Origin of the sequence: Kitasatospora sp. NPDC053057 (genome assembly GCF_044546945.1) — a bacterium.
Classification (GTDB): domain Bacteria; phylum Actinomycetota; class Actinomycetes; order Streptomycetales; family Streptomycetaceae; genus Kitasatospora.
In genome coordinates this window covers 1-53,428 of sequence record NZ_JBITZP010000009.1, presented here as the reverse complement: position 1 = coordinate 53,428, position 53,428 = coordinate 1, and the positions used below count along the sequence as shown (strand labels likewise).

58 protein-coding genes and 1 riboswitch (1 of these 59 cut by a window edge) are annotated in these 53,428 nt (G+C 73.3%); of the genes, 32 read left to right on the top strand and 26 right to left on the bottom strand.

Features of this window, described 5'->3' with window-relative positions; genetic code table 11:
* Positions 1 to 205, bottom strand: partial view of an HIT family protein gene (locus tag ACIG5E_RS12565; RefSeq protein WP_030279828.1) — the 5' end (the start) only. Its footprint begins 212 nt before the window's first position; 205 of the gene's 417 nt are visible here — the first part of the coding sequence; it begins with the start codon at positions 203 to 205; its stop codon lies off the left edge, out of view.
* A 178-nt stretch (positions 206 to 383) separates the two neighbouring features.
* On the opposite strand from ACIG5E_RS12565, the gene ACIG5E_RS12560 reads away from it, so the two are divergent.
* On the top strand, positions 384 to 572 hold the full coding sequence (locus ACIG5E_RS12560; RefSeq protein ID WP_396533361.1) for a YegP family protein: 189 nt from the start codon (positions 384 to 386) through the stop codon (positions 570 to 572).
* 189 nt (positions 573 to 761) lie between these two features.
* On the opposite strand, the gene ACIG5E_RS12555 is transcribed toward ACIG5E_RS12560, so the two are convergent.
* Positions 762 to 1,457: an MSMEG_1061 family FMN-dependent PPOX-type flavoprotein gene (locus ACIG5E_RS12555; RefSeq protein WP_396533359.1), complete on the bottom strand. Its 696-nt coding sequence runs from the start codon at positions 1,455 to 1,457 to the stop codon at positions 762 to 764.
* Positions 1,458 to 1,669: 212 nt separating this feature from the next.
* Between ACIG5E_RS12555 and ACIG5E_RS12550 the strand changes: the two genes are divergently transcribed.
* The gene (locus tag ACIG5E_RS12550) at positions 1,670 to 1,984 is read left to right on the top strand and encodes an antibiotic biosynthesis monooxygenase family protein (protein ID WP_396533357.1); all 315 of its coding nucleotides are present in this window, start codon (positions 1,670 to 1,672) and stop codon (positions 1,982 to 1,984) included.
* Here the strand turns inward: ACIG5E_RS12550 and ACIG5E_RS12545 are convergent.
* Positions 1,953 to 2,237, bottom strand: a complete 285-nt coding sequence (locus ACIG5E_RS12545) for a nickel-binding protein (protein ID WP_396533355.1) — start codon at positions 2,235 to 2,237, stop codon at positions 1,953 to 1,955. The two genes, ACIG5E_RS12550 and ACIG5E_RS12545, sit on opposite strands and share 32 nt — an antisense overlap.
* Before the next feature lie 219 nt (positions 2,238 to 2,456).
* A riboswitch (FMN riboswitch) is annotated at positions 2,457 to 2,584 on the top strand.
* Positions 2,585 to 2,810: 226 nt separating this feature from the next.
* On the opposite strand from ACIG5E_RS12545, the gene ACIG5E_RS12540 reads away from it, so the two are divergent.
* From ACIG5E_RS12540 to ACIG5E_RS12495, 10 genes are all read left to right on the top strand, one after another.
* Positions 2,811 to 3,572 (top strand): riboflavin synthase, encoded by a 762-nt coding sequence (locus ACIG5E_RS12540; RefSeq protein ID WP_396533353.1) that lies wholly within the window; start codon positions 2,811 to 2,813, stop codon positions 3,570 to 3,572.
* Positions 3,569 to 4,216, top strand: a complete 648-nt coding sequence (locus ACIG5E_RS12535; RefSeq protein ID WP_396533351.1) for a nicotinamide riboside transporter PnuC — start codon at positions 3,569 to 3,571, stop codon at positions 4,214 to 4,216. Before ACIG5E_RS12540 ends, ACIG5E_RS12535 begins: the two co-directional genes overlap by 4 nt.
* A complete protein-coding gene (locus ACIG5E_RS12530) occupies positions 4,213 to 5,484 on the top strand; it encodes a bifunctional 3,4-dihydroxy-2-butanone-4-phosphate synthase/GTP cyclohydrolase II (protein WP_396533349.1) in 1,272 nt (423 codons plus the stop codon). The genes ACIG5E_RS12535 and ACIG5E_RS12530 overlap by 4 nt, the downstream gene beginning before the upstream one ends.
* Before the next feature lie 37 nt (positions 5,485 to 5,521).
* Positions 5,522 to 5,995 carry a 6,7-dimethyl-8-ribityllumazine synthase gene (gene ribH, locus ACIG5E_RS12525; RefSeq protein ID WP_396533347.1) on the top strand — a complete coding sequence of 158 codons (474 nt, stop codon included), beginning with the start codon at positions 5,522 to 5,524 and terminating at the stop codon, positions 5,993 to 5,995.
* Positions 5,996 to 6,105: 110 nt separating this feature from the next.
* Positions 6,106 to 6,378 (top strand): phosphoribosyl-ATP diphosphatase, encoded by a 273-nt coding sequence (locus ACIG5E_RS12520; protein ID WP_030279806.1) that lies wholly within the window; start codon positions 6,106 to 6,108, stop codon positions 6,376 to 6,378.
* A 54-nt stretch (positions 6,379 to 6,432) separates the two neighbouring features.
* Entirely contained in the window at positions 6,433 to 7,281 is an 849-nt protein-coding gene (hisG, locus tag ACIG5E_RS12515) for an ATP phosphoribosyltransferase (protein WP_396533345.1), read from the top strand.
* 133 nt (positions 7,282 to 7,414) lie between these two features.
* Positions 7,415 to 7,855 carry a PH domain-containing protein gene (locus tag ACIG5E_RS12510; RefSeq protein ID WP_396533343.1) on the top strand — a complete coding sequence of 147 codons (441 nt, stop codon included), beginning with the start codon at positions 7,415 to 7,417 and terminating at the stop codon, positions 7,853 to 7,855.
* Positions 7,856 to 8,135: 280 nt separating this feature from the next.
* Positions 8,136 to 9,479, top strand: a complete 1,344-nt coding sequence (locus ACIG5E_RS12505; protein WP_396533342.1) for a hemolysin family protein — start codon at positions 8,136 to 8,138, stop codon at positions 9,477 to 9,479.
* Positions 9,476 to 10,522, top strand: coding sequence for a hemolysin family protein (locus tag ACIG5E_RS12500; RefSeq protein ID WP_396533340.1), 1,047 nt, complete (start codon positions 9,476 to 9,478; stop codon positions 10,520 to 10,522). Before ACIG5E_RS12505 ends, ACIG5E_RS12500 begins: the two co-directional genes overlap by 4 nt.
* Before the next feature lie 122 nt (positions 10,523 to 10,644).
* Positions 10,645 to 11,631, top strand: a complete 987-nt coding sequence (locus ACIG5E_RS12495) for an NAD-dependent epimerase/dehydratase family protein (RefSeq protein WP_396533338.1) — start codon at positions 10,645 to 10,647, stop codon at positions 11,629 to 11,631.
* Between the two features lie 88 nt (positions 11,632 to 11,719).
* Here ACIG5E_RS12495 and ACIG5E_RS12490 read toward each other — a convergent pair whose 3' ends face one another.
* Both ACIG5E_RS12490 and ACIG5E_RS12485 read right to left on the bottom strand, forming a co-directional pair.
* Positions 11,720 to 13,735 (bottom strand): AAA family ATPase, encoded by a 2,016-nt coding sequence (locus ACIG5E_RS12490; RefSeq protein WP_396533534.1) that lies wholly within the window; start codon positions 13,733 to 13,735, stop codon positions 11,720 to 11,722.
* Between the two features lie 385 nt (positions 13,736 to 14,120).
* Entirely contained in the window at positions 14,121 to 14,780 is a 660-nt protein-coding gene (locus ACIG5E_RS12485) for a uridine kinase (protein ID WP_396533533.1), read from the bottom strand.
* Positions 14,781 to 15,097: 317 nt separating this feature from the next.
* Between ACIG5E_RS12485 and ACIG5E_RS12480 the strand changes: the two genes are divergently transcribed.
* Positions 15,098 to 16,261, top strand: a complete 1,164-nt coding sequence (locus ACIG5E_RS12480; RefSeq protein ID WP_396533336.1) for an acyl-CoA dehydrogenase family protein — start codon at positions 15,098 to 15,100, stop codon at positions 16,259 to 16,261.
* A gap of 99 nt (positions 16,262 to 16,360) precedes the next feature.
* On the opposite strand, the gene ACIG5E_RS12475 is transcribed toward ACIG5E_RS12480, so the two are convergent.
* Positions 16,361 to 16,861, bottom strand: coding sequence for a hypothetical protein (locus ACIG5E_RS12475; RefSeq protein ID WP_396533334.1), 501 nt, complete (start codon positions 16,859 to 16,861; stop codon positions 16,361 to 16,363).
* Positions 16,862 to 17,090: 229 nt separating this feature from the next.
* Between ACIG5E_RS12475 and ACIG5E_RS12470 the strand changes: the two genes are divergently transcribed.
* The 5 genes from ACIG5E_RS12470 to fxsA all read left to right on the top strand — a co-directional run bounded on the left by ACIG5E_RS12470 (position 17,091) and on the right by fxsA (position 22,030).
* On the top strand, positions 17,091 to 17,531 hold the full coding sequence (locus ACIG5E_RS12470; protein ID WP_030058365.1) for an Lrp/AsnC family transcriptional regulator: 441 nt from the start codon (positions 17,091 to 17,093) through the stop codon (positions 17,529 to 17,531).
* A gap of 31 nt (positions 17,532 to 17,562) precedes the next feature.
* Positions 17,563 to 19,170: an amidohydrolase gene (locus ACIG5E_RS12465; protein WP_396533332.1), complete on the top strand. Its 1,608-nt coding sequence runs from the start codon at positions 17,563 to 17,565 to the stop codon at positions 19,168 to 19,170.
* A 210-nt stretch (positions 19,171 to 19,380) separates the two neighbouring features.
* Entirely contained in the window at positions 19,381 to 19,653 is a 273-nt protein-coding gene (locus tag ACIG5E_RS12460) for a hypothetical protein (protein WP_396533331.1), read from the top strand.
* 102 nt (positions 19,654 to 19,755) lie between these two features.
* A complete protein-coding gene (gene lnt, locus ACIG5E_RS12455) occupies positions 19,756 to 21,396 on the top strand; it encodes an apolipoprotein N-acyltransferase (RefSeq protein WP_396533532.1) in 1,641 nt (546 codons plus the stop codon).
* A gap of 55 nt (positions 21,397 to 21,451) precedes the next feature.
* Positions 21,452 to 22,030 carry an FxsA family membrane protein gene (gene fxsA, locus ACIG5E_RS12450; protein WP_396533329.1) on the top strand — a complete coding sequence of 193 codons (579 nt, stop codon included), beginning with the start codon at positions 21,452 to 21,454 and terminating at the stop codon, positions 22,028 to 22,030.
* Between the two features lie 129 nt (positions 22,031 to 22,159).
* Here the strand turns inward: fxsA and ACIG5E_RS12445 are convergent, their stop codons facing one another.
* The 3 genes from ACIG5E_RS12445 to ACIG5E_RS12435 form a co-directional block, all read right to left on the bottom strand.
* Positions 22,160 to 22,534 carry an RNA polymerase-binding protein RbpA gene (locus ACIG5E_RS12445; protein WP_030279777.1) on the bottom strand — a complete coding sequence of 125 codons (375 nt, stop codon included), beginning with the start codon at positions 22,532 to 22,534 and terminating at the stop codon, positions 22,160 to 22,162.
* Between the two features lie 277 nt (positions 22,535 to 22,811).
* Positions 22,812 to 24,422 (bottom strand): hypothetical protein, encoded by a 1,611-nt coding sequence (locus ACIG5E_RS12440; protein WP_396533327.1) that lies wholly within the window; start codon positions 24,420 to 24,422, stop codon positions 22,812 to 22,814.
* Between the two features lie 113 nt (positions 24,423 to 24,535).
* Positions 24,536 to 24,730: a hypothetical protein gene (locus tag ACIG5E_RS12435; protein ID WP_396533325.1), complete on the bottom strand. Its 195-nt coding sequence runs from the start codon at positions 24,728 to 24,730 to the stop codon at positions 24,536 to 24,538.
* 412 nt (positions 24,731 to 25,142) lie between these two features.
* Here ACIG5E_RS12435 and ACIG5E_RS12430 point away from each other — a divergent pair, with 412 nt between their 5' ends.
* The 4 genes from ACIG5E_RS12430 (at position 25,143) to ACIG5E_RS12415 (ending at position 27,832) form a co-directional block, all read left to right on the top strand.
* Positions 25,143 to 25,535, top strand: a complete 393-nt coding sequence (locus tag ACIG5E_RS12430) for an ankyrin repeat domain-containing protein (protein WP_396533324.1) — start codon at positions 25,143 to 25,145, stop codon at positions 25,533 to 25,535.
* 24 nt (positions 25,536 to 25,559) lie between these two features.
* Complete coding sequence (locus ACIG5E_RS12425) at positions 25,560 to 26,075, top strand: GNAT family N-acetyltransferase (RefSeq protein WP_396533323.1); 516 nt, start codon at positions 25,560 to 25,562, stop codon at positions 26,073 to 26,075.
* 75 nt (positions 26,076 to 26,150) lie between these two features.
* Positions 26,151 to 27,224: a serine hydrolase domain-containing protein gene (locus tag ACIG5E_RS12420; RefSeq protein ID WP_396533322.1), complete on the top strand. Its 1,074-nt coding sequence runs from the start codon at positions 26,151 to 26,153 to the stop codon at positions 27,222 to 27,224.
* A 107-nt stretch (positions 27,225 to 27,331) separates the two neighbouring features.
* Entirely contained in the window at positions 27,332 to 27,832 is a 501-nt protein-coding gene (locus ACIG5E_RS12415; RefSeq protein ID WP_396533321.1) for an NUDIX domain-containing protein, read from the top strand.
* 13 nt (positions 27,833 to 27,845) lie between these two features.
* Here the strand turns inward: ACIG5E_RS12415 and ACIG5E_RS12410 are convergent, their stop codons facing one another.
* From ACIG5E_RS12410 to ACIG5E_RS12400, 3 genes are all read right to left on the bottom strand, one after another.
* A complete protein-coding gene (locus tag ACIG5E_RS12410; protein WP_396533320.1) occupies positions 27,846 to 28,493 on the bottom strand; it encodes a vitamin K epoxide reductase family protein in 648 nt (215 codons plus the stop codon).
* 86 nt (positions 28,494 to 28,579) lie between these two features.
* A complete protein-coding gene (locus tag ACIG5E_RS12405; RefSeq protein ID WP_396533319.1) occupies positions 28,580 to 29,395 on the bottom strand; it encodes a DsbA family protein in 816 nt (271 codons plus the stop codon).
* 137 nt (positions 29,396 to 29,532) lie between these two features.
* Positions 29,533 to 30,204 (bottom strand): hypothetical protein, encoded by a 672-nt coding sequence (locus ACIG5E_RS12400; RefSeq protein WP_396533318.1) that lies wholly within the window; start codon positions 30,202 to 30,204, stop codon positions 29,533 to 29,535.
* 150 nt (positions 30,205 to 30,354) lie between these two features.
* Here ACIG5E_RS12400 and ACIG5E_RS12395 point away from each other — a divergent pair, with 150 nt between their 5' ends.
* Positions 30,355 to 31,248, top strand: a complete 894-nt coding sequence (locus ACIG5E_RS12395) for a CHAD domain-containing protein (protein ID WP_396533317.1) — start codon at positions 30,355 to 30,357, stop codon at positions 31,246 to 31,248.
* On the opposite strand, the gene ACIG5E_RS12390 is transcribed toward ACIG5E_RS12395, so the two are convergent.
* Positions 31,235 to 32,008 carry a uracil-DNA glycosylase gene (locus ACIG5E_RS12390; protein WP_396533316.1) on the bottom strand — a complete coding sequence of 258 codons (774 nt, stop codon included), beginning with the start codon at positions 32,006 to 32,008 and terminating at the stop codon, positions 31,235 to 31,237. The genes ACIG5E_RS12395 and ACIG5E_RS12390 overlap by 14 nt on opposite strands.
* A 146-nt stretch (positions 32,009 to 32,154) precedes the next feature.
* On the opposite strand from ACIG5E_RS12390, the gene ACIG5E_RS12385 reads away from it, so the two are divergent.
* On the top strand, positions 32,155 to 33,165 hold the full coding sequence (locus ACIG5E_RS12385) for a slipin family protein (protein ID WP_396533314.1): 1,011 nt from the start codon (positions 32,155 to 32,157) through the stop codon (positions 33,163 to 33,165).
* Between the two features lie 76 nt (positions 33,166 to 33,241).
* A complete protein-coding gene (locus ACIG5E_RS12380) occupies positions 33,242 to 33,694 on the top strand; it encodes a CBS domain-containing protein (protein ID WP_396533312.1) in 453 nt (150 codons plus the stop codon).
* 51 nt (positions 33,695 to 33,745) lie between these two features.
* Here ACIG5E_RS12380 and ACIG5E_RS12375 read toward each other — a convergent pair whose 3' ends face one another.
* On the bottom strand, positions 33,746 to 34,156 hold the full coding sequence (locus ACIG5E_RS12375; protein WP_396533310.1) for a PaaI family thioesterase: 411 nt from the start codon (positions 34,154 to 34,156) through the stop codon (positions 33,746 to 33,748).
* 32 nt (positions 34,157 to 34,188) lie between these two features.
* Positions 34,189 to 34,809, bottom strand: a complete 621-nt coding sequence (locus ACIG5E_RS12370; RefSeq protein WP_396533308.1) for a TetR/AcrR family transcriptional regulator — start codon at positions 34,807 to 34,809, stop codon at positions 34,189 to 34,191.
* Positions 34,810 to 34,882: 73 nt separating this feature from the next.
* On the opposite strand from ACIG5E_RS12370, the gene ACIG5E_RS12365 reads away from it, so the two are divergent.
* Positions 34,883 to 35,536 carry a DUF1453 domain-containing protein gene (locus ACIG5E_RS12365; protein ID WP_396533306.1) on the top strand — a complete coding sequence of 218 codons (654 nt, stop codon included), beginning with the start codon at positions 34,883 to 34,885 and terminating at the stop codon, positions 35,534 to 35,536.
* 42 nt (positions 35,537 to 35,578) lie between these two features.
* Positions 35,579 to 36,085 (top strand): hypothetical protein, encoded by a 507-nt coding sequence (locus ACIG5E_RS12360; protein WP_396533304.1) that lies wholly within the window; start codon positions 35,579 to 35,581, stop codon positions 36,083 to 36,085.
* Here the strand turns inward: ACIG5E_RS12360 and ACIG5E_RS12355 are convergent, their stop codons facing one another.
* The 4 genes from ACIG5E_RS12355 to ACIG5E_RS12340 all read right to left on the bottom strand — a co-directional run bounded on the left by ACIG5E_RS12355 (position 36,086) and on the right by ACIG5E_RS12340 (position 43,269).
* Positions 36,086 to 38,989 (bottom strand): FAD-binding and (Fe-S)-binding domain-containing protein, encoded by a 2,904-nt coding sequence (locus ACIG5E_RS12355; RefSeq protein WP_396533302.1) that lies wholly within the window; start codon positions 38,987 to 38,989, stop codon positions 36,086 to 36,088.
* 317 nt (positions 38,990 to 39,306) lie between these two features.
* Positions 39,307 to 40,311 (bottom strand): glycosyltransferase family 2 protein, encoded by a 1,005-nt coding sequence (locus ACIG5E_RS12350; RefSeq protein ID WP_396533300.1) that lies wholly within the window; start codon positions 40,309 to 40,311, stop codon positions 39,307 to 39,309.
* A gap of 206 nt (positions 40,312 to 40,517) precedes the next feature.
* On the bottom strand, positions 40,518 to 41,195 hold the full coding sequence (locus ACIG5E_RS12345; RefSeq protein WP_396533298.1) for a transglycosylase SLT domain-containing protein: 678 nt from the start codon (positions 41,193 to 41,195) through the stop codon (positions 40,518 to 40,520).
* Between the two features lie 631 nt (positions 41,196 to 41,826).
* A complete protein-coding gene (locus tag ACIG5E_RS12340; protein ID WP_396533296.1) occupies positions 41,827 to 43,269 on the bottom strand; it encodes an amino acid permease in 1,443 nt (480 codons plus the stop codon).
* A gap of 319 nt (positions 43,270 to 43,588) precedes the next feature.
* On the opposite strand from ACIG5E_RS12340, the gene ACIG5E_RS12335 reads away from it, so the two are divergent.
* Both ACIG5E_RS12335 and ACIG5E_RS12330 read left to right on the top strand, forming a co-directional pair.
* A complete protein-coding gene (locus ACIG5E_RS12335; protein WP_396533294.1) occupies positions 43,589 to 44,548 on the top strand; it encodes a Ku protein in 960 nt (319 codons plus the stop codon).
* Between the two features lie 47 nt (positions 44,549 to 44,595).
* Positions 44,596 to 44,880, top strand: coding sequence for a hypothetical protein (locus ACIG5E_RS12330; protein WP_396533292.1), 285 nt, complete (start codon positions 44,596 to 44,598; stop codon positions 44,878 to 44,880).
* Between the two features lie 30 nt (positions 44,881 to 44,910).
* On the opposite strand, the gene ACIG5E_RS12325 is transcribed toward ACIG5E_RS12330, so the two are convergent.
* The gene (locus tag ACIG5E_RS12325; protein WP_396533290.1) at positions 44,911 to 46,299 is read right to left on the bottom strand and encodes an NADP-dependent succinic semialdehyde dehydrogenase; all 1,389 of its coding nucleotides are present in this window, start codon (positions 46,297 to 46,299) and stop codon (positions 44,911 to 44,913) included.
* A gap of 118 nt (positions 46,300 to 46,417) precedes the next feature.
* On the bottom strand, positions 46,418 to 46,699 hold the full coding sequence (locus tag ACIG5E_RS12320; RefSeq protein ID WP_396533288.1) for a DUF6158 family protein: 282 nt from the start codon (positions 46,697 to 46,699) through the stop codon (positions 46,418 to 46,420).
* Between the two features lie 139 nt (positions 46,700 to 46,838).
* On the opposite strand from ACIG5E_RS12320, the gene ACIG5E_RS12315 reads away from it, so the two are divergent.
* Genes ACIG5E_RS12315 through ACIG5E_RS12305 form a run of 3 tightly spaced genes read left to right on the top strand, consistent with a single transcriptional unit; the run spans position 46,839 to position 49,794 of the window.
* Positions 46,839 to 47,453: an ArsR/SmtB family transcription factor gene (locus tag ACIG5E_RS12315; RefSeq protein WP_396533286.1), complete on the top strand. Its 615-nt coding sequence runs from the start codon at positions 46,839 to 46,841 to the stop codon at positions 47,451 to 47,453.
* Entirely contained in the window at positions 47,450 to 48,745 is a 1,296-nt protein-coding gene (locus tag ACIG5E_RS12310) for an MFS transporter (RefSeq protein ID WP_396533284.1), read from the top strand. The genes ACIG5E_RS12315 and ACIG5E_RS12310 overlap by 4 nt, the downstream gene beginning before the upstream one ends.
* Positions 48,746 to 48,795: 50 nt before the next feature.
* On the top strand, positions 48,796 to 49,794 hold the full coding sequence (locus tag ACIG5E_RS12305) for an adenosine deaminase (RefSeq protein ID WP_396533282.1): 999 nt from the start codon (positions 48,796 to 48,798) through the stop codon (positions 49,792 to 49,794).
* 45 nt (positions 49,795 to 49,839) lie between these two features.
* On the opposite strand, the gene ACIG5E_RS12300 is transcribed toward ACIG5E_RS12305, so the two are convergent.
* The 5 genes from ACIG5E_RS12300 to ACIG5E_RS12280 form a co-directional block, all read right to left on the bottom strand.
* Positions 49,840 to 50,421, bottom strand: coding sequence for a dihydrofolate reductase family protein (locus ACIG5E_RS12300; protein WP_396533280.1), 582 nt, complete (start codon positions 50,419 to 50,421; stop codon positions 49,840 to 49,842).
* 63 nt (positions 50,422 to 50,484) lie between these two features.
* A complete protein-coding gene (locus tag ACIG5E_RS12295; RefSeq protein WP_396533278.1) occupies positions 50,485 to 51,111 on the bottom strand; it encodes a vitamin K epoxide reductase family protein in 627 nt (208 codons plus the stop codon).
* A complete protein-coding gene (locus tag ACIG5E_RS12290; RefSeq protein ID WP_396533276.1) occupies positions 51,108 to 51,902 on the bottom strand; it encodes a thioredoxin domain-containing protein in 795 nt (264 codons plus the stop codon). The genes ACIG5E_RS12295 and ACIG5E_RS12290 overlap by 4 nt, the downstream gene beginning before the upstream one ends.
* Positions 51,903 to 52,009: 107 nt before the next feature.
* Positions 52,010 to 52,669 (bottom strand): hypothetical protein, encoded by a 660-nt coding sequence (locus ACIG5E_RS12285; RefSeq protein ID WP_396533274.1) that lies wholly within the window; start codon positions 52,667 to 52,669, stop codon positions 52,010 to 52,012.
* 98 nt (positions 52,670 to 52,767) lie between these two features.
* Positions 52,768 to 53,253 carry an SRPBCC family protein gene (locus ACIG5E_RS12280; RefSeq protein ID WP_396533273.1) on the bottom strand — a complete coding sequence of 162 codons (486 nt, stop codon included), beginning with the start codon at positions 53,251 to 53,253 and terminating at the stop codon, positions 52,768 to 52,770.
* Between the last annotated feature and the right edge of the window lie 175 nt (positions 53,254 to 53,428).

Below are 53,428 nucleotides of genomic sequence, written 5' to 3'. Positions count from 1 at the left end.
CCGCCACCCGCTGCACCCGCAGGAAGAACGGTCCGACCTCCTCGGCCGGCAGGTCCGCCAGGGTCCGGTGATGGGCGCGCGGCACCACCAGCACGTGGCCGGGGAAGAGCGGCCGCCGGTCCAGGAAGGCCACCGCCGTCCCGTCGTCCAGCACCCGGTGCGCGGGTTCCTCGCCCGCCACTACCGCACAGAACACGCAGTCCATCCGTCCATTCAAACCACGGGCGGTGTTCCCGGCACCCCCGCAAACCCGGGCCCGCCCGGCTTCACCCGTCCGGCGGCCGACCGGGTGCGCCCGCCCCCGCGCCGGGCGCACGGTGCTGCGAGGGGGAGGGAGACGGACCGATGCGGCGCACTGCGTGCCGCACGAGGAGGTGGCCCGGATGTCGGGCAAGTCCGAGGTCTACCAGGACGCCGGCGGCAAGTACCGGTTCCGGCTCAAGGCGGTCAACGGCGAGATCGTCGCCACCGGCCAGGGCTACGCCAGCAAGGACGCCGCCCATAAGGGCGTCGAGGCCGTCAGGCGGGCGGCCGACGGCGCAGCGGTGATCGACGTCCCGAAGGCCGCCTGAGCCGAGATTCGCGGGACACACAGGACGCACGGGACGCACAGGACGCACGGGATACACAGGACGCACGGGACGTACAAGACGCACCGGGCACGCACGGAACGCGCGGAAGCGCCGCACCCCGCCGCCGGCCCACCCGGACCGGCGGCGGGGCAGCCCGGTGGGAGCGCACGCCGAAATGCACGGCCGCGCCTACTCGTACCGGTACAGCAGTGCCTCCTGCTCCGTCTGCTCGATCATCTCGACGGTCAGCGAGTCGTCCCGCAGGTGCGACAGCGTGACCTCCGCCGAACTCGGCTGCGCGTCCTTGGCCAGCCAGTTCTCCGGCTTCCACGCCGAAGCCCGCAGCAGCGACTTCGGGCAGTGCGCGTACACCTCCTCCACGGCCACCACGATCGCGCTGCGCGGCGGCTTGCCGACGGCGGTCAGCTGCCGGAGCAGCTCGGGGTCGGTGGAGACGCAGGCCCGCCCGTTGACCCGCAGCGTGGTGTCCCGGCCCGGTACGACGAAGAGCAGCCCGACCCGGCCGCTCTCCAGGATGTTGTGCAGGGTGTCCAACCGCTTGTTGCCGGTGGCGTCCGGAATGGCCAGGGTGTACTCGTCGAGCACCGAGACCAGCCCGGCGGGCCCGCCGCGCGGAGAGACGTCGCAGCGCCCGGCGGCGTCGGAGCTGGCGACGAACACCAGTGAGGAGCAGGCGATCAGCTGCTGGGCGACCTCGTGCAGGCGGTCGACCTGCTTGCGCCGCGCGTGGTCGCCCGGCTGCTCGTAGACCTCGCGCAGCTGGTCCTGGTCGGTGAGGGCTCCCGCGCTCAGCGCGGCGAACAGGCTGTTCGGGGTGCCCGGAGCGGTGGTTGACGGTGCGATGGCGTCTGGCGTGAGGGTCATGCCGGGAATCTAACCGAGGCCGTCTGCCGCGCCGACGGCCCGGGTTCGCGGCCCCCGCCACCGCTCCGGTCGCGGCCGCCGTCCCGCGCCCTCGGCGGCTCCACCCGCCCGGATTTCCCCACTCTCCGTGAAAGAGCCGCCCTACCCCTCCCCACCAGCGGTTTTCCGCTGATAATGGGGCCAGGGACTCCAGCCAGCCGGAGGTGGTGGCCGTGATCGTCAGAATCTGGGCCGGGCAGGTCACGGCCGATCGCATCGAGGAGTTCTGCGCACATCTGGCCAGCCAGGTGCTGCCGCAGCTCGGGCGGACGGACGGCTGCCTCGGCGGTGAACTGCTGCGCTCAGTGGCCGAGGGCGGGCACCGGGTGCTCGTGGTCAGTCGCTGGCGCGACGAGGAGGCCCTGCGCGGGTACGCCGGGCCGATGTGGCGGATCCGGCCGGTCTGGTCGGAGGGCGAGCTGCACTACCTCATGCACCCGCCGGAGGTCACCCACTTCATGCCGATCGCCGCACCCGCCACACTCTGAACCCCACCCGAAGATCCCCACTCGAAGATCCCCAGTCGAAGAACCCCGCCCCGAATCCGGCCCGATCCCGCTGCACAGCTTCCTTGGAGGGCGCCTCGGACAGGCAGTACGCCGTGCCCGACTCCGGGTCCGCCCAGGCCTGCTCGAAGTGCACGCCCTCCTCACCCTCGATTGCCTCGTCGGCCGCATGGGCCGCCTTGAGCTGGTCCGCCGTGATCCTGGTCATCCCGTGGTGGACGTCCATGAACGTCATCGTCGTCGCCTCCGAATCCGAACCCTGCCCCACCCACCAGCCTCACCCTCCCCGCACACCGGCGCCACCAGACGCCCCGCCCCCGCCGACCCACCGACTCATCGCCCCACCACCCGCATTCCCCGCATTCCCCGCAAGACCGTGAAACAGGCCACAGCGAAACACTCTCCCTGGGCTTGCGTCCCGCGTGGCACAATGTCGTCAACAGCAGTGACGTTCAGCGCACTCCGGGGTCGGTGAAAATCCGAACCGGCGGTTACAGTCCGCGACCCGTCCGCAGCCAGCGGCCGGTTGACCAGGTGAAATTCCTGGACCGACGGTTAAAGTCCGGATGGGAGGCGTGCGCGGGCGGACGAAGAGCAGTACCCGTGGTCCATCGATGTCCATCACGAGATCGGACCGGACCACGGTCAGGTGAACGGCGGGAGCATTGTCTCCCGGGCCGGGTGAGTGATCTCCCGGCGGCTCCGGCACCCCGGCGACGGGTCGTGCACGGTCCTGCGCACCGGTGCCCGTCCGTGTCATCTCCCTCTGCCGCCCCGGAGTCCGCGCCCCAAGCGCGAGGAGACCCGGGTGTTCACCGGCATCATCGAAGAGCTCGGCGAGGTCGTGTCGATCGAGGAGATCGGCGACTCCTCGCGAATCCGCCTGCGTGGTCCGGTCGTTCGTGACGGCGCGCGCCACGGGGACTCCATCGCGGTCAACGGCGTCTGCCTGACCGTCGTCGACAGCCCCGAGCAACTGGCCGCCGAGACCGGCGAGTTCAGCGCCGACGTGATGGCCGAGACGCTGCACCGCTCCAGCCTGGGCGAGCTCAAGCCCGGTTCCCCGGTCAACCTGGAGCGCGCGATGGCGCTCGGCGCCCGGCTCGGCGGCCACCTGGTCCAGGGCCATGTCGACGCCACCGGACGGCTGTTGAGCCGCGAGCCCGGCGAGCGCGACGCGGACGGCAACCTGCGCTGGGAGGTGCTGCGCTTCTCGCTGCCGGAGTCGATCTCCCGCTACCTGGTGGAGAAGGGCTCGATCACGGTCGACGGCGTCAGCCTCACCGTGGTGGAGGCCGCCCGCGACAGCTTCACCGTCAGCCTCATCCCGGCCACCCTCGCGCTCACCACGCTCGGTACCAAGGGGCTCGGCGAGAGCGTCAACCTGGAGGTGGACGTGCTCGCCAAGTACGTGGAGCGGCTGCTCGAATCGCGCACCCTGCCGAACCTGCCGACCGATCTGCAGAACCTGCCGACCGACCCGCCGACCAACTTGCAGAACCTGCAGAACCTGCCGTCCGAACTCCCGCACCTGCCGGGCGCGGACACCACCACGGGGGAGACCAAGTGAGCTGGCTCAGCGGCGAGGCGTTCACCGTCCTCGGCGAACACGTGAAGTGGGCCGACATGATCGGCAACCTGCTCGGCTTCGGAGGCCTGGCGCTCGGCTGGCGCCGCTCGGTCTGGAGCTGGCCGGTCCAACTCCTCTCCGGCGTCGTGCTGATCGCCGCCTACCTCGGCGGCCACGTCCCCGGTCTGATCGGCAAGCAGCTGATCGTCATCGTCACCGCCGCCTGGGGCTGGGCGCAGTGGCGCCGCGGCCGCCGCGACACCGGGACGATCGCCGTACGGTTCGCCAGCTGGCGCGAGCGGGCCGCCCTGGTGGCCGGCACCGCGGTCGGCACGGTCGCCCTGGCGCTGCTGTTCACCGCCTACCCCAGCCTGTCCTGGAGCCCCTGGTCGGACGCCTACATCTTCGTCGGCACGCTTGCCGCGATGGTCGCCCAGGCGCGCGGCTGGCTGGAGTTCTGGTTCGCCTGGATCGCGGTCGACGCGGTCGGCGTCCCGTTCGCCTTCAACAGCGGCTACACCTTCTCCGGCCTCACCTACTCCGTCTACTTCGTCCTGGTGCTGCTCGGCCTGCGCTCCTGGTGGCTGAGCACCCGTGAGCCGCGAGCCACGTCCTCCAACGTCCCGCAGGGAGCCACGGCATGACCGAGAACCAGACTCACCCCAGCAGCGCCGGTGACGAGCTCGTCCTCGACCCGGTCGAGCGGGCGATCGCCGACATCGCGGTCGGCCGCGCGGTGATCGTGGTCGACGACGAGGACCGCGAGAACGAGGGCGACATCGTCTTCGCCGCCTCCGCCGCCACCCCCGAGCTGATGGCCTTCACCATCCGCTACAGCTCCGGCGTGATCTGCGCCCCGATGACCGGCGCGGAGCTGGACCGGCTCAAGCTGCCGCCGATGACGCAGGTCAACGAGGACCGCAAGGGCACTGCGTACACCGTCTCGGTGGACGCCCGCGAGGGCGTGGACACCGGCATCTCCGCCGCCGACCGCGCCCGGACCGTACGGCTGCTCTCCTCGCCCGGCACCGAGCCCGGCGACCTCACCCGCCCCGGGCACGTCTTCCCGCTGCGGGCCGTCGAGGGCGGCGTGCTGGTCCGCCCCGGGCACACCGAGGCCGCCGTGGACCTGGCCCGGCTCGCCGGGCTGGCGCCGGCCGGCGCGATCGCCGAAGTGGTCAACGACGACGGCACCATGGCCCGGCTGCCCGAGCTGGTCGCCTTCGCCCGCGAGCACGGCCTGGCGATCATCTCCATCGAGGACCTGATCGCGTACCGCCGCCGCACCGAACTGCACGTCGACCGCGCCGCCGTCACCGCCCTGCCCACCGCGCACGGCGAGTTCACCGCCGTCGGCTACCAGGGCACCATCGACGGCATCGAGCACATCGCGCTGGTGGCCGGCGGCCTCGGGGCGGACGGGCGGCTGCCGGACGGCGAGGACGTCCTGGTGCGGGTCCACTCCGAGTGCCTGACCGGCGACGTCTTCGGTTCGCTGCGCTGCGACTGCGGCCCCCAGCTGGAGGCCTCGCTCCAGCGGGTCGCCGAGGCCGGCCGAGGCGTGGTGCTCTACCTGCGCGGCCACGAGGGCCGGGGCATCGGCCTGGCGCACAAGCTGCGCGCGTACGAGCTCCAGGAGCAGGGCCGCGACACCGTCGACGCCAACCTGGACCTCGGCCTGCCCGCCGACGCCCGCGACTACAGCATCGCGGCGCAGATGCTGGCGGACCTCGGCGTGCGCTCACTCACCCTGCTGACCAACAACCCGCAGAAGCTGACCGCGCTCACCGACCACGGCCTCAAGGTCAAGGGGCGCGAAGCGGTCGAGATCGCGCCGGGCGAGCACAACCTGCGCTACCTGCGAACCAAGCGCGACCGGATGGGCCACGACCTGCCCGGCCTCGGCTCCTGACGCACCCCCACCGAACCGACAGAACGGAAACACGAACATGAGCGGCCACGGAGCCCCCGAGCTGACCATCGACGGCGCCGCCGACCTCAAGGTCGCGGTCATCGCCGCCCAGTGGCACGACCAGGTGATGAACGGCCTGCTGGACGGCGCCCACCGCGCGCTCAAGGAGCTGGGCGTCGCCGAGCCGACCGTCCTGCGCGTCCCCGGCACCTTCGAGCTGCCGGTCGCCGCCAAGCGCCTCGCCGAGCGCGGTTACGACGCCGTCATCGCCCTCGGCGTGGTGATCCGCGGCGGCACCCCGCACTTCGACTACGTCTGCCAGGCGGCCACCGCCGGCCTCACCCAGGTCAGCGTGGACACCGGCGTCCCGGTCGGCTTCGGCGTGCTGACCTGCGACAACGAGGAGCAGGCGCTCGACCGTGCGGGCCTGCCGGGCTCCGCCGAGGACAAGGGCCACGAGGCCGTCACCGCCGCCGTCGCCACCGCGGTGACTCTCCGCGACCGGCGCTGAGCGCACGGGTGACGGGTGACCGGCCCCGGACCGCGCAGGTCCACCCGACCGTCCACGGTCCGGGACCGTTTACCGCCCGTCAGCCCGCACGCCGTATGGTGAGTCCCATCATGGCTTCGAAGACATTCGAGGAGCTCTTCGCCGAGCTCCAGCAGAAGGCCGCCACCGGCGACCCCTCGTCCTCCCGCACCGCCCAGCTCGTCCAGCAGGGCGTCCATTCGATCGGCAAGAAGGTCGTCGAGGAGGCCGCCGAGGTCTGGATGGCCGCCGAGTTCCAGTCGGACGAGCAGACGGCGGAGGAGATCTCGCAGCTCCTCTACCACCTTCAGGTGATGATGATCGCCCGCGGGTTGACGCTCGACGACGTCTACAAATACCTCTAGAACGCCCAAGCTCCCCGAGCACACCCCTCCCGACAGGTAAGGAAGCAACCTCCCATGCTGCGCATCGCCGTCCCCAACAAGGGTTCTCTCTCGGGTCCCGCGGCGGAGATGCTCCATGAGGCCGGCTACCGCCAGCGGAAGGACCCCAAGGAGCTGGTGCTCGTCGACCCGAACAACGAGGTCGAGTTCTTCTTCCTCCGCCCGCGCGACATCGCCGTCTACGTCGGCTCCGGCCGGCTCGACGTCGGCATCACCGGCCGCGACCTGCTGCTGGACTCGCACTCCAACGCGGAGGAGGTGCTCGCCCTCGGCTTCGCCGGGTCGACCTTCCGCTTCGCCCGCCCCGAGGGCGTGGACGTCAAGGACGTGCAGGGCCTGGAGGGCCTGCGCATCGCCACCTCCTACACCGGCCTGGTCGAGCAGCACCTCGCCGACCACGGCGTGAAGGCGACCGTCACCAAGCTGGACGGCGCGGTCGAGACCGCGGTGCAGCTGGGCGTCGCCGACGTGATCGCCGACGTGGTGGAGACCGGCACCAGCCTGCGCAACGCCGGCCTGGAGGTCTTCGGCGAGCCGATCCTGGTCTCGGACTCCGTGGTGATCCGCCCCAAGGGCGCGGGCGAGGACGCCCGGGTGGAGCAGTTCCTGCGCCGCCTGCAGGGTGTGCTGGTGGCCCGCCGCTACGTGCTGATGGACTACGACATCCGCGCTGAGAAGGTCAGCGCCGCCGTCGCGCTCACCCCCGGCCTGGAGTCGCCGACCGTCTCCCCGCTGCACACCGAGGGCTGGGTGGCCGTCCGCTCGATGGTGCTCCGCAAGGAGGCCCAGCAGATCATGGACGACCTGTGGGGCATCGGCGCCCGGGCGATCCTGGTCACCAACATCCACGCCTGCCGCCTCTGACCTGCTCGCACGACCTGCTCGCACATCCGCGGGTAAAGAACGGTTCAATAGGGCGGGGATGCCGACCGGTGTCCCCGCCCTCGTGCTGTCGCGAACCCGGAACCACCGGATCCAGAACCACCGGAGACCCCAAGTGTCCACGCCGCCCGTCGAGTTCCCCGTCACCTGGGCGCCCCGCCGCACCCGCGTGGTACTGCTGCCGGTCTGCGTCGTGCTGGTGGTGCTGTTCGTCGTGCTGGCGATGCTGCTCCCGGCGAGCTGGCAACTCAACGACCGGATCATGATGATCGCCAGCGGCGTGCTGTTCGCGGGCGTGGGTCTGATGCTGGCCCGCCCCCGGGTGAGCGCCGACGCGGAGGGCGTGACGGTGGTCAACTTCGTCCGCAGCCGCCGGCTGGCCTGGGCCGAGATCGTCCGGGTCAACTTCCGCCAGGGCGACCCGTGGGCCACCCTCGACCTCGCCGACGGCACCTCGCTCGCCGCGGTGGGCATCCAGTCCGGTGTCGGCAAGGCCCAGGCGATCGCGGACGCCCGTGCGCTGCGCGACCTGGTCGAGCACCACGCCCAGGTCTGACGGCGCGCCGCAGCCCCGGCCCCCGCGTAGCAGCCCTGGCCCCCGGCCCCCGCGTAGCAGCCCCGGCCCCCGGCGGGTCCGAACACGCTTCCTACCGTCGCGCCGGTATGGTCTACGCTGGTAAAAGCGGGGCAAAACTTCAGCCCTGCCCGAAAACAACCCCACTCGAACCGATTTCGCGCTTCGAGCGACCTGAGGAGTGACACACCCCCTCGATGGACGATCCGTCCGGTAGTACCTGCGCCGCCTCGCTTCCGGCCCCCGGAAGGCAGGCGGCACTGTGATCACCGCCTGGCTGCTGTTGCTCGCAGCCGTTCTCCTGATCCTCGCCAACGGCCTCTTCGTGGCCGCCGAGTTCGCCTTCGTGACCGCCGACCGCGGCGCGGTGGAACGTTCCGCCGAGGCCGGCGACGCCAAGTCCGGCCGGGTCGCCCGCGCCCTGCGGCACCTCTCCTTCGAACTCTCCGGCGCCCAGCTGGGCATCACCGTCACCTCGCTGGTGGTCGGCATGCTCGCCGAACCGGCCCTGTCGACCCTGCTCCAGCCCGTGATGTCGGGCATCGGGGTGCCCGACTCGGCCGCCCGCGGCGTCGCCGTGGTGGTCGGCATGGTGCTGGCCACCGTCGTCCAGATGGTGATCGGCGAGCTGGTCCCGAAGAACTGGGCGATCTCCCGCCCGCTCCAGGTGGCCCGCGCGGTCGCCGCCCCGCACATGGCCTTCTCCTTCGCCTGCCGCCCGCTGATCAGCTTCCTGAACGGCGCCGCCGACCGTACGGTCCGGGCCTTCGGCATCGAGCCGCAGGAGGAGCTGGAGCACGCCCGCACCCCGGCCGAGCTGGTCTCGCTGGCCCGGCACTCGGCCAAGGCCGGTGCGATAGACGAGGAGTCGGCGACCCTGTTCGTCCGCACCCTCGGCCTCGGTGACCTCACCGCCGAGTCGGTGATGACCCCCCGGATCGACGTCGCCGCCCTCCAGCGCGACGCCACCGCCTCCGACGTGATCAACCTGACCCGGGCCACCGGCCTGTCCCGCTTCCCGGTCTACGCCGACACCGTGGACGAGGTCACCGGCATCGTGACGCTCAAGGACGCGCTCGCCGTCCCGGCCGCCCGACGCGGTCAGGTGCGGGTCGCCGAACTGGCCTCGCCGCCGCTGCTGGTGCCCGAGACCCTGCCCGCCGAACGGCTGCTCGACCAGCTGCGCCGCCTCCAGCCGATGGCCATCGTGGTCGACGAGTACGGCGGCACCGCCGGCGTCGTCACGGTCGAGGACATCGTCGAGGAGATCGTCGGCGAGGTGCAGGACGAGCACGACCCGGCCGACCACCCCGACCTGCTCCAGCTTCCGGCCGTCGACGGCCTGCCCGCCTGGGAGGCGGACGGTCGCGCCCGGCTCGACCAGCTGGAGGCGATCGGCCTGAACGCCCCGGACGGCCCGTACGAGACCCTGGCCGGCCTGGTCTCCGACCTGCTCGGCAAGCTTCCCGAGGTGGGCGAGCAGGCCGAGCTGCCCGGCTGGCGGCTCACCGTGACCGGCGTCGACCGGCACCGCACCAGCCAGGTCCGGGTGGAGCGCACCAGCGCGCCCGGGCTGTTCGGCGAGGGCGGGGAGGGCGTCCGATGACCGTCCTCCAACTCGCCGTCGCCGTGCTGCTGCTGCTCGGCAACGCCTTCTTCGTCGGCGCCGAGTTCGCCGTCGTCTCGGTGCGCCGCAGCCAGATCGAGCCGCTCGCCGAGGCCGGGCACAAGCGCGCCCGCACCGTGCTGCACGCGCTGTCGAACGTCTCCGCGATGCTGGCCGCCGCCCAACTCGGCATCACCGTCTGCTCGCTGGGCCTCGGTGCGCTCGCCGAGCCGACCATCGCCGCCCTGCTGGAGGGCCCGTTCCACGCGATCGGCGTCCCGCCCGGCCTGATGCACCCGCTCTCGTACGGGATCTCGCTCGCCGTCGTGGTGTTCCTGCACATGGTGATGGGCGAGATGGTGCCGAAGAACATGGCCATGGCCGGCCCGGAGCGGGCCGCGCTCTGGCTCGGCCCGCCGCTGGACCGGCTGGCACGCTGGCTCGCCCCGGTGATCCGGCTGCTCAACGCCTTCGCCAACGGCGTGCTGAGGCTGTTCCGGGTCGAGGCCAAGGGCGAGGTCGAGTCGGTCTTCACCACCGAGCAGCTGATGTACCTGCTGGTCGACTCCCGGGACGCCGGCCTGCTCGACGTGGACCGCCAGGAACGTCTGGAGGACGCGCTGGAGATGGGCCGCCGCCCGGTCACCGACGTGCTGCTGCCGCCCGAGCAACTGGTCACCGTGGACCCGAAGGCGACCGCCGCGGAGGTCGAGGAGCTCGCCCTGCGCACCGGCTTCTCGCGCTTCCCGGTCACCGACGGCGACCCGGCCGGCCACGGCTACCTGGGGTACCTCCACCTCAAGGACATCCTCGACGTGGAGGACCAGTCGGCGCCCGTCCCGGCCCGGCTGTGGCGGCCGATCACGGTGCTGCGCGGCAGCCTCCCGCTGGACGACGCCCTCGGTGCGATGCGCCGGGCCGCCTGCCACCTGGCCGCCGTGCTGGACCAGGACGGCCGCACGATCGGTGTGGTCATGCTGGAGGACGTCCTGGAGGAGCTCGTCGGCGAGATGCACGACCCCGACCACCGGACGACCGCCTAGGCCGCAGCCTGAGCTCCTGTTCGCCGACATCCGCCGACATCCGCCGACTTTCGCCGACGGCGATTCTGCCCGCAGCAGGCAACGGTTCCCATGCCGGCCGTCCTCGGAGGAGGGTGGTCGGCATGAGACTGCTGCTGCTGGGTGGAACGAAGTTCGTCGGGCGGGCCGTCGCCGAGGAGGCGTTGGCCAGGGGATGGGAGGTGACGGCCCTCAACCGCGGCACGCAGCCCGCGCCCGAGGGCGTGCGCGTGCTGCTGGGCGACCGCACCGCCGAGGACGGCCTCGCGGCGCTGGGCACGGGGGAGTGGGACGCGGTGGTGGACACCTGGTCCTGGGCCCCGGCGGCGGTGCGCGACAGCGCCCGGCAGCTGAACGGCCGGGTCGGCCACTACGCGTACGTCTCCAGCCGGTCGGTGTACGACCACCCGCTGCGCGCCGGGGCGGACGAGACGGCCCCGGTGGTGCCCTCGTCGCCGGACCTCACCGGCGAGGTGCCCTACGCCGAGGCCAAGCGCGGCGCCGAACTGGCCCTGGAGGAGGAGTACGGCGGCAGCGCCCTGCTGGTCCGCGCCGGGCTGATCCTCGGCCCGTACGAGAACATCGGCCGACTGCCCTGGTGGCTGAACCGGATCGCCCGCGGCGGCCCGGTCCTCGCCCCCGGCCCGCGCGAGCTGCCGCTGCAGTACATCGACGGCCGTGACCTCGCCGCCTGGATCCTGGACGCGGTGGCGGCCCGGCTGGGCGGCCCGTACAACGTGGTCAGCCCGGCCGGCCACACCACCATGGGCGGGCTGCTGGAGGCCTGCGTCCGGACCACCGGCTCGGACGCCGAGCTGCGCTGGACCGACCCGGAGCGGATCGTGGCGGCGGGCGTGCAGCCGTGGACGGAACTGCCGATCTGGCTGGCGCCCGGCGAGCTGTACGACTTCCTGCACGGCGCCTCGGTCGCCCGGGCCGTCGCCGCCGGGCTGCGCTGCCGCCCGGTCGCCGAGACGGTCGAGGACACCTGGGCCTGGCTGCGCTCGATCGGCGGTGACGCCCCGCAGCGCGCCGACCGGCCGAACGTCGGGCTCGACCCCGAGCGGGAGGCGGAGCTGCTCAAGGGCTGAGGGCGAAGGGGGAGTTGACGCCCGACCCCGACTGTCGGCCAGCCCCGGCTGCCGGTCACCCCCGCTGCCGGTCCGCCCCGGTCATCGATCAGCCCCGGCCGTCGATCAGCTCCCCGTACGCCTGCACCAGGTCCGGCAGCCGCAGGGTCGCCAGGTCCTCCCGGCCCGGCGGCTCGCGCAGCAGCGACAGCCGCAGGTCCCGGTAGGCGCAGGACTTCTCGTACAGGGTGCGGATGAACCGGCCGTTGCCCAGCTCGTCGATCCAGCCCTCGCGCACCACGTGGGTGCAGATGCTGGCCAGTTCCTCCGCCGCGTCCTCGTCCCAGCCGTCGCCGTCCCGGCCGGCCAGCGCCGCGCCGATCGCGGTCAGCTCGTTCGGCCGGTAGCTGGGAAAGTCGACCCTGGTGGTGAAGCGGGAGTTGAGGCCGGGGTTGGTGGCGAGCAGCCGGTTCATCCCCTCGGGGTAGCCGGCCAGGATCACCACCAGCCGGTCCCGGTTGTCCTCGGCCCGCTTCAGCAGCACCTGGAGTGCCTCGTCGCCGTACGCGTCGCCCTTGGTGTAGCCGGAGTTGGAGAGGCTGTATGCCTCGTCGATGAACAGCACGCCGTCCAGCGCGGAGTCGATCAGCTCGTTCGCCTTGACCGCGGTCTGGCCGAGGAACTCGCCCACCAGGTCGGCGCGTTGGGCCTCCACCAGGTGGTCGCCGGAGAGCAGGCCGAGGGCGTGGAAGACCCGGCCGAGGATCCGCGCCACGGTGGTCTTGCCGGTGCCGGAGGGGCCGGAGAAGACGAAGTGCCGCTTCGGCGGCTGGACCGGCAGCCCCTGCTCGGCGCGCAGCCGTGACATTCGCAACTGGGCGGAGAGCGCCCGCACTTGGCGCTTGACCGGTTCCAGGCCCACCATCAGCGAGAGTTCGGCCAGTGCCGCGTCCAACTCCCGTTCGTCGCCCGCGGGTCGGGGCGCCGGCGGGGGAGCGGTACGAGGCTGCGCCTCCCCGCGCACCGGCAGCGGTGGGGCCGCGACGGGGCCGGCCGGGGCGCCCGAGCCGGAGCGCTCGCCGGCCGCCTGCGGCGCGCCGCCGTCCGCCGGGGCGGCGGCGTCCGGCTCCGGTTCGGCGAGCGGGCCGTCCACCAGCGTGGCGTCCACCGAGGGCCCGCCGCCGACGGGTGCCGATCCGGTGCCGAACTCGGCGTCGTAGAGCGGCCCTTCGACGTACCCGGGGTCGTCCTGGTACCCCTGGTCGCCGCCCGCCCCGGCGCCGTCGAGCCCGGCCTCGTCGAGCCCGGAGCCATCCAGCCCCACAATGTCCGGCCCCATAGCGTCCGGTTCCAAAGCGTCCGGCCCCACGACGTCCGGCCCGCCCGAGCGCCCGCCCTCCAGCAGCCCGTCCGCGAGTGCGTCCTCCGCCGAGATCGCGGCCAGCCGGGCCGCGGTGTCCATGAATGCCGGGTCCGCGCGGTGCACCGCCCGGTACAGCGGCAGGGCCGCCGCGCTGCGCCCGGCCCCCTCGTACGCCCGGGCCAGCCAGTAGCGCAGTTCCTTGCGCTGCGGCTGCTCGGAGCGGCAGCGCGCCAGCGAGGCGGCCAGCGGGCCCTGCGCCTGGGCGCACATGTCCAGCCGCACCCGGGCCATGCCGGCGAACAGTCCGGCCTCGATGCCCAGCAGCGGGTCGTCCAGCAGCCGGTCGGTGTCCCGGATCAACTGCTCCCAGTCCTTGAGCAGATAGGACCGGCAGGCGTACAGGAACTGCGCGGACGGGTCCTCACTGGGCGCCGGGCACTGCTCCAACGCCCGGTCCAGCTCGGCCAGGTGGCGGCCGTCCAGCCAGTGTGAGGCGTGCGCCAGCGCGAGGTCGCGGGCGTCCTCCAGCACCGGCTGCACCCACCAGCCCAGCCAGTACCAGGAGCTGAGCGGGCGCCGGTGCAGCCGCCGCTGCTCGCCGAAGCGCTTCTGGTTGCGGTACATGGCCAGCAGGGCCGCGGAGGTGTCGCTGCGCAGTGCGTGCAGCCCGAGCCAGGCGTCGGCCATGCCCGGGTCCAGCCGGACGGCCGCCCGGAACTCCTCCTCGGCCCGGGTGTAGGCGCCCGCCGTGTAGGCGTCCATGGCACGCAGCCAGGCCCGGTCGGCGAGCCGGTCCGGGCCGCCCGCCGTGCTGTCGGAACTGTCCACCGTCGTCACTCACGCCCCCCGCGGTGTGGCCCGGGGCGCGGCCGGCGGATCGCAGCGCGCAGCCGGTCCGGTGGTCGGAAGCCCCCGGGGCGCATATGCGCCTACGGGAATCGTACCGGCGCGGGGCTGATCCGGAAGGGTGCCGTACGGGGTCAAATGCGATCGTGCGCACGGTCGTTGAGCGGGCGGATGGCCGAAACACCGCTGACCGGGAGAGCTGTGGGAGGGGACCGGACGGCGCCCCCGGCTCACGGGGGAACAAGCCGGGGACGCCGGGTCCGAGGCACCGGAACGGTGGGTTCCGGCGACTGAGGAGAACCTAGATCCTGGTGACGTCGCAGGTCAAGGGGCTAGTTGAAGGTTCACCGACGGTGCGCGGCAGGATCCGCCCGGTCACCCCGTCGACCCGCGTCGCGGCGTACGGACGGCTCGGGTCGGCGGCGAAGTGCGCCGCCTCCGCCCGGGCCCAACCGGCCCAGAACCCGGCGAGTTCCGGCCCGTCCCGTTCCTCGCCGCGCCGCCGGGCCGCGGCGGCCTCCAGCTCCATCCAGATCACCCGGGCCAGCCACGGCCGCACCTCCCGGCGCCCCGCGCCGACCCCCTCCACCAGCACCACCGGGGCGAGCGGCACCCGGACGGTGCCCTCGAAGCGGCGCAGTGTCCAGTCGTAGGCCCGGTGCTCGGCGTCCCGGCCGGCCGCCAGCGGCTCCAGCACCTGCTCGCGCAGCCGCCCGGTCCATTCGAAGAGCTCGGCGTGGGTGGCCAGGTCGTCCAGGTGCACCACCGGCGCCCCGCCGAGAGCCGCCGCCAGCCGCCCGGCGAAGGTCGTCTTGCCGGAGCCGGCGTGCCCGTCCACCGCGACCAGCCGCACCGGCCCGCAGGACGGCGGCAGCGTGCGCAGCTCGGCGGCGAGCGCCTCGACCGGGCCGAGTGCGTCGACCGGGCCGCGTACGTCGGGCGTGCCGACCGAGCCGGGCATGCCGACCGGGCCCAGCGCGTCGGGTCCGGTCGGCGCGTCGGCCCCGGTCAGCGCGTCGCCGGGAACGGGCGGACGAGGGGAGGGGGCGGTTCCGGATGCAGCCACAACGTCAACCCTACGGTGCCGTAGCCCACCACTGCGGATAGTTCATCTGTGCTGGTCGTGACGCCGACGCGGCTTTCGGGCATACTCGCCTTCGCCACGCCTGTGAACGGCCGTTCACCGCAACCCGGTGCCCGGTCGGGGCCGACCTGCCACACCCGCGCCGGACCCCCGCCACCCCGGGCCGGCGCCCGATCGAGGAGGCGACCCTCGCCATGACCCCCTCCCCCGTGAAAGCCGTGGAGCGCCAGCTGCCCAGCGAGGAGGCCCGCGAGCTGCTGAGCCTCACCCGGGACCTGGTCCAGCGCGAGCTCCAGCCGCGCGCGGCGGAGGACGAGGCCGCCGACCGCTTCCCCCGGGAGGTCTTCCGCACCCTCGGCGAGGCCGGCCTGCTGTCCCTCCCGTACGACGAGAAGTACGGTGGCGGCGAGCAGCCCTACGAGGTGTACCTGCAGGTCCTGGAGGAGCTCGCGTCCGGCTGGCTGGCCGTCGGCCTCGGCGTCAGCGTGCACACCCTGTCCTGCCACGCGCTGGCCACCTTCGGCAGCGAGGAGCAGCGCGAGAAGTGGCTGCCCGGCATGCTCTCCGGCGAGCAGCTCGGCGCCTACTGTCTCTCCGAGCCGCAGTCCGGCTCGGACGCGGCCGCCCTGCGCACCCGCGCCGACCTGGACGGCGATGAGTACGTCGTCAACGGCACCAAGGCGTGGATCACCCACGGCGGACAGGCCGACTTCTACAGCGCGCTGGTGCGCACCGGCGCCGAGGGCCCCAAGGGCATCAGTTGCCTGCTCGTCCCCGGCACCCAGCAGGGCCTGTCGGCCGCGCCGCCGGAGCACAAGATGGGCATGCGCTCCTCGCCGACCGCCCAGCTGCACTTCGACGGTGCCCGGGTCCCCCGCGAGCGGCTGGTCGGCGAGGAGGGCCAGGGCTTCCAGATCGCGCTGGCCGCACTGGACTCCGGCCGTCTCGGCATCGCCGCCTGTGCGATCGGCGTCGCCCAGGCCGCGCTCGACCTCGCGGTCGACTACGCGCGCACCCGGCGCCAGTTCGGCCGCCCGATCGCCGAGTTCCAGGGCCTGTCCTTCATGCTCGCCGACATGGCCACCCAGATCGAGGCCGGGCGCTCGCTCTACCTCGCCGCCGCGCGGCTGCGCGACGCGGGCCGGCCGTTCTCCAAGGAGGCGGCGATGGCCAAGCTGTTCTGCACCGACGCGGTGATGCGGGTGACCACCGACGCCGTCCAGGTGCTCGGCGGCTACGGCTACACCCAGGACTTCCCGGCCGAGCGCTACATGCGCGAGGCCAAGGTGCTGCAGATCGTCGAGGGCACCAACCAGATCCAGCGCCTGGTGATCGGCCGCCACCTCACGAAGGGCTGAGGCCCTCCCCGATACGGCCTCCGGCCGTCACTCCAGGGTGCGGAGTGACGGCCGGAGGCGATTCTGGCGGCGCGTCAACCTGCCTGCGGGCGGCGGGAGTCAGCGCCGCGCGAGCCGCCGGCGCTGCTCCGGGATGGTGGCCAGCGACGCTGTCGTGGCGACCGCCCGTACGGCCTTGGCCGGGACGGCGGCGGCGGCCGTCGCGCTGCGCACCGGGCGGTGCACCAGTGCGTGCGAGAACGGCTGGGTGCGCCAGTCGAGCCCGCTCGGGAGCTTGAACAGCGCGTCGAACCCGGACGGTTCGGCGTCCTCGGGGGCCTCGACCTCCGCCAGGTCGTCGGTCGGCGTGCCCGAACCGGGGCAGATCGCGGGGGCGAAGGGGTTCCAGGCGGTGGGCAGCAGCGCGTGCTGCGGCAGCCGCTCCTCGTCCGCCACCAGGGCGATCGGGCGACGGCACTCGGGGCAGTGGACCCGGAAGATGTCCCAGGTGTCGGCCTCGCCGGGGTCGGTGCCCGGCGTGTGATCGACCGCGAGGTCGTCGCGGCCGGTCATATCGTCGGTCTCGTCGGCGGCCAGCACGCGCTGGTCAGTAGCAGGCATGAGGATCCCCCTAGGATCGGGCCCGGCGTGGTCGCTCAGGGCCACAACCAGCACTTCCCTGCCGCTCGGGCTCATAACCCTGCGGAGTTGTGCACCGTGATGCACCGGGTGTGTCCTTGGCCACACCGCCCGCCACATTCACCCGGCACTTGCCCGCGTGACACCTGCAATCCCACCGTGTGCCACCACCGTGCGCCCCCGTGCTCCCGACCCGGTAGGTTTGCGCACTGTGGAGGATCTCGACCAACGCATCGTCCAGCTGCTCCTAGAGGACGGCCGGATGAGCTACACGGACCTGGGCAAGGCCACCGGCCTGTCCACCTCGGCGGTGCACCAGCGGGTGCGCCGCCTCGAACAGCGCGGGGTGATCCGCGGCTACACCGCGATCATCGACCCCGACGCCGTCGACCTGGCGCTGACCGCGTTCATCTCGGTCAAGCCCTTCGACCCCAGCGCTCCCGACGACACCCCGGACAGGCTGGCCGGCCTGCCCGAGATCGAGGCCTGCCACAGCGTCGCCGGTGACGAGAACTACATCCTCAAGGTGCGCGTCGGAGCCCCCGGCGACCTGGAGGACCTGCTGGCCCGCATCCGCAGCGCCGCCGGAGTCTCCACCCGCACCACCGTCGTCCTCTCCACCCCCTACGAGGCCCGACCCCCGAAGCTCTGACCAGGGACGGGGGAGGTGCAGACTTAGCGGCATGACCGAACGCACCCCCCGGACCGTCCTGCTGCGCGGCGGCGCCGTCTACAGCCCCGCCGACCCCTTCGCCACCGCGATGCTCGTGGAGGGCGGGCACATCGCCTGGGTCGGCAGCGACGGCGCCGCCGAGGCGTACGCCACCACCGCCGACGAGATCGTCGAGCTGGACGGCGCACTGGTCACCCCCGCCTTCGTCGACGCCCATGTGCACGCCACCGCCACCGGGCTGGCGCTCACCGGCCTCGACCTCACCGGCAGCCCCTCGCTGGCCGCCACCCTGGCCGCCGTCACCGCCTTCGTCGAGGCCCGGCCGGAGACCGGCGGTGTGCTGATCGGCCACGGCTGGGACGAGACCGGCTGGCCCGAGGGCCGCCCGCCCACGCTCGCCGAACTCGACGACGCCGCCCGCGGCGCCGCGCTCTACCTCTCCCGCACCGACGTGCACTCCGCGCTCGCCACCACCGCGCTGCGCAGCCTCACCGAGGGCCTCGCCGAGCGCCCCGGCCACGACGCCGAGGGGCCGCTCACCAAGGACGCCCACCACGCCGTCCGGCAGACCGCCCTCGCCCACCTCACCCCCGAGCAGCGCCGGCAGGCCCAGCGCGCCACCCTGACCCGCGCCGCCGAGCTCGGCATCGGCGCCCTGCACGAGTGCGCCGGACCGGAGATCTCCTCCGAGGCGGACCTGACCGCCCTGCTGGCCCTGGCCGCCGACGGTGACGGACCCGAAGTCTTCGGCTACTGGGGCGAGTTGGGCGGCATCGAGACCGCCCGCAAGCTCGGCGCGGTGGGCGCCGGCGGCGACCTCTTCGTGGACGGCGCCCTCGGCTCGCACACCGCCTGCCTGCACACCCCCTACGCCGACGCCGAGCACACCGGCACCGCCTACCTGACCGCGGAGCAGGTCGCCGACCACGTCGCCGCCTGCACCGAGGCCGGGCTGCAGGCCGGCTTCCACGCCATCGGCGACGCGGCCGTCGCCGCCGTGATCGAGGGCGTACGCGCCGCCGGCGAGCGGGTCGGCGCCGACCGGGTCAGGGCGCTGCGCCACCGCGTCGAGCACGCCGAGGCGCTGGACGACAAGGCGATCGCCGCCTTCGCCGAGCTCGGCCTCACCGCCTCCGTCCAGCCCGCCTTCGACGCCGCCTGGGGCGGGCCGGACGGCATGTACGTCCAGCGCCTGGGCGCCGAGCGGGCCGCCGGCCTCAACCCGTACGCCGCGCTGCTGCGGGCCGGTGTCCCGCTGGCCTTCGGCTCGGACGCCCCGGTCACCCCGCTCGACCCCTGGGGCACCGTCCGCGCCGCGGCCTTCCACCAGAGCCTGGAGCACCGGATCTCGGTCCGCGCCGCCTTCACCGCCCACACCCGCGGCGGCTGGCGCGCGATCGGCCGCGACCAGGACGGCGTGCTGGTGCCCGGCGCGGTGGCCAACTACGCGATCTGGGCCGCCGACGAGCTGGTCGTCCAGGCCCCCGACTCCCGGGTGGCCGGCTGGTCCACCGACCCGCGCTCCGGCACCCCCGGCCTGCCCGACCTCACCCCGGGCCGCGAACTGCCGGTCTGCCTGCGCACGGTGGTCCGCGGCCGCACCGTGTACGAGCGGTGAATCGGACGCCGCATTTAATCGGATGAGCGGGCGGGCCGGTGGCTCATAGGTTGACCACCATGACCACCGACCTGCTGGTACCCGCCGACTTCACCGTCCCGCGCGAGCTGCTCGCCCCGGAGTTCCGCCTGGAGCCCCTGGGCGAGCAGCATCGAGCACATCCGCGCCACCCCCGGCTGGGCCGGCCGCGGCTGGCCGCCCGCCGACGGCATGCCCCTGGAGCGCAACCTCGCCGACCTGCGCCGCCACGCCGCCGACTTCGAGGCTCGCAAGGGCTTCACCTACACCGTCCTGGAGCCGGACCGCGACGAGGTGATCGGCTGCGTCTACGTCTACCCGGACCGCGAGGACCCGTCCGTCGTCTCGGTCAGCTCCTGGGTCCGCGCCGACCGCGCCGAGCTGGACGCCCCGCTGTACCGCGCGGTCTCCGCATGGCTCACGGACCACTGGCCGTTGGGGCGCTTCGTCTACGCCGAGCGCTGACGGGGGGTAGCACCCTCACCTCACGCCTCTCCGACTTTCCGGGGTACCTTCTTCGCACAGCGTCCGAACAGCAAGCCCCAGGAAGATGGTGCGCCGGTGGCCATTCCCGTCACCCAGGAGCGGTCCGGGACCGCTCCCGAGCCACAGGACCCGGCCCCGAAGCCCGGCCGCGGCGCCCGCGCGCTTGCCAAGGTCCGCGCCGGGCTGCCGCGCACCGGCCTCGCCGTGCTGGCCGGCCTGCTGCTCGCGCTCGCCTTCCCGCCGTACGACCTGTGGCCGCTGTCGCTGCTCGGCGTCGCCGCGCTCTCCCTGCTCACCCGCGGCCGCACCTTCCGCCAGGGCGCCTGGACGGGCTTCGCCTTCGGCCTGCCGTTCTTCCTGATGCTGCTCAGCTGGCTGCGGGTGGTCGGCTGGGACGCCACGGTCGGCCTGTCCGTCATCGAGGCGCTGTTCCTGGCCCTGCTCGGCGGCGCGCTGGCGCTCACCTCCCGGCTGCCCGGCTGGCCGCTCTGGGCGGCCGCCCTGTGGGTCACCCAGGAGTGGGCGCGCGACCGGCTGCCGCTCGGCGGCTTCCCCTGGGGCCGGCTCGCCTTCGCCAACACCGCCACTCCCTACACCCCGCTGGCCGCGATCGGCGGCGCGCCGCTGGTGACCTTCGCCGTCGCGCTCTCCGGCACCCTGCTGGCCTGGGCCGCGCTGCGCCTGCGCGGGCCGGGCAGGGCCCCGAAGGTGGCCGCGCTGGCGGCGCTCGGCGCGGTGGCCGCGCTGCTGGCCGGCTACCTCGTCCCGGTGCCGACCGCCGCGGCCGACACCGTCAAGGTCGCCATCGTCCAGGGCAACGTGCCGAACCCGGGCATGGACTTCCTCGGCCGCCCGATGATGGTCCTCAACAACCACGCCTCGGCCACCGAGCGCCTGGCCGCCGACATCCAGGCCGGCAAGCTGCCGCGCCCCGACGTGGTGATCTGGCCGGAGAACTCCTCCGACCTCGACCCGTTCAGCGACCCGCTGGCCCGTCAGCGCATCGACGAGGCCATCAAGGCCGTCGGCGTACCCACCCTGGTCGGCACCCTGGTGGACGGCCCGGACGCGCAGCACGTCCAGAACGAGGGCATCGTCTGGGACCCGGTCACCGGCCCCGGCGCCTCCTACACCAAGCAGCACCCCGTCCCGTTCGGCGAGTACGTGCCGTTCCGCGCCCAGCTGATGAAGGTGGTCACCCGCCTCCAGCGGGTCGCCCGCGACTTCTACCCCGGCGACCACAACGGCGTGATGCAGCTCGGCCCGGCGAAGATCGGCGACGTGATCTGCTTCGAGGTGGCCTACGACGAGATCGTCCGGGACACCGTGGACAGCGGCGCCCGCGTCCTGGTGGTCCAGACCAACAACGCGACCTACGCCAAGACCGGCCAGCCCGAGCAGCAGCTCGCGATGAGCCGGCTGCGCGCGGTCGAGCACGGCCGGGCCGTCCTGATCGCCGCCACCAGCGGCATCAGCGCGGTGATCGCCCCGGACGGCACGGTCGAGCAGCGCACCGCGGAGCTGACCCCGGCCGAGCTGTCCGCCACCGTCCCGCTGCGCGACGGCACCACGGTGGCCGACCGGGTCGGCGCCGTCCCGGAGTGGACGCTGGCCGTCGGAGGCCTGCTGGCCTGCGGCGCCGCCGTGCTGGTCGGCCGCCGCTGGAAGCCCGAGGTCGGAACACCGGCCGCCGGGGAATCGTTGGACGAGGTGGTGCCGTAGCCGGCCCGGACCTCCCGTGCGGCGCGCAGAGCACCGCTTGGAGTGGATTCGTACCGTGACCCAGCAAGCTACCCCCACCCGTCCGGTCCCGCGTAGCAGGCTCCGCCGGGTGCTGCCGCTGCTGATCACCGCCTGGCTGGTGCTGGAGATCTGGCTGCTGGTCCTGGTGGGCTCCTGGCTGGGCGGCTTCGCCGTCCTGCTGCTGCTCATCACCGGCGGGGTGATCGGCGGCTCGCTGATCAAGCGGGCCGGTCTGAAGGCGCTCTCGGCGGCGGTCGAGCAGAGCAAGAACCCGCAGTCCCAGCAGCCCCAGACCGGCACCAGCATGACCGTGCTGGCCGGGCTGCTGCTGATCATCCCCGGCTTCCTGTCCGACCTGGTCGCCCTGACCCTGCTGTTCCCGCCCACCCGGGCGCTGTGGCGGGCCGTCGGCCGCCGGGTCGCGGACAAGGCGGTGCGCAGCGCCTCCACCGCGGGCACCGACCCGTTCGCGGACGCGATGCGGCTGCAGGAGCAGCTGCGCATCCACCGCCCGGACGGCAAGGTGATCCAGGGCGAGGTGGTCGACCCGGAGACCGGCCCGCGCGGCCCGCAGGGCCCGGACACCACCTACCGCCCGCCGATCAACGGCTGAGCTCCCGGCGCGGGGCCGGGACGGTGGCCGTGACGAACAACGGCCTCGGACAACGCGAAACGCGAAAGGGACCCTGGTGACCAGGGTCCCTTTTCGCGTCCTCCCGCGCGCGGCGGGAGCGAGGTGTTGTCAGGCGCTCTTGCGGGTGTCCCGCGGGTGCACCGCGAGGTTCATCCCGCCGGAGCGGAGCACGGCCAGCCGTTCGGCCAGCACCTCCTCCAGCTCCTCGCGCGTCCGGCGCTCCATCAGCATGTCCCAATGGGTGCGCGTGGGCTTGACCTTCTTCTCCTCCGGCTCGTCTCCGTCGAGAAGTGCCGCCTCCTGGCCACAGAAGCGGCATTCCCACACCGGGGGGATCTCCGCTTCGACCGAGAAAGGAACCTCGAATCGGTGTCCGTTCTGACATGCGTACTCGACGGTCTGGCGGGGAGCCAGATCGATACCACGGTCGGTCTCGTAGCTAGTGGCCCCGAGTCGCGTGCCGCGGAGAGCTCGCTCGCTCATGAATCGTGCCTCCCGGGCTTATAGCCCACAGGACTAGTGGTCGCTGTTCTTCGTCGTTCGGTCAACGCTCGGCTTCCGACGAAGATTCCCGTCCCGGGACATGCGTCGTCTGTCGTGCCGCCCCTGTTTGTACCCACCGGCGCCCGATTTGTCACATCTGGCCGGTGATATCACCCCAGGTGTCACCTATTTCACATCTGGTGATCGTGCGTACTTTCTGTGACGAGCGTACCGGGAAGGGATTCGGCGCCGCCCGCCGACCCCGCTTCCGGCGAGTTCAGGAGATCGGTCGGGAACGGATCATCGGCTCGGCCTTGCCGAAGTCGACCGGGTGCGAGGGCGGGGCGTCGGCCCGGACCACCGGCGGGCGGTCCGGGCGGTGCGGTGCGGCGGGGGCGGCCTCGGTCCGGCTGTCGCGGTGCGGCAGCAGGGCGATCACGGCGTCCCGCAACTGGGCCAGGGCGTCGTCGTCGAGCGGGTCGACGGTGGTCGGCACCTGGAGCCGGACCGGGGTGCCGTTGCCGATCCGGGCGTAGCCGCGGCCCACCGGGGCGTGCGCGGCGGGCACGATGTCCAGCGGAGCGCCGAGCGCGGCGTGGGCCTCCTCGGACCGGGCCGGGCCGAGCAGCACCCGGGCCCGGGTGGTGGCGCGGACGGTCGGGGTGATCCGGTCCCGGGCCTCGACGTCGTCGGCGATCACCACGGTGACCCGGGCGGCCCGGCCGTGCCGCAGCGGCAGCTCCAGCAGGTCCTGCGGGTCGGGGCGGCCCTCGGCGTGGGCGAGCTCGCCCAGCTCGGTCGGGTGGTCCAGCAGCAGCCACAGCGGCCGGGTGACGTCCTCGGGCAGGCTGGCGCCGGTGTGCCGGGCGGCGTTCAGCGCGGTGAGCCGGCGCTCGGTCTCCTGGGCGGCCCAGGTCAGCGCGGCCAGCGCGCCGTGCAGGCTGGTCTCCACGGTGTGCACGCCGGGCCGGTTGACCAGGCAGGCGTGCTCCCCGGTCCCGGCGCCGTCGATCACCACCAGGTCGGCGTACGGGAGGGCCTGGAGCGCGATCGAGCGGATCAGGCTGGAGGTGCCGTAGCCGGTGACGCCGAGGGCCAGCAGGTGGGGCTCGGAGGAGCGCGGGCCGGTGCGCCAGATCACCGGCGGCTGCTGGGTGACGGCGCCGCCCTGGGTGACCGGGATGGTGCGGGCGGTGCCGTCCTCGTCGGTGAAGCCGAGCACGATCTCGCCGGGGGCGGCCACGAAGCGCTGGGCGACCACGTCGGTGGGCAGCGGGGCGAGCGCGGTGATCCGCAGCCGGTTGGACTCCTCGTCCCAGTCGAAGCGGTACTCCCGGGCCCGCCCGGCCTTGCCCTGGACGACCTGCTCGATCCGGGCCCGGGCGGCGGGCTCGGTGTCGGTGAAGTAGGCGGGGTAGCTCAGCTCCAGCCGGGAGAGCCGGCCCTCGCCGTCGAACTCCCAGGAGCCGAAGGCGTTCTTGTAGCTGCCCTCGAAGTGGTAGAGCGGGTTGGCGTCCTCGGGGCCGCACAGGTACGGCGTGAGCGCCGAGTAGAGGGCGCCGAGCTTGACGTCGGCCACGTCGGGCGCGGGCGGGGCGGGCGCCGCCTTGGGGGCCCGGCCGGCCCAGGCGGCGCTGGCCATCAGGGCTACCAGCGCGAACAGCAGGCCGTGCGGCAGCAGGTAGATGCCGATCAGCATCGCGGCGGACAGGAACAGCGTCGGGCCGCGGCGCTCCTCGGGGGTGGCCTGCCAGCGGTCCTTGGCCCAGCCGGCGTGGTGGCGCAGCCCGCGGCCGATCACGGCGAGCGGGGCGAACATGTCGGTGGCGTGGTCCCCGGCGGTTCGGGCGAACTCGCGGCCCTTGCTGAGATGGCGGTGGAGCGGCATTCCGTGACTCCCCGGTCGAGTGGGACGGGTGGGGTGAGGGGGTAACTGCTCGTGGTACGACGGGGCCCGGGGCGGTGGGATCCGCGCCCGGGCCGGTGGGGGAGTGGCGGCGCCTAGAACTTGATGCCGCCGAGCAGGCTCGCCAGGCTGGCGCCGCCGGCGGTGATGCTCGGGGCGATCGAGGAACCGGCGATGTAGAAGCCGAAGAGGGCGCAGACGACGGCGTGGGACATCTTCAGTCCGTCTCTGCGGAAAAACAGAAAGGCGACGGTGCCGAACAGGACGAGCGCGGAGACATTGAGGATCACGTTCTGCTCCTCGGGAGGGGGACGGGGACAGGGGCAGGGTTACTTAAAGTGCCCTTATCGTGACAAAAAGTAATAGATGATGGAACGGCGCAAATGGGTGGTTCTGCCGCTCAATACCGCCCGGAAGCCGGACGGGGGTATGCGAACCGGCCCCGGGTGGGGGCCTGTGTCGCATGGATGCCGCGTGGATTCGGTGCCGCGAGGCATTCCCGGGGGGTGGGTGGGAAGTTTCCGGGGGGTCCCGGAAGTTCGCTCGAATGGCGGCGCAACCCGCGTGGCCGCCCGTCGTACCGCGTCCCGCACCGGCGCGGCCGTCATCCGGAATCCGGACGCCGGCTGGCCCGGCTCGGCGTCGGCCGCTACGGTGCCGTACGCACGGCCCCCCGTCAGCCCTCTGGAAAGGCAGTCCGCCATGACCGATGCCCCCGACGCCGAGGTGATCGCGCTCGCCGGGAAGCTCTTCGACGCCGCCCGGGCCGGCGACACCGCCACCCTGACCACCGCCGTCGACGCCGGTGTCTCCGCGGACCTCACCAACGGCAGCGGCGACACCCTGGTCATGCTGGCCGCCTACCACGGCCACGCGGCCACCGTCGAAGCCCTGCTCCAGCGCGGCGCCGACCCGAACCGCGCCAACGACAAGGGCCAGACCCCGCTGGCCGGAGCCGTCTTCAAGGGCAGCGCGGACGTGGTCGACGCCCTGCTCGCCGGCGGTGCCGACCCCAGGGCCGGCGTCCCGTCCGCCGTCGACGCCGCCGCGATGTTCGGCAAGACCGACCTGCTGGCCCGGTTCGAGGCCCGCTGACCCGTTCTCGTAGGCTCTTCAACCATGGAGAGCACCGCCACCAAGGACACCGGCACCGTCGAGTTCCGCATCACCGGGTACGCCCACCCCGACGCGCAGGCCCTGTCGGCGGAGGTGCAGCAGGAGTACGTCCGCCGCTACGGGGACCCGGACGAGACCGTGATGCACCCCGAGGACTTCGAGGCGCCGGCCGGTCTGTTCATGATCGCCTACCTGGACGGCCGCCCGGTCGCCTGCGGCGGCTGGCGGGCCAAGCAGGCCGGCCCGGACGGGCTGTGCGACGGCGACGCCGAGCTGAAGCGGATGTTCGTGATACCCGACGCCCGCGGCCGGGGCCTCGCCCGGGCGGTGCTGCGCCGCCTGGAGGAGACCGCCGTCGAGGCCGGGCGCACCCGCTTCATCCTGGAGACCGGCACCGAGCAGCCCGAGGCCGTGGCGCTGTACGGCTCCGAGGGCTACGCGGCGATCCGCAAGTTCGGCATCTACAAGGACCACCCGCAGAGCATCTGCCTCGGCAAGGAACTCCCGGCGGCGGTCTGAACGGCCGCGGTCCGGGCGCCGACGGTCTGAGCGGTCGACGGTCTGAGCGGTGCGCGCGCCGGGTAGACACCCGTGGTGAGCCACCAACCACCCGAAGCCGCACGACTCCCCGCCCTGGCCGCGCCCGGCGGGGAGCTGGACCGCCTGGTCCGGGAGGGTGTGCGCACCGTCGGGGCGGGCGCCGTCTGGGCCGTCGGCGACGCCGGGGGCACGCTCGGCGGCGGCAGCCACGGCGCCCTCGGGCAGGGCCGGTTCGCGCGGCTCGCCCCGGGGCCGGACACGCTGTACGACCTCGCCAGCCTCACCAAGATCGTCGCACTCTGGCCCTGCGCCGGGGTGCTGTGGCAGGCCGGACGGCTGCCGCTGGACGAACCGCTCGGCCACTGGTGGCCGCCCGCCGCCGGGCAGCCGGTCGGCGGGGTGACGGCCCGTCAACTCCTCGCCCACACCGCCGGGATGCTCCCGTACACCCGCTTCGAGCAGCTCTACGGGCGGGCGCCGGCGGCGATCCGGGCCGGGGTGATCGCCGCCCCGCTGCACCGCGCGCCGGGGGCCGCCGTCGAGTACACCGACCGCGCCGCCGTGCTGTTCGGCTACCTGGTCGAGGACCTCGGCGGGGCGCCGCTGGACGAACTCGCCGCGCGCTGGGCCTGGCGGCCGCTGGGCATGACCGACACCCGCTACGGGCCGCTCGACGCCGCGGAGACCGCCCGGACCGCGCCCACCGAGTTCGACCAGTCGACCGGCGCCCACCTGCGCGGCGTCGTGCACGACCCCTCCGCCCGGCTGCTCGGCGGCGTCTCCGGCAACGCCGGGGCCTTCTCCACCGCCCCCGACCTCGCCCGCTTCCTCACCGCGCTGCTCGCTCCGCCGCCCCAACTCCCCTGGGGCGAACCGTGGATCACCGAATCGCTGCGCGAGCAGACCGGCGGCCTCACCCCCGCCCGCGGCCTGTCCTGGCTGTACGCCCCCGGCACCGAACCCGCCGAGGGCACCTTCGTCCACTACGGCTTCACCGGCACCGGCATCTGGGTCTCCCGCCGACTCGGCCGCTGGGCCCTGCTGCTCACCAACCAGGTGCACCACAGCCGGGTCACCCAGTCGCTCACCGACCTGCGCAACGCCTTCCGGCGGGCCGTCTTCGGGTGAAGAGGCAGGTAGTACCCGATCGGGTGGATTAGGTACGAACCACCTTTCGCGGAGCGGCGATTGCGGCAGAGTGGCCGCGACGGAGGACGGTCGGCGGAGGAGGCGCGATGACGGACACCTGGGAACTCTCGGAGGAGGAGTGGCTCTCCCGGATGGTGCGCGCCTACATCGGCTGCAGCGTGCTGCTCACCGACCAGGACGGCAAGGTCCTGCTGCTGAGGGCCAGTTACCGCGACCAGTGGCAGTTCCCCGGCGGCGGGATGGACCCGGGGGAGGGGCCCGCCGAGTGTGCGGCGCGGGAACTCTGGGAGGAGACCGGGCTGGTGGCCCGTGACCTGCGGCTGCTGGTGGTGGAGTGGCGCGAGGCGATTCCTGACCAGGGCCGACACGCCCACCCTGCCGTGCACTTCATGTTCGACGGCGGCGCGGTCGAGCCGGGCGCGGTGGTCCGGCTCCAGGCGGAGGAGATCGCCGGCCACGGCTACTTCACCCCCGCCCGGGCGGCCGCCCTGCTGCACCCCTGTGCGGCGCGCCGGCTCACCGGGGCCCTGGAGGCCCGGCGGACCGGCGCCGCCGCGCTGCTGCACTCGGCGGGGTACGTGGGGTGAGCCCCGGGGCCGGTCAGCCCAGGGTGCTCCAGTAGTACCAGAACCGGTTGAGCACCATCAGCGCGATCACGGCCGCCCACAGCACCGGCAGCGCCCAGTGGTAGCGCGCCGCCTCCCGGACGACCGTCCGCATCCGCGGCCCGACCGGGATCACACCGGTGCGCAGGTTGTGCAGCGTGGTGTACCAGAACAGCGCCACCACCGTCGCCCACACCACCATGCAGTACGGGCACAGCGCGCCGATGTCGTACAGCGCCTGGTCGGCCAGCCAGTGCACGAACACCACGCCCAGCGCCGTCCCGCCCTGCAGGCCCAGCCAGAACCAGCGCCGGTAGGCGGCGCCGGCCAGCAGCCCCGCCCCGATCGCCGCCAGCGCGCCGAACGCGGCCAGGCCGAGCAGCGGGTTGGGGAAACCGAAGACCGAGGCCTGCTCGGTGCGCATCACCGAGCCGCAGCTGATCACCGGGTTGATGTTGCAGCTGGGGACGTACGACGGGTTCTCCAGGATGCGGAGCTTGTCGAAGGTCAGGACGGCCGAGGCGGCGAGGCCGACCAGCCCGCCGAGGAACAGCAGGAGGGCGAGGGCCCGGCTCGCGCCGATCGGGCCCGGGCCGGCGGCATCGGGGGCGGGACGGGAGAGGTGCACGGTAGTCGCGGTCATGACAGCACACTCCGGTGGCTGGCTGGGAGGGGCCGGCCCGGCCGGGAGTTCGGCCGGACCGGTGGTGCCATGCGATGCGTTGCGGCCTACTGCAGGCCGGCGGCCTGCTTGACCTGGGCGGTGAACTGCTCCGGAGCCGCGGGGGCGTTGCCCGTGAACAGGTTGATCGGCTTGCCGTCCACCTTGACCGTCGGGGTGCCGGTCACCTGGCTGTTGTTGAACGCGTCGGCCACCTTCGCCGCCCACGGCGCGTACGTCCGGTCGGTGACCGCCTTCACGAAGGCGTCCGTCTTCAGCCCGGGCACCTGGCCGGCCAGGTCCAGCAGGTGGTTGACGTCGCCGAAGCCGTCCTCGCGCTCGTCCGGCTGGTTGGCGTACAGCACGTCGTGGAACGCCTTGAACTTGTCCACGCCCTCGTTCAGCGCGGCGCCGGCCGCGGCCAGCGCGGTGCGCGAGCCCTTGCCGCCGAGGTTCTTGTCCAGGAAGGCGGCCAGGTGGTACTCCACCTTGATCTGGCCGTCCTGGGTGATCTCCTTGACGGTCTGGCCGTTCGCCGCCTCGAAGTGCTTGCAGACCGGGCAGCGGAAGTCCTCGTACACCTCCATGGTGTGCGGGGCGTCGGCCTTGCCGTAGGTGATCACCGTGCCGTCCGGGCCGGTGGCGTTGGCCGGGACGACCAGCGGGGCCGCGGAGGCGGCCGCGGCGGCCTTGTCGTCGTTCTTCGAGCCCGTGTTGATCGCGAGCGCCACACCGCCCGCCAGGGCGAGCACGACGACGGCGGAGACCGACACGACGATCAACTGGCGGCGCTTGGCGGCCTGCTGCTCGCGGCGCTGCGCCTCCTGGATGCGCTCACGGGCGCTGATGCGCTTGGCCTCGCGCTTGGTGGGGTTCTGAGCCATGGGGAAGTCAACTCCTGTACGCGGCGCGCGGGTGCGCGCGGGTGGCCGCATGGGGTGCGGCGGGGGCAAGTGACGCGGAGTTGTGCGCACTGCCTACGGGCGTACGGAACCGTGCTTACGGGAAAGGGGGTACGCGCTCAGCAGACAGGCGCGAAGACCGGCGGACCACGCCGGGGAGCCGGGCTCAGCACCACGTCCTCGCGGCGCGGCCGCTCGTGGTCCGACACCGGCAGCGGTACCCGCAGCACCGGGCGCACCGGGGCGGGGACCAGCAGGACGAGCAGCGCCCGCAGCGGGCGGGCCACCGACTGGCGCAGCGCGCGCAGCGCCCGGGCCAGGCCGGACAGCGCGGAGTCGCCCAGCCGCAGCCAGGCCGCGGCCGCCAGCGCGATCACCAGGTGCACCAGCAGGAGCAGCAGCTGGGTCGCGGCGGGCGCCAACTGCCCGGAGTGGCCCACCGGGCCGCCCAGCAGCGAGCCGTCCACCGAACCGCCGCCGCAGACCAGCAGGTTCACCCCGCGCGCGGAGACGTGCTCGGACAGCACCGGCCCACAGCCGGTCTGGCCCAGGTTGAAGGTGGTGTTGAGCAGCAGCTCGACCGGCACCATCACCCCGGAGATGTGCAGCAGCCGCCGCTCCCCGCCGGCCAGCACGGCCGCGACCAGGAACACGACGGCGCTCGCGGTGGCCACCAGCGACAGCGGCAGCGGGCGACCGGTGATGACCACCTGGCCCAGCGCGGCCATCGGCACGGCGAGCGCGGTGAACACCGCGGCCCGCAGGGCCCTGGTCGCATGGGTGGAGGTCATCACGCCCCGGAGTATGCCATGCCCCTTACGGCGGACACGAGGGCGCGTACGGATGCGGCGGTTCGGGTGACGCCCCTTCAGGCCGCCGTGGGGTCGACAGGCGGGCCCGCGCGTAGCCTGGAAGACATCCCGATGAGGGGGTGCACGCGCATGGCGAGGCCCGGAACCACGGTCGGACAGGTGCTGCTCGACCGCGTCGAGGCCCAGGCGGCGGTGCTCGCCGGACTGGACGACGCCGTCCGGGCGGACGAACCCGACGCGGTCCACCGGATGCGGGTCGCCTGCCGGCGGCTGCGCAGCGCCCTGCGGACCTTCCGCCGGCTCCTCGACCCCGGCGCCACCGACGCCCTGGTCGCCGATCTGCGCTGGCTGGGCGCCGCGCTGGGCCGCGCCCGGGACCGCGAGGTGCTCGCCGAACGGCTGGCCGCCGAGGCCCGTGAGCTGCCCGCGGCCTGCGGACCGGAACGGGTCGCGGCGGCGCTGGAGCAGTGGGGCGAGGCCGAGTACCGCCGGGTGTGGCCCGAGGTGGTCGCCGCCCTAGACAGCCCCCGCCGCCGGGCCCTCGCCACCGCCCTGACCACCCTGCTTGCCGACCCGCCGCTGCGCCCCCGGGCCGCCCGCGCCGCCGCCCCCGAACTCGCCCGCATCGCCGCCCACGAGCAGCGCCGCACGGCCGACCGCGTCCACACCGCCCTCGCCGCCGGCCCCGAACAGCGCGACCAGGCCCTGCACGAGGCCCGCAAGGCCGCCAAGCGCGCCCGCTACGCCGGAGAGACGGCGTCCCCCGCGATCGGCCCGGCGGCGGAGCGCTACGCGGAGCGGATGAAGGCCGTCCAGGAGGTGCTGGGCGAACACCAGGACGCGGTGGTCGCCGCCGCGGCCCTGACCGCCCGGGCGGCCGAGGACGGAGAGTCCTTCGCCTACGGCGTGCTCTACGCGGGCCAGCTGGCGGCGGCGGAGGCGGCGCGCGGGCGGCTGACGAAGGTGTGGGCGGAGGCGGGGAAGCGGAAGCTGACGCGGTTCGGGTCTGTTAGCGGGGGCTGAGCCCCGCTGAGAGGGCCGCCTCGCGGAGCAGGTTTCGGAGCATCGCGGTGGTGAGCCGGCCGGTGTTGGTGTTGCGCGGGCTCACGTGGTAGCAGCCGTAGAGCAGCAGGTCGGGGCCGCCGTCGCGGGCGGGGAGGGTGACCCGGGCGGCGTGGCCGAAGGCGGGGCGGGGGCGCGGGACCAGCCAGCCGGCGTCGGCGATCACCGGCAGCATCGCCTGCCAGGCGAAGCCGCCGAGGGCGACGACGGTCCGGACGGTGGGGCGCAGCAGCTGCATCTCGCGGGTGATCCAGGAGCGGCAGGTGTCGCGTTCGGCCGTGCTGGGCTTGTTGTCGGGCGGGGCGCAGCGGACCGGGTCGGTGATCCGGACGCCGTACAGTTCCAGGCCGTCGCCGTGGCGGACGGACTCCGGGCGGTTGGCGAGCCCGAGGTCGTAGAGGGCCGCGTAGAGGAGGTCGCCGGAGGGGTCGCCGGTGAAGATCCGGCCGGTGCGGTTGGCGCCGTGGGCGGCGGGGGCGAGGCCGACCAGGACGAGCGGGGCGTCGGGCGGGCCGAAGCCGGGGATGGGGCGGGCCCAGTAGTCCCAGTCCTGGTAGGCGCGGCGCTTGGTGCGGGCGGTCTCCTCGCGCCATTCGACCAGCCGGGGGCAGGCCCGGCAGCCGGTGACGACGCGGTCGAGCTCGGTGAGTCCGGTGGCGCGGGCGGCGGCCTCGGCGGGGTGGCGGGGGTGGCTCGGGTCGTCGGCGGGGGCCAGCTGCATGGCCCGATCCTAGGGTGCGCGGGACGTTCGGTCCGGCCTGCACCGGGCAGGCGTAGCGTGGAATCAGTTGCTCCGGCGGCCCCCGGCCGGTCCGGTCGGCGGTGGCCGGACGCGCCGGTGTGCGCGGAGGCCGCGAGGAGGCCGCGATGATCGTCGATGCGGTGCTGGGGGCTCTCGGGGGGCTGGTCGGGCTGGGGGCGGTCTGGGCGGGGCTGAGCATCCGGGTGGTCCAGCAGTTCCAGAAGGGCGTGGTGTTCCGCTTCGGGCGGGTGCGCGAGGAGATCCGCGAGCCGGGGCTGGTCGCGCTGATGCCGATCGCGGACCGGCTGCGCCGGGTGAACGTGCAGATCGTGACGATGCCGATCCCGGCGCAGGAGGGCATCACCCGGGACAACGTGACCGTGCGGGTGGACGCGGTGGTCTACTTCCAGGTGCAGGACCCGGTGAAGGCGACGGTCAACGTGCAGGACTACAACTTCGCGATCTCCCAGGTCGCGCAGACCTCGCTGCGGTCGATCATCGGCAAGAGCGAGCTGGACGACCTGCTGGCCAACCGCGAACCGATCAACCAGGGGCTGGAGTTGATGATCGACAGCCCGGCGCTGGGCTGGGGCATCCAGATCGACCGGGTGGAGATCAAGGACGTCGCCCTGCCGGAGTCGATGAAGCGCTCGATCGCGCGCCAGGCGGAGGCCGAGCGGGAGCGGCGGGCGCGGATCATCACGGCGGACGGTGAGTACCAGGCCTCGGAGCGGCTGTCGGAGGCGGCGGCGGTGATGAGCGCGACCCCGGCGGCGCTCCAACTGCGGTTGCTGCAGACCGTGGTGGAGGTGGCGGCGGAGAAGAACTCGACGCTGGTGCTGCCGTTCCCGGTGGAGCTGCTGCGGTTCTTGGACAGCGCGACGGAGTCCCAGCAGCGGGACCTGCTGGCGGCCGCCTCGGTCGCCGCCGCGGCGAAGTCCGCGGAGCAGGCGGTGGAGAGCGGCGAGGTGCCGGAGCCGGAGCTCGACCGCGAGCAGCCCAAGCACGAACTGCCTCCGCTGGATGATCTGTTGTCCCGTCCGCCGCTGGAGAGTGGGGACCCGCAGGGCGGTCGCGCGGAGGCGGACGGGCAGGGCGGGCCGGAGGAGCGCACGGAGCCGAAGGCGACGCCCTGACGGGTGCCCGGTGGCGTGCGGCATCGGCCCGGACCACGATGGACGAGAGGGAGCAAGCCAGGTCAGGAGGCGGACCATGACCAAAGCCAGCGACATCATGCACCCGGGCGCGGAGTGCGTCCGCGAGGGCGAGACGCTAGCGGCCGCTGCCCGGATCATGCGGGAACGGCACGTGGGCGCACTGCCCATCTGCGGGGAGAACGACAAGCTGCTGGGCATCGTGACCGACCGCGACATCGTGCTGCGCTGCGTCGCGGAGGGCCGCGACCCGGCCGAGGTGACGGCGGGCGACCTGGCGCTGGGGCGGCCGATGACGGTGGAGGCGGACGAGGACTGTGAGCAGGTGCTGCGCGTGATGGAGCAGTACCAGGTCCGCCGGCTGCCGGTGATCAACCACCCGGAGCACAAGCTGGTCGGCATGATCAGCGAGGCCGACATCGCGCGCGGGCTGCCGCAGGCGCGGCTCGCGGAGTTCGTGGCGGCGGTGTGCGCGGAGGAGCCGCCCAAGAAGGAGGCGTTGCAGGGCTGATCCGGCTGGGCCGGCCCCGGGCCCGCGCCCGGGGCCGGTCACATTCGGGCGTCAGCCCAGGGCATAGACCGAGGTGGCGTGGGCGGCGGGTTCCTCGGTTCCCTCGGCGGTCAGGGTGACGTCGAGGAAGGCGATCCGGCGTCCGAGCTTGGTGACCACGGCGTGGACCAGGACCTCCTGGCCGCTGACCGCGCGCTGGAAGCTGGTGGACTGCTGGACGGTGGTCATCGGCGCGAAGCCACCGCGCGCCGCCGAGAGGGCGATCACGCAGGCGGTGTCGGCGGCTGCCATCAGCGCCTGGCCGGACAATCCGCCTCCCTCGCGGGCGAGTTGGTCGGACCAGGGCAGTCGCAGCACGGCGTGCCGCTCGCCGGTCTCGACAACGTACAGGCCGAGCGACTGTACCCAGGGGGCGAAGTTGTCGGCCAGGAGCTTGTCCGCCTCGGCGGGGGTGAGGGTCATCGCGCCATTGTGCCAAGAGCGTTGGCGTGGTGTCAGGAGGCGGCCAGGGTCTCCAGGTGGCGGCGGAGCACCGCGCGCAGCTCGTCCGGCCCGACCAGGTCGGGGTGCTGGACGGCCTGCAGGGTGAGGCCGTCCAGCAGGGCGGAGAGGCGGCGGGTCTCCAGGTCGAGGTCGAGGCCGGTCGCGAGGGCGCCGGAGCGCTCCATCTCGACCAGGACGCGCCGGACCAGCGCGTCCAGGCCGGTCTGCAGTTCGACGGCGCGGGGCCGCAGTTCGGGCCGGGTGCGGGCGGCGGTGACGAAGGAGAGCCAGAGCGCGGACTCCTCCCGGCGCTCGGCGTCCAGCGGGAGGGTCTCGGCGAGCAGCCGTACGGTCTGTTCGCGCCGGTCGGTGCCGGGCGCCGGTTCCGGGTCGAGCAGGACGCGGGCGTGGGTGCGGATGCGGGCGTCGATCCGGCGGGCCAGCTCCTGCATCGCGAAGATCATCAGCTCGGAGCTGCCGGCGAAGTAGTGCCGCACCGAGCCGATGGCGAGCCCGGCCTGCTCGGCGACGTTGCGCAGCGAGGCGTGTTCCAGGCCCTCCCTGGCGGCGACGCGCAGGACGGCATCGGCGACGGCCTGGCGGCGTTCGACGGGGTCGACGATCTTCGGCATGTTGCCGTTATAGCACGATCGAGCTAAATTGCTGATTTAGCACGGCCAAGCTATAAAAACTCGGGGAGCACGGATGAACAACTGGGTGCACGTGGCACTGATCGCCGCCGTGGTGGTCGTGGTGGTGGTCCGGCGGCTGCGCGGCGAACCGCTCAACGCCAGGGATCTCTTCGGGCCGCCGGTGGTACTCACCGGCCTCGGCCTGTGGGCGCTCTCGCAGCAGCACGGCCTCGGCGTGGGGGGCTACGTCTGGGTGGGGGTGGGCGCCGCGCTCGGCACTGCCTTCGGTGCGCTGCGCGGTGCCACCATCCGGGTCTACGAACGCGACGGGGTGCTGTGGCAGCGCTACACCGGCTGGACGTTCCTGGCGGCGGCGATCTCGCTGGCACTGATGGCGGGCTTCGCGATGCTCGCCGAGCACAACGGCCTGGCCTCGGACGCCCGCCCGGTGCAGCTGTCGATCGGCGTCGGCTTCCTGGGGGAGGCGCTGGTGGTGGGCTACCGCGCGCTCTCCTCCGGGATCCCGTTCGCGCCCGAGCGGCGGGACTCGAACTCGCCGTTCGGGGGGCGGGATTCGGGCTCGCTGTTCCGGGGGCTGGGCCGGGGCTCCGACTGGGGCCCGGGCCGGGGCTCGGACCGGGGTCCCGGCTGGGGCTCGGGTTGGGGCTCGGAGCGGGACTCGGGCCGGGGCGCGGACGGGGACTCGGATCGTTTCGACCGCCGGTAACTATGGTTGTCGAAGGCTGCTTCGGTAACTATAGTTGTCATCATGACGACCGTGGAGATCACCGATGAGGAGCAGAGGGAGCTGGCCAGGGCCCTCCTGGACGCGCTCAACCCCCTCGCCGCCGCCGTGCGGTCCCGGGCGACCGGGCTGCCCGAGGACCGGATGTGGAATGACGACCCCGCCGAGGTCGCCCTCTCCGTACTGTCCGCCTGGAAGCTGGTGGACGCTGAGGTCAAGCGGCTCACCGCGGCCGCGGCCGCCACCGCCGGCTCCTACGGCGCCAGCTACGAACAGCTGGGCGCCGCCTGGGGGATCACCCGACAGGGCGCCCGGAAGAAGTGGCCGGAGGCCGTCAGTCGCCCGGCAGCCCGGCCCGGCTCGCTCGAACTGTTCGGCGGAACCGCTGAGTTGGTCCGGGACGAGGAGTCCGGCGGGTGGTGCTGGACAGCCACCGGGGCCGACGGGGAGAGCGGCCGGGGGGCGGTCGGGCACCCGAGTCGGGAGGAGGCCGCGGCGCACGCCGGGGCGTTCCTCGCCGAGCACGGGTAGTCAGTCGGCCGGTCGGGCGGCGGCCCGGAGCGCCCGGGCGATCAGCTCCGCCAGGTGCAGGGCCCGGCGCCCGTCCGCGAGTTGGGCGATCTGGGTGCGGCAGCTGAAGCCGTCCGCCAGCACCACCGTGTCGGGCCCGGCCGCCCGGACCTCGGGCAGCAGGACCCGCTCGGCGATCGCCTGGGAGACCTCGAAGTGGCCCTGTTCGAAGCCGAAGTTGCCCGCCAGCCCGCAGCAGCCGGAGTCCAGCACCCGGTTGTTCAGGCCCAGTCGGACCTCGACCCGGCGGTCCGCCGCGCTGCCGAGCACCGCGTGCTGGTGGCAGTGGGTCTGGGTGACGGCGTCCAGCCGGACGCGGGGGAGCGGGGCGTCCGGGGCGTGCTCGTCGATGAACTCGGCGAAGGTGCGGGTCCGTTCGGAGAGGGGCCGGCCGTCCGCGCCGAGCAGTCGGGGCAGGTCCTCGCGCAGGGTGGCGGTGCAGCTGGGGTCCAGGCCGACCACGGGGGTGTCGGCCGGGACCCCAACGGCCGCCAGCACGTTCAGGCTGCGCCGCAACACCCGGCGGGCGGTGCCGAGTTGGCCGGTGGAGTACCAGGTGAGGCCGCAGCACACCGGCCCGTCGGGCAGCCGGACGTCGAAGCCCAGGTGCTCCAGCACCTCGACGGCCGAGCGCAGCACCTCCGGCTGGAGGTGGTTGGAGAAGGTGTCCGGCCACAGCAGGACCGGCCGCGCGCCCGCCGGGGCCGGGTGGGCGGCGCGGTGCCGCCGGTACCAGCGGGTGAAGGTCTCGGGCGGGAAGACCGGCAGCACCCGGCGCCGGTCGATCCCGCCGAGCCGCTTGAGCAGCGCGCCGGCCGGGGAGCGGACCAGCGAGTTGGCCGCCCCCGGCGCGAGCGCGACCGCCCGCAGCCACAGCGGCAGCCAGCCCATCGAGTAGTGCGGGAGCGGGCGCGGCCGGTGCCGGTAGTGCTGGTACAGGAACTCGGTCTTGTAGGTCGCCATGTCGACGTGCACCGGGCAGTCGCTCGCGCAGCCCTTGCAGCTCAGGCAGAGGTCCAGCGCCTCCCGCACCTCCGCCGAGCGCCAGCCGTCCGGGATCGCTTCCCCGCGCAGCATCTCGGCGAGCAGCCGGGCCCGGCCCCGGGTGGAGTGCCGCTCCTCGCCGGTGGCCATGTAGCTCGGGCACATCACCCCGGTGGTCGGGTCCACGCACTTGGCGACGCCCACGCAGCGGTGCACGGCCTTGGCCAGGCTGCCGCCGTCCTGCTCGTACGGCAGGGCCAGCGGCAGCGTGCGGCGCGGGGAGGTGACGAAGCGCAGGTCGGCGTCGAGCGGGCGCGGGTCCACCAGGGCGCCCGGGTTGAGCAGGTTCTCCGGATCCCAGATCCGCTTGAACTCGCCGAACAGGCCGATGACTTCGGGCGGGTACATGCGCGGCAGCAGTTCCGCGCGGGCCTGCCCGTCCCCGTGCTCGCCGGAGAGCGAACCGCCGTAGGAGACCGCCAGATCGGCGGCCTGCTCCAGGAACTCCCGGAAGACCAGGACCCCTTGGGGCTCGTCCAGCGGGAAGTCGATCCGCAGGTGCACGCAGCCGTCGCCGAAGTGCCCGTACGGCACGCCGCGCAGGCTGTGCCGGCGCAGCAGGGCGCGCAGGTCCCGCAGGTAGTCGCCGAGCCGTTCGGGCGGGACGGCGGAGTCCTCCCAGCCGGGCCAGGCCTCGCCGCCGCCGGGCAGCCGGGTGACGATCCCGGCGCCCGCCTCCCGGACGGCCCACAGCTGGCGCTGCTCGACCTGGTCGGTGACCAGGGCGACGGAGGCCGAGCGCTCGCGGCGCACCGCGTCGGCCAGCCGGCGGGCGGCCTGGTAGGCCTCCAGCGTGGTGGCGCCGCCGGTCTCCAGGAACAGCCAGCACCCGCCCGCGGGCAGCCGGTCCAGCGCGGGCGGACGCGGGCCGGCCGCCAGCAGCGCTGCGATCAGGTCGGCCGCCATGCCCTCGGCGGTCAGCGGACCGTACGGCAGCAGTGCCGGGACGGCGTCGGCGGCGGCGCCCTCGTCGGGGTAGCCGGCCACCACCAGGGCGCGGGCGGGCGGGTCCTCGACCAGCCGGACGGTGGCGCCCAGCAGCAGCGCGCAGGTGCCCTCGGTGCCGGTGAGCGCCCGGGCCAGGTCGTGGCCGCGCTCGGGCAGCAGTGCGTCCAGCGGGTAGCCGGAGGTGCGGCGGGGCAGCTGGGGCATGCCCTGGCGGATGACGGCGAGGTTGCGGTCGGTGAACTCCTGGAGCAGGGTGTGGAGTTGGCCGACCCGGCCGGGCAGCTCCCGCAGCCCCGCGCGCTCAGCGCCGGTCAGCCGCCCGCCCACGGTCAGCTCGGTGCCGTCCGCGAGCAGCAGCTCCAGCTGCTCCACGTTGTCGGCGGTGCGGCCCCAGGCGAGCGAGTGGGAGCCGCAGGAGTCGTTGCCGATCATGCCGCCGATCGTGCAGCGGCTGTGGGTGGACGGATCCGGGCCGAAGCGCAGCCCGTACGGTCGGGCGGCGCGCTGGAGGTCGTCCAGTACGGTGCCGGGCTGGACGCGCGCGGTACGGGCCTGCGGATCGACCTCCAGCACCGAGCCGAGGTGGCGGCGGAAGTCCAGCACCACCGCGCCGGGGCCGATCGCCTGCCCGCCGATGCTCGTCCCGGCGCCGCGCGCCACCACCGGCACCCCGTACCGGCGGCACAGCGCCAGCGCGGTGCGCACGTCGTCCAGGTCGGCGGGTTTGACCACGCCGAGCGGCAGCTGCCGGTAGTTGGAGGCGTCGTGGCTGTAGACCGTGCGCTCGGCCGCGCCGAAGCGGACCTCCCCGCGCAGCACGGCGGCCAGCTCACGGGCCAGTTCGGCCCCGGGGACGGCGGAGGGACGGCTCACCAGGGACCTCCCGGGCGGGTGCGGCAACGGCTCCGCCGATGATCGCAGCCGGGGCGCCGTAGGGGTACCGTCAGCGGGGCTCGGCGCGGGGCGTTTCTTGTAGCCCGATCGGGTGGTGTCCCGTTTGCGGCCTGAGGGCGGGCGCGCGGCCGCGCACGCTCGGAACGCGATGTGGACGCCTGGTCGGGCGTCGATGGGCGGGGCCCTGCGCCACCGGAGTGATGGTTCAGGGCCTCCCCGTCGCCTCCGGCCGAGCGCGCCCGGCGGATCGCCGCCGCGCCCGCCGCGGACGGCGGTACCGCGCACGCCTGACGGGGCTACTTGCGCCCCGTGAGGGTGCCGCGGGCGATGTGGGAGAGCTTGGCGACCTCGAAGGCCGGGTAGGCGCCGCCGGCCAGCAGGGAGAACTTGATCCCCAGCCGCCCGCCCGGCTTGCGGTGGCCGGGAGGCATGAAGCGGCGGTGGTGCTCGGCGGCCCGGTGGAAGAACTGCGGGCGTTCGGCGCGGGCGACGCAGCCGGCGAGGTCGAAGACGAACAGGTAGTGCTGGATCATCCGGACGAACAGGGCGTCGCGCACCGCGTAGAGGTGCGGCTGGTCCTCCAGCAGGGCGAAGCTGCGCTCGTACTGGTCGAACAGGTCGAACACGCTGCTGCCGGGGCCGCCGGCCGGGTGGACCGTCTCCCGGCGGCGCAGCTGGACGCACTCGCGCGCCAGCACGGCGGCCTTCCGGGCGCCGAGCAGCGCCGCGTGGACGACCGGGATCTCCTCGTACCGGCCGTCGGGGAAGGCGAGCTTGAGCTCCTCCCAGTGGTCGCGGCGGATCAGCCGGTCCCAGATCAGCGGCGGGGCGCCGAACAGCGCTGGCCGGTCGAAGGGGGCGAAGACCTCGGGGCCGGCCTCGGCGAGCAGGGCCTCGGCGCCGCCCGGCCAGTCGCGGTCGTTGTGGCGGCGGGAGTGGCCGAACAGCAGGACGTCGACCGGGCCGGTCTGCTGGAGCCGGTCGGCGAGCGTCTGGAGGGCGTCCCGGGGGAGCAGGTGGTCGGCGTCCAGGAACAGCAGGTAGTCGCCGGAGGCCTGCGCCGCACCCGCGTTCCGGCTCACCCCGACCCCGACCGCCGCGTTCAGGTGCAGCACCGACACCTGCGGGTGCCGGGCCGCGAACGCGTCGGCGAGCCCGCCCGCGGTCTCGGGGGAGCGGTCGGCGACCACGATCACCTCGACGTTCGCCAGGGACTGGGCGAGCAGCGAGTCCAGGCAGTCGGCGAGCTGTCCGTGCTGGTCGTAGGCGGGGAGCACGACGCTGATCAGGGGTGAGGGCATGACGCCGGAGCGTAAGAGGGAGCGCGAACCGTGGCAAAGGCCTGACGATGCGTAATTCCTAGCAATTGGCACCAAACCGTACGAGCGTGCGCCATATCTTCACGCCGCCTTCTGGGCGTGCACACGCCGACCCCGGACGCCGCGAGGCCCGCGACGCGGAGTGCGTCGCGGGCCTGGGGCGTGTACGGAGGGAGAGCCGGGCCGGCTTAGTACCAGTGGTGGGCCTGCCAGAACGACCATGCGGCGCAGGGGCTGCCGTAGCGGGAGTTCATGTAGTCCAGGCCCCACTTGATCTGGGTGGCCGGGTTGGTGCGCCAGTCGGCGCCGGCGGAGGCCATCTTGGAGCCGGGCAGCGCCTGGACCAGGCCGTAGGCGCCGGAGGAGGCGTTGACGGCCATCGGGTTCCAGCTGCTCTCGCGGAACACGATGTTGCTGAAGCACTGCAGCTGGCCGGCCGGCACGATCTGCGCGGCGATCTGCTGCGGGGAGCCGGAGTAGCTGTTGAGGTTCTGCCGCTGCTGGGAGCGGGAGGCGGCGGCGTCGGCCTGGGCCTTGGCGTCCGCCTGGGCCTTCGCGTCGGCCTCGGCCTGCGCCTGGGCGGCGGCCTGGGCCTGCGCCTGGGCGGCGGCGTCCGCCTGGGCCTTCGCCTGCGCGTCCTGCGCCGCCTTGGCGTCCTGGGCGGCCTTCTCGGCAGCGGCAGCGGTGTCGGCCTGGCCCTGGTCGCCGACCGGCTTGCCGTCCACCGAGACGGCGGCCACCGGGGCGGCGGCCTCGGTGGAGCCCCCGACCTGCGGGATGGCGAGCGCGGCGGTGGCGGCACTGGCGACCACGAGGGTGGCAATGCCGGTGATCAGGGAGTTGCGGCGGGCATGGCTGAGCTGCATGGAGCGGGCGATCCTTTTCCGTCGGGGGCCGTGCCGGGGGCACTGGGCGGGCATCGCGTGGGCTCCGGGTGAGCGGGGCCCGCGCGGCCGTCCGGGACGGCCGTGGCGCCCCGGCGGTGACGGCGGGGCGGGCAGGCTGCGCGCGGCGGACTGACCGGCCGGCGCTGCCTGGCGACGGGCCATTCTTGGCAGGGCCGGAGACGGGTGGCAAAGGGGTTCGCTACTACGCCCAGTAGTGGCTGCGGGGCGGGCGCGACCGGGCAAGCCGGTGGGTTTGGGGAGGTTTGTCCGTTTTCGACATCTAAGGGTTGCGGGCGGCCCGCACTGGCGGAAGATGCCGTCGGGAGGCGCGATGGCCTGCGTTCTTCAGGTCGGACCCGGCGGCCGCGCGGGCGGCCGGGGGCCGATGGTCCGGGCTGCGGGGTGGGTGCGCCGACCGTGACCACTATCCAGGGCCGTAGATGCGAAATCTCCTGTGGGCGGGCTCACACGCGGCGGCACCGACTTCGACGCAGCGTGACCGGCCGGTGGCGGCTCGCCGGAGGGCCGCGACGGCGGCCGCGAACAGCACCGGGCCCGGGAGCCTCCGCAACGGCTCCCGGGCCCGGCGTTCCAGCGCGGCGCGGACGGATCAGGACTTCGCCGCCACCGCCGCCCGCCGCCGTCGGCTCACCACGGCCGAGGCGACGAGCACGATCGCCGCGGCGACCAGCGACAGGTACATCTGCTTGCGTCCGTCGGCGTCGGTGAACATGTACGCCACGACGAAGCCGATCATGCCGATGGCCACCCAGGTGAGATAGGGGTACAGCCACATCCGGACGGTGTGCCGCTCGGGCATCTCGCGCTCGATGATCTTGCGCATCCGCAGCTGGGTGACGCAGATGACCAGCCAGACGAACAGCGCGACGGCCCCGGAGGAGTTCAGCAGGAAGGCGAACACGGTCTTCGGATAGGTGTAGTTGAAGAAGACGGCGACGAAGCCGAACACCACCGAGGAGAGGATGGCCACCCGCGGCACGCCGCGCGAGGTCACGGTCGCGAAGACCTTCGGGGCGTCGCCGCGCTGGCCGAGCGAGAAGGCCATCCGGGAGGCCGTGTACATCCCGGAGTTGAGGCAGGACAGCACGGCCGTCAGCACGATCACGTCCATCACCTGGCCCGCGTGCGGGATGCCCACGTGGTCCAGGACCGCCACGTACGGGCTGGCCTTGACCTCGGGCGAGTTCCACGGCAGGAGGGTGACCACCAGCAGGATCGAGCCCAGGTAGAACACCCCGATCCGCCAGATCACGCTGTTGGTGGCCTTGCTGACCGCCTTCTCCGGGTCCTCCGACTCGCCGGCCGCGAGGGTGACGATCTCGCTGCCCATGAAGGCGAAGACCACTGTGAGCATGCCGGTGAACACCGCGCCCACGCCGTGCGGCAGGAAGCCGCCCTGGCCGGTCAGGTTGGTGGCGCCGACCGCGTGGGTGCCGGGCATCAGGCCGAAGGCGGCGAGGGTGCCGATCACCAGGAACGCGGCGATCGCGACCACCTTGATCCCGGCGAACCAGAACTCGAACTCGCCGTAGGAGGCGACCGAGAACAGGTTGGTGGCGGTCAGCACGCCCATGACTATCAGCGCCCAGCCCCACTGCGGCACGCCCGGCACCCAGTTGTGGAGGATCTTGGCGCCGGCCGTGGCCTCGACCGCGAGCACCACGACCCAGAAGAACCAGTACAGCCAGCCAATGGTGAAGCCGGCCCAGCGGCCCAGCGCGCGGTCCGCGTACGCCGAGAACGAGCCGCTCTGCGGGTCGGCCGCGGCCATCTCGCCGAGCATCCGCATCACCAGCACCACCAGCACGCCGGCCAGGGTGTAGGAGAGCAGGATGCCGGGCCCGGTGGAGGCGATGCCCGCGCCGGAGCCGACGAACAGACCGGCTCCGATCACGCCGCCGATGGCGATCATCGACAGGTGGCGGTTCTTGAGCCCGGCCTTCAGGTGGCCGTCGCCACCGTGTCCGACCGGGCCGAGCTGGTGGGGGGCCTTGGTGGTGTCCGCCGCCTGCTTGGTGGTGTCCGCACTCATTGAGGGAGTCCTCTGCCTTTCCGGCGCGGCATGACCCTCGGCTCGTCGCGCCGGAGGGTGGGGGACAGATCCGCGCATTGCGGTGCAACCTAACTTCTACGCCCGAGTATCGGAACAATGCTTTGATAACTGTTCGCTTACCGAACGCAAAAGGCCAGGTCAGGGCCGGTATGGGGGTGGCATGGAAAGCTCAAATCTGATGCATCGTCAGCTGTTCGGGCACCCTCGCCGGCCCGTGGGAGGCGAGGTGTGGCCGATCGGGGCAAACCCGGGCACAGTGGGAGTCTCGGGGCACTTCGGACGTTCTCGGAGCCACTCCATGCAGACGACCTGGAAGGGGACGATCAGCTTCGGGCTGGTCAGCATCCCCGTCCACCTCTACTCCGCGACCCAGGAGCACGACGTCCCGCTGCACCAGGTGCACGCCAAGGACGGCGGACGGGTGCGGATGAAGCGGTACTGCGAGCAGGAGGAGAAGGAGGTCCCGTACGCCGAGATCGCCAAGGGCTACGAGTCGCCCGACGGTCGGACGGTCACGCTCAGCGACGAGGACCTCGCGGACCTGCCGCTGCCCAGCAAGAAGATCATCGACGTGCTGGCCTTCGTGGACGCGACCGAGATCGACCCGCTGATGTTCTCCAAGGCCTACTACGTGGGCGTCGCCGACAAGGCCGCCGCAAAACCGTACGCCCTGCTGCGCGACGCGCTGATGGAGTCCGGGCAGATCGCCGTCACCAAGATCGCGCTGCGCACCCGGGAGTCGCCCGCGGTGCTGCGGGTGCACGACGGGACGCTGGTGCTGCAGACCTGCATCTGGCCCGACGAGGTCCGCCCGGCGGCCGGGATCGCGCCCGAGGAGAACGTCACGGTGCGGCCGCAGGAGCTCAAGATGGCGCGGTCGCTGATGGACACCCTCTCCGAGGACTTCGACCTCTCCCAGCTGCACGACGACTACCAGCAGGCGCTCCAGCAGGTGATCACCGCCCGGCTGGAGGGCGTCGAGATCCCGCACGAGGAGGAGCCCGGCGAGGCGCCGGACAACGTGATCGACCTGATGGAGGCGCTGCGCAGCAGCCTCAAGCAGGCCAAGGGCGGGCGGGCGCCGGCCGCCGAGCGGGAGGAGCCGGAGGAGGAGAAGCCGGCGCCCCGCAAGCGCGCCGCGCCGAAGAAGGCGACGGCCGCGAAGAGCACGACCGCGAAGACCGCGGCCGCCAAGAAGGCCTCCCCGGCGAAGAAGACCACCACCCGCAAGTCCACGGCTCCGCGCAAGGCCTCCTGACCGCGCGGGCCGGGCTGTCCCCCTCTCCAGCACTGGAGGCGATCCCGATGGACCTGCTCACCTACAAGGAACTCGACACCGGCCCCGACGCCCCGCGGAACCCGAGCCTGGGGCACCGGGCCTGGCACTGGCTGCTCAGCCTCAGCCCCACCGTGGTGACGTTCATGGTCGCGCTCTCGATCGGCCTGTGCATGATCGCCGTCCAGACGGCCTGGGAGCCGATGATCGGGCTGATGGCCTTCTTCTGGTTCCTGACCTTCATCGCGCTGGTCGGCATGGTGGCCCGCTGGGCGACGCCCGGCCGGGGCAGGCACCGGATGGCGGCCTCCTGACCCGGCCGGGACGTGGTGGTCCGGGAGGGCTCAGCCGATCCACACCGTGGTGACGTTGCAGAACTCCCGGATGCCGTGCCCGGACAGCTCCCGCCCGAAGCCCGAGCGCTTGACGCCGCCGAAGGGCAGCGCCGGGTGGGAGGCGGTCATGCCGTTGAAGAACACCCCGCCGGCCTGGATGTCACGGACGAAGCGCTCCTGCTCGTCCTGGTCGGTGGTCCAGACGTTGGAGCTGAGCCCGAACGGGGTGTCGTTGGCGAGCGCCACCGCCTCGTCCAGGTCGGCGACCCGGTAGACGGTGGCGACCGGGCCGAAGGTCTCCTCCTGGTGGATCCGCATCGCCGGGGTGACGCCGGTCAGGACGGTCGGCTCGTAGAACCAGCCGGTGTCCCAGCCCATCGGGCGGTCGCCGCCGCACTCGACCCGGGCGCCGTGGGTGCGGGCGTCCTCGACCAGCTCCTCCAGGTCGTCCCGGCCCTGGCGGCTGGCCAGCGGACCGACGTCGGTGCCCTCGTCCATCGGGTCGCCGATCCGCAGTGAGCGCATCGCCTCGGTGAAGGCGGCGGTGAAGCGGTCGTAGACGTCGGTGTGCACGATGAAGCGCTTGGCGGCGATGCAGGACTGGCCGTTGTTCTGCACCCGGGCCCGTACCGCGGTGCCCACCGCGGCCTCCAGGTCGGCGCTGGGCAGGACCACGTACGGGTCGCTGCCGCCCAGCTCCAGCACGGCCTTCTTCACCTCGTCGGCCGCGGCGGCCGCCACCGCGCGTCCGGCCGGCTCGCTGCCGGTGAGGGTGACGGCGGCGACCCGGCGGTCCCGGATCACGCCCTCGACCGCGCCCGAGCCGATCAGCAGGGTCTGGAAGCAGCCCTCCGGGAAGCCGGCCCGCTGGAACAGCTCCTCGAGCGCGAGCGCCGTGCGCGGCACGTTGGAGGCGTGCTTGAGCAGGCCCACGTTGCCCGCCATCAGGGCCGGCGCGGCGAAGCGGATCACCTGCCAGAACGGGAAGTTCCACGGCATCACGGCGAGCACCGGGCCGAGCGGACGGTAGCGGACGTACGCGCGAGCGGCCCCGCTGTCGGCCACGTCGGCCGGGGCGGGGTGCTCGTCGGCGAGCAGCGCCTCGGCGTTGTCGGCGTACCAGCGCATCGCCTTGGCGCACTTGGCGGCCTCGGCCCGGGAGGCGGCGAGCGGCTTGCCCATCTCCTCGGTCATCGTGCGGGCGACGGTCTCCTGGTCCCGGTCCAGCAGGTCGGCCGCGCGGTGCATCAGTTCGGCGCGGGCGGCGAAGGAGGTGCTGCGGTAGGCGTGGAAGGCGGCTTCGGCGCGGGCCAGTCGCCGCTCGATCCCGGCAGCGTCGAGCGGTTCGAAGGTCTGGATGATCTCGCCGGTCGCGGGGTTGACGCTGGCGATGGGCATGCGGGCTCCCAGAGGGGTGTGAGGGCAGACGCACCAACCCTCCCCGACGCCCCGGCCCCGGGCACACCACCGCCGCCCGGCGTGTCCCGCCGGGCCGCGGTGTCCGTCGCTCCGGGAGCTACTCCGGCAGCGACTCCACCCGGGCCGCCGCCTCCCGGGCCCGGGCGCCCGCCCTGGTCCGCGCGGCGGTGACCTGCCTGGTGGGGAAGCGGTGCAGGTACTCGGCCTCCAGCTCCCCGGTGCGCAGCGTGTGCCGCTTCAGCGCCTCCTCCGAGCCGTACAGGAAGGTCTCGTGGCGCGTGCGGTGCAGTTGCTCCAGCTCGTGCAGCAGGGTGTCGTTGCCCAGAGCGTGCGGGGAGATGCCCTCGGGCCGGATGTGCGGGTCGTTGGCGTGCCGCATCTCGGTACCTCCTCGGAGAATCCTCCTTCTACCAAGTGCCCGGTGTCCGTCCCGGTACACCCGTTCGAGCGGGCGGCAGTACACAAGAGCTGTTGTAAAAGAGACGTCGTACAAGAGTCCTTGTGGATATCCTCCCACCATGGACGACACGACGGGCCGCACGCCCGACACCGCGGAACGGCCGCGCGGCACCCGGGAGATCCAGGACTCCCGGGTGCTCGCCGCCCTCACCCACCCGCTGCGCCGCCGGCTGATCGACCTGCTCAAGATCGACGGCCCGGCCACGGTCGGGAAGCTGGCCGAGCGCACCGAGCAGGCGGTCGGCAACGTCAGCCACCATCTGAAGGTGCTGGCCGAGAGCGGACTGATCGAGGAGGCGCCCGAGTTGGCCCGCGACCGGCGGGAGCACTGGTGGCGACTGGCCGACCGCGAACTCAGCTGGACCAGGGCCGACTTCGACGGCGATCCGGTCACCGAGGCCGTCGCGGACGCCGCCGGATCGATCCTGCTGGAGCGCCAGGTCGAGCTGGTCCGGGAATGGGCCGTTCGGCGCGGCGGCTACGGGCCCGACTGGCGGGACGGCTGCTCGGTGGCCACCCAGACCTGGCTGCGGCTCACCCCGGAGGAGGCCCGGGAGCTGGCCGCGGACCTGCACGAGGTGATCCAGAAGTGGGCGCACCGGCCCGTGCCCGAGGACGGGCGGGACCGTGAGACCGTCCTCGCCTTCGCCCACAGCGTCCCGGCCAAGCCGTGACCGCCACCCTCGCCCCGCCGCCGGAAAGCCGTCAAGTCCGCTCCCGTTGGGGCCTGTTCGCCCAGCACGACTTCCGGCTGCTGTGGGCGGGGCAGACCGTCAGCCGGCTGGGCAGCAGCGTCACCACCGTCGCGCTGCCGTTGGTGGCCGTGCTCACCCTGGACGCCGGGCCGCTCGCCACCGGCCTGCTGACCAGCGCGATCTGGCTGCCGTGGCTGCTGTTCGGCCTGCCGGCCGGAGTGTGGGTCGGCCGGGTGCCCCGACGGGCCGTGATGATCGGCTGCAACCTCGGCTCCGCCGCGCTGTTCGCGAGCGTGCCGCTGGCGGGCTGGTTCGGCGTGCTCACCATGGCGCAGCTGCTAGCCGTGGCCTTCCTCAGCGGTCTCTGCTCGGTGTTCTTCGACGCCGCCGACCAGGCGTACCTGCCCGAGCTGGTGGCGCCGGAGGACCTGATCGAGGGCAACGCCAAGCTGACCGGGAGCGGCTCGGCGGCCGAGGTCGCCGGGCGCGGGCTGGCCGGGCTGATCGTCCAACTCGTGGGCGCGGCAGCCGGGTTGCTCATCGACGCGGTGAGCTTCCTGATCGCGGCCGGCACCCTGCTGCGGATCCGCGCCCGGCCGGAGCCGGTGGTCCGGGAACACGCGGACCTGTCCGCGCAGGTCCGGGAGGGGCTGTCCTTCCTGCTGCGCGACCCGTACCTGCGGGCCTTCCTGTGCTTCGGCGCCGCCGCGAACTTCGCCCTCATGGGGTACCAGTCGATCCTGGCGCTGTTCCTGGTCCGGGCGGCCGGGATCGCCCCCGGCTGGGTCGGCGCCCTCGCCTCCGCCGCGGCGGTCGGCGGCGTGCTCGGCTCGCTGGTGGCCCGCCCGCTGTGCCGCCGGCTCGGGACGGCGCGCGGCACACGGATCGTGCTGCTCACCGTCACCCCGTTCGGGCTGCTGATGCCGCTGGCCGGGCCGGGCGCCGGGACGGTGCTGTACGTGATCGGGTCGCTGGCCGTGGTCGCGGCGGTGGTGCTCTGCAACATCGTGCTGGGCAGCTTCCGGCAGTCCTACACCCCGCCCGAGCTGCTCACCCGGGTGGCGGCCGGCTCGATGTTCGCCCTCCACGCCACCATCCCGCTCGGCGCGCTGACCGGCGGGGCGCTGGGCGAGCTGATCGGTCTGCGGGCGACGATGTGGGTGATGACCGGCCTGCTCGCGCTGGCCGGGACACTGCCGCTGTTCTCGCCGCTGCGCACCCTCCGGGAGCTGCCCACGGCGCCCCCAGAGAACGGGAAGATCATAGGATGAATTCTTCCGTACCTTCAGGTTCACCCCCCGACAGCTCGGACAGATCGCACATGCCGCTTCCCAAGGCCGAACTCCACCTGCACATCGAAGGCACCCTCGAACCCGAGCTCGCCTTCGCCCTCGCCGCCCGCAACTCCGTCGCGCTGCCCTACGCCGACACCGAGGAGCTGCGGAAGGCGTACTCCTTCAGCGACCTGCAGTCCTTCCTGGACCTCTACTACGCGCTGATGGCCGTGCTGCGCACCGAGCAGGACTTCGCCGACCTCGCGGACGCCTACCTGGCCCGGGCCGCCGAGCAGGGCGTGCGGCACGCGGAGATCTTCTTCGACCCGCAGGCGCACACCGCCCGTGGGGTTCCGCTCGGCGTGGTGGTGGACGGGCTGACCCGGGCGCTGTCGCGCAGCGAGGAGCGGTACGGAATCAGCACCCAGCTGATCATGTGCTTCCTGCGGGACGAGTCGGCCGACTCCGCACTGGACACCTTCGAGGCCGCCCGCCCGTACTTCGACCGGATCTCGGGCATCGGCCTGGACTCCGCCGAGGTCGGCAACCCGCCGGCGAAGTTCCGCGAGGTCTACCGCCGGGCCGCCGAGGCCGGGCTGCGCCGGGTCGCCCACGCGGGCGAGGAGGGCCCGGCCTCGTACATCACCGAGGCGCTGGACGTCCTGGGCGTCGAGCGGATCGACCACGGGCTGCGCTGCCTGGAGGACGGCGAACTCGTCGCCCGCCTGGTCCGCGAGCAGGTCCCGCTCACTCTCTGCCCGCTCTCCAACGTCCGCCTGCGCTGCATCGACACGCTCGCCGACCACCCGCTGCGCGAGATGCTGGACGCCGGGCTGCTGGTCACCGTCAACTCCGACGACCCGGCCTACTTCGGCGGCTACGTCGAGGACAACTTCCGGGCCGTCCGGCAGGCCCTGGCCCTCGACCAGGAGACCCTGCGCCGACTGGCCGCCAACTCCTTCCGGGCCTCCTTCATCGACGACCGGCGGCGCGCCGAACTCCTCGCCGAGGTCGAGGGGTACACCTTCGAGCCGATCGAGGGCTGAGCGGGACGGGCGCGATGGCGGTTCGCCGTCGCGCCCGTCGGCCGGTCAGTCCAGCGGTGACGGGCCGCTGCGGGCGTAGTGCAGCATGGTGACGCCGTTGGTGAAGCGGTGGGTGTCGGTCAGGGTGAGCGGGACCGGCTGCTCGGTGGGGCGGAAGAACAGGGTGCCGCGGCCGAGGACGACGGGATGGACGTAGATCCGGAACTCGTCGACCAGGTTCTGGGCGAGGAAGGACTCGGCCAGTTCGGCGCCGCCGAGGGAGAGGTCCCCGCCGGGCCCGGCGGTGAGGGCGGCGACCGTCTCGGGGGTGACCTCGCGGACGATGGTGGTGTTCCAGTCGGCGTGGTCGAGGGTGCGGGAGAAGACCGTCTTCGGCATGTCGCGCCAGATGCCCGCGAACTCCGCCATCGGACCGTCGGCGGCCGGGTCCTGGTCGGCGGTGGGCCAGAAGGAGGCCATCAGCTCGTGGGTGCGCCGGCCGGAGATGAAGCCACCCATTCGGGCGAGCACGCGGTTGAAGTGGGTGTGCACCTCGTCGTCGACGTGGTGCCAGCTCAGATCGTGGTCCGGGCCCTCGAAGTAGCCGTCCAGGGAGACGTTGGAGGTGAGGATGATCCTGCGTCGCATGACGACCTCGCGGGGAGGAGGGCCCGCCGCCCGCCCCGGACGGGAGCGGGCGGCGGAGGGGAATCAGATCAGGGTGCTCCAGTAGTACCAGAACCGGTTGAGGACCAGCAGCGCGATCACCGCGTACCACAGCGCCGGGACGACCCAGTGGTAGCGCGCGGCCTCCCGCACCACCACCCGTGCCTTCGGGCCCACCGGGATCACGCCGGAGCGCAGGTTGTGCAGGGTGGTGTACCAGAACAGCGGGATCATCGCGGCCCACACCACCATGCAGTACGGGCAGAGCGCATCGATCCGGTACAGCGTCTGGTACATCAGCCAGGTCACGAAGCCGATCCCGAAGACCGTCCCGGCCTGCAGCCCGAGCCAGAACCAGCGCCGGTACGCCGCCCCGGCGAGCAGGCCGGCACCGATCGCGATCACCACCCCGAAGCCGACCAGGCCGATCAGCGAGTTGGGGAAGCCGAAGGCCGACGCCTGGTCGCTGCGCATGATCGAACCGCAGCTGATGATCGGATTGATGTTGCAGCTGGGGACGTACGACGGGTCCTCCAGCAGGCGGATCTTGTCCAGGGTGAGGACCGTCGAGGCGAACAGGCCGACCGCGCCGCCGATCAGCAGCAGCCAGGCGAACGGACGGCTCGCGCCGAAGGGCCCCAAGGCCCGCGGAGCGGGGGCGGCGGTCGTCACCCGGTCACCTGCTTGACCAGCGCGGTGAACTGCTCGGGCGAGGCCGCCTTGCCGTCGGTGAGGACGTCCAACTTCTTGCCGTCGAGCTTGACGGTCGGGGTGCCGGTGACGTCGCTCTTGCCGAACTCCTCGTTCACCTTGGCGGCCCACGGCGCGTAGCTGCCCTCCTGGACGGCCTTGACGAAGCCGTCGGTCTTCAGCCCGGGCACCTGGCCGGCCAGGTCGAGGATGTGGTTGACGTCGCCGAAGGCGTCGCTGCGCTCGTCCGGCTGGTTGGCGTACAGCACGTCGTGGAACGCCTTGAACTTGTCCACGCCCTCGTTCAGGGCGGCGCCGGCCGCGGCCAGCGCGGTGCGCGAGCCCTTGCCGCCGAGGTTCTTGTCCAGGAACGTCGCCAGGTGGTACTCGATCTTGTACGTGCCGTTGTCGGCGAGCTGCTGGATGGCCTTGCCGGTGGTGGTCTCCAGCTGCTCGCAGAACGGGCAGCGGAAGTCCTCATAGACCTCCAGGGTGTGCGGCGCGTCGGCCTTGCCGTAGGTGATCACGGTGCCGTCGGTGCCGCCCGCGTTGGCGGGGACGACCAACGGGCCGTTCGCGGCGGCGTCCGAGGACGAGCCGGAGGAGCCGCCGACGGCGAAGGCCACACCGGCCGCGAGGGCCAGCACGGCGGCGGAGGCGGCGCCGACCACGACCCGGCGACGGACCCGGTCGGAGCGCTCGGCCTGGGCGCGGGCGGCGCGCATGCGCTCGGTGGCGTTGGTCTTCTGGTCGGTCCTGCGGATGTTGCTCATGAGGTGTCGTCCTGTGCTCTCGGGCGTGCGGAAGGGCGGCGCGACCGGGATCGGGTCGGCGCGGGGAGAGAGACGACCGCTGAGAGGAGGGCTCGGACGGCCCGGGCTCAGACGGCCAGGGCGAACACCGGCGGACCGCGCCGGACGGCCGGACGGACCACCACGTCCTCGGCCGGGACCAGCGAACGGCTGGCCCTGGGGAAGGGCACCCGGACCACTGGACGGGCCCGGACGGGCGCGACGAGCAGCCGCAGCCAGCGGGCGGCGGCCGGCAGGTGCCGGTGCAGGAACTCGCCCAGCATCCGGACCGCCCGCACCAGGCCGGCCAGCGCGGCATCGGCGCGGCGCAGCCAGAACGCCCCGGCCAGCCCGATCACCGTGTGCAGCAGCAGGAGCAGCAGGACGCCGGTCTGCTGGGACACGCCGTGCCCGAGCAGGAAGCCGCCGAGCGAACCGCCGCCGCACAGCAGCGGCTGGAAGCCGTGCCCGGCGCCCGGCGGCAGGGTGGGGCAGGAGCGCTGGGCGAGGTCGAACAGCGCGCTGACCCCCAGCTCCAGCGGCAGGAACGCCGCCGCGATCACCGGGTAGCCGCGTTCGCGGCCGGCCAGGGCGAAGGCGAGGGCGAAGACCGCGATCGAGGCCAGGCCCATCGTGCCGACCGGCAGGGACCGGCCGGTGACCAGCACCTGAGCGAGCCCGGCGAGCAGCACGACCAGCGCGGCGAAGACCGCCGCGCGGAGCGTCCTGGTGACCGGGCCGATGTCCATGGCATCCGAGTCTGCCACAGGGTGAAAGCGGAACGGTCTTGTCGGCGGCGGGCTGTGAACAGCCTCACCACCCCCGCTGAGCTGGGCTTATGCGGTTCTTACGGGTGGTGGTGGTCGCGCTTGTGGTCGGCGTCCGAGTGGCCGTCGGCGGCGCTCACCCGGGCCTCGACCAGCTCCCGGAAGTGCTCCAGGTCCCCGCGCACCGCCCGCTCGATCGCGCCGGCCTGAGCGAATCCACGCGGCCCGCCGAACTCCTGGTGCACCGCCTCCGGGTCGTACTCCACCCGGATCTGCAGCCGGGTGTGCCGGGGGTCGAGCGGCAGCAGCGCGAACGCGCCGCTCAGGTGGACGGACTCCACGGTCCGCCAGGCCATCACCCGGCCCCGCCCGCGGTCGGTGATCTCGGTGTCCACCGACCGCTCGGCCCCGCCGACCCGCACCCCGAGATGGGCGAGGTTCCGGCCGCGCGGGTGGGCGCTGCGGACCCCGTCGACGAACTGCGGGTACTCGTGCACCCGGTGCAGCTGCTCCCAGGTGGCGAGCACGGGGGCGGCGATGTCGATCTGTTCCTCAAGGGTGGTCATTGGCGACGCCTCCTCCGGACCCAGCCTGCGCTTTCCCTGCGGGGGAGGCAAAGGGGGGTTGGTGTTGGGCGGTGGGCTCTCGGGAGGGTGGGTGGCCGGGGGGGGGGGGGGGGGGGGGGGGGGGGGGGGGGGGGGGGGGGTGTGGGGGGGGGGCGATTGGGGGGGGGGGTGGTGG

What these genes read in the sequence shown, in the direction of transcription:
- ACIG5E_RS12560 (WP_396533361.1), top strand. Translation starts at nt 384, where the DNA reads ATGTCGGGCAAGTCCGAGGTCTACCAGGACGCCGGCGGCAAGTACCGG.
- ACIG5E_RS12555 (WP_396533359.1), bottom strand. Translation starts at nt 1,457, where the DNA reads ATGACCCTCACGCCAGACGCCATCGCACCGTCAACCACCGCTCCGGGC.
- ACIG5E_RS12545 (WP_396533355.1), bottom strand. Translation starts at nt 2,237, where the DNA reads ATGACGTTCATGGACGTCCACCACGGGATGACCAGGATCACGGCGGAC.
- ACIG5E_RS12530 (WP_396533349.1), top strand. Translation starts at nt 4,213, where the DNA reads ATGACCGAGAACCAGACTCACCCCAGCAGCGCCGGTGACGAGCTCGTC.
- ribH (WP_396533347.1), top strand. Translation starts at nt 5,522, where the DNA reads ATGAGCGGCCACGGAGCCCCCGAGCTGACCATCGACGGCGCCGCCGAC.
- ACIG5E_RS12520 (WP_030279806.1), top strand. Translation starts at nt 6,106, where the DNA reads ATGGCTTCGAAGACATTCGAGGAGCTCTTCGCCGAGCTCCAGCAGAAG.
- hisG (WP_396533345.1), top strand. Translation starts at nt 6,433, where the DNA reads ATGCTGCGCATCGCCGTCCCCAACAAGGGTTCTCTCTCGGGTCCCGCG.
- ACIG5E_RS12500 (WP_396533340.1), top strand. Translation starts at nt 9,476, where the DNA reads ATGACCGTCCTCCAACTCGCCGTCGCCGTGCTGCTGCTGCTCGGCAAC.
- ACIG5E_RS12495 (WP_396533338.1), top strand. Translation starts at nt 10,645, where the DNA reads ATGAGACTGCTGCTGCTGGGTGGAACGAAGTTCGTCGGGCGGGCCGTC.
- ACIG5E_RS12490 (WP_396533534.1), bottom strand. Translation starts at nt 13,735, where the DNA reads ATGGACGCCTACACGGCGGGCGCCTACACCCGGGCCGAGGAGGAGTTC.
- ACIG5E_RS12485 (WP_396533533.1), bottom strand. Translation starts at nt 14,780, where the DNA reads ATGCCCGGCTCGGTCGGCACGCCCGACGTACGCGGCCCGGTCGACGCA.
- ACIG5E_RS12480 (WP_396533336.1), top strand. Translation starts at nt 15,098, where the DNA reads ATGACCCCCTCCCCCGTGAAAGCCGTGGAGCGCCAGCTGCCCAGCGAG.
- ACIG5E_RS12475 (WP_396533334.1), bottom strand. Translation starts at nt 16,861, where the DNA reads ATGCCTGCTACTGACCAGCGCGTGCTGGCCGCCGACGAGACCGACGAT.
- ACIG5E_RS12465 (WP_396533332.1), top strand. Translation starts at nt 17,563, where the DNA reads ATGACCGAACGCACCCCCCGGACCGTCCTGCTGCGCGGCGGCGCCGTC.
- ACIG5E_RS12460 (WP_396533331.1), top strand. Translation starts at nt 19,381, where the DNA reads ATGCCCCTGGAGCGCAACCTCGCCGACCTGCGCCGCCACGCCGCCGAC.
- ACIG5E_RS12445 (WP_030279777.1), bottom strand. Translation starts at nt 22,534, where the DNA reads ATGAGCGAGCGAGCTCTCCGCGGCACGCGACTCGGGGCCACTAGCTAC.
- ACIG5E_RS12440 (WP_396533327.1), bottom strand. Translation starts at nt 24,422, where the DNA reads ATGCCGCTCCACCGCCATCTCAGCAAGGGCCGCGAGTTCGCCCGAACC.
- ACIG5E_RS12430 (WP_396533324.1), top strand. Translation starts at nt 25,143, where the DNA reads ATGACCGATGCCCCCGACGCCGAGGTGATCGCGCTCGCCGGGAAGCTC.
- ACIG5E_RS12425 (WP_396533323.1), top strand. Translation starts at nt 25,560, where the DNA reads ATGGAGAGCACCGCCACCAAGGACACCGGCACCGTCGAGTTCCGCATC.
- ACIG5E_RS12415 (WP_396533321.1), top strand. Translation starts at nt 27,332, where the DNA reads ATGACGGACACCTGGGAACTCTCGGAGGAGGAGTGGCTCTCCCGGATG.
- ACIG5E_RS12410 (WP_396533320.1), bottom strand. Translation starts at nt 28,493, where the DNA reads ATGACCGCGACTACCGTGCACCTCTCCCGTCCCGCCCCCGATGCCGCC.
- ACIG5E_RS12405 (WP_396533319.1), bottom strand. Translation starts at nt 29,395, where the DNA reads ATGGCTCAGAACCCCACCAAGCGCGAGGCCAAGCGCATCAGCGCCCGT.
- ACIG5E_RS12400 (WP_396533318.1), bottom strand. Translation starts at nt 30,204, where the DNA reads ATGACCTCCACCCATGCGACCAGGGCCCTGCGGGCCGCGGTGTTCACC.
- ACIG5E_RS12395 (WP_396533317.1), top strand. Translation starts at nt 30,355, where the DNA reads ATGGCGAGGCCCGGAACCACGGTCGGACAGGTGCTGCTCGACCGCGTC.
- ACIG5E_RS12390 (WP_396533316.1), bottom strand. Translation starts at nt 32,008, where the DNA reads ATGCAGCTGGCCCCCGCCGACGACCCGAGCCACCCCCGCCACCCCGCC.
- ACIG5E_RS12385 (WP_396533314.1), top strand. Translation starts at nt 32,155, where the DNA reads ATGATCGTCGATGCGGTGCTGGGGGCTCTCGGGGGGCTGGTCGGGCTG.
- ACIG5E_RS12380 (WP_396533312.1), top strand. Translation starts at nt 33,242, where the DNA reads ATGACCAAAGCCAGCGACATCATGCACCCGGGCGCGGAGTGCGTCCGC.
- ACIG5E_RS12375 (WP_396533310.1), bottom strand. Translation starts at nt 34,156, where the DNA reads ATGACCCTCACCCCCGCCGAGGCGGACAAGCTCCTGGCCGACAACTTC.
- ACIG5E_RS12370 (WP_396533308.1), bottom strand. Translation starts at nt 34,809, where the DNA reads ATGCCGAAGATCGTCGACCCCGTCGAACGCCGCCAGGCCGTCGCCGAT.
- ACIG5E_RS12365 (WP_396533306.1), top strand. Translation starts at nt 34,883, where the DNA reads ATGAACAACTGGGTGCACGTGGCACTGATCGCCGCCGTGGTGGTCGTG.
- ACIG5E_RS12360 (WP_396533304.1), top strand. Translation starts at nt 35,579, where the DNA reads ATGACGACCGTGGAGATCACCGATGAGGAGCAGAGGGAGCTGGCCAGG.
- ACIG5E_RS12350 (WP_396533300.1), bottom strand. Translation starts at nt 40,311, where the DNA reads ATGCCCTCACCCCTGATCAGCGTCGTGCTCCCCGCCTACGACCAGCAC.
- ACIG5E_RS12345 (WP_396533298.1), bottom strand. Translation starts at nt 41,195, where the DNA reads ATGCAGCTCAGCCATGCCCGCCGCAACTCCCTGATCACCGGCATTGCC.
- ACIG5E_RS12340 (WP_396533296.1), bottom strand. Translation starts at nt 43,269, where the DNA reads ATGAGTGCGGACACCACCAAGCAGGCGGCGGACACCACCAAGGCCCCC.
- ACIG5E_RS12335 (WP_396533294.1), top strand. Translation starts at nt 43,589, where the DNA reads ATGCAGACGACCTGGAAGGGGACGATCAGCTTCGGGCTGGTCAGCATC.
- ACIG5E_RS12330 (WP_396533292.1), top strand. Translation starts at nt 44,596, where the DNA reads ATGGACCTGCTCACCTACAAGGAACTCGACACCGGCCCCGACGCCCCG.
- ACIG5E_RS12325 (WP_396533290.1), bottom strand. Translation starts at nt 46,299, where the DNA reads ATGCCCATCGCCAGCGTCAACCCCGCGACCGGCGAGATCATCCAGACC.
- ACIG5E_RS12320 (WP_396533288.1), bottom strand. Translation starts at nt 46,699, where the DNA reads ATGCGGCACGCCAACGACCCGCACATCCGGCCCGAGGGCATCTCCCCG.
- ACIG5E_RS12315 (WP_396533286.1), top strand. Translation starts at nt 46,839, where the DNA reads ATGGACGACACGACGGGCCGCACGCCCGACACCGCGGAACGGCCGCGC.
- ACIG5E_RS12305 (WP_396533282.1), top strand. Translation starts at nt 48,796, where the DNA reads ATGCCGCTTCCCAAGGCCGAACTCCACCTGCACATCGAAGGCACCCTC.
- ACIG5E_RS12300 (WP_396533280.1), bottom strand. Translation starts at nt 50,421, where the DNA reads ATGCGACGCAGGATCATCCTCACCTCCAACGTCTCCCTGGACGGCTAC.
- ACIG5E_RS12290 (WP_396533276.1), bottom strand. Translation starts at nt 51,902, where the DNA reads ATGAGCAACATCCGCAGGACCGACCAGAAGACCAACGCCACCGAGCGC.
- ACIG5E_RS12285 (WP_396533274.1), bottom strand. Translation starts at nt 52,669, where the DNA reads ATGGACATCGGCCCGGTCACCAGGACGCTCCGCGCGGCGGTCTTCGCC.
- ACIG5E_RS12280 (WP_396533273.1), bottom strand. Translation starts at nt 53,253, where the DNA reads ATGACCACCCTTGAGGAACAGATCGACATCGCCGCCCCCGTGCTCGCC.